The sequence below is a fragment of the Actinospineispora spinosispora DSM 44797 genome (genome assembly GCF_000429025.1).
Classification (GTDB): Bacteria; Actinomycetota; Actinomycetes; order Mycobacteriales; family Pseudonocardiaceae; genus Pseudonocardia; species Pseudonocardia spinosispora.
This window is the reverse complement of the sequence record NZ_AUBB01000036.1, coordinates 1-57,671: the sequence shown is the minus strand read 5'-3', so window position 1 is coordinate 57,671 and position 57,671 is coordinate 1. Positions and strand designations below refer to the sequence as shown.

Annotated in this window: 47 protein-coding genes; 27 read left to right on the top strand and 20 right to left on the bottom strand. The window is 69.0% G+C overall.

Translation table 11 applies throughout. The annotated features are described in order from the left end of the window. Window positions 1-63: 63 nt before the first annotated feature. From icmF to G406_RS0117675, 4 genes are all read right to left on the bottom strand, one after another. On the bottom strand, window positions 64-3,297 hold the full coding sequence (gene icmF / locus G406_RS0117690) for a fused isobutyryl-CoA mutase/GTPase IcmF (protein ID WP_028934863.1): 3,234 nt from the start codon (window positions 3,295-3,297) through the stop codon (window positions 64-66). Between the two features lie 169 nt (window positions 3,298-3,466). Then, window positions 3,467-5,233, bottom strand: coding sequence for an acyclic terpene utilization AtuA family protein (locus G406_RS0117685; protein ID WP_028934862.1), 1,767 nt, complete (start codon window positions 5,231-5,233; stop codon window positions 3,467-3,469). After that, the gene (locus G406_RS54115; protein WP_051342265.1) at window positions 5,230-6,408 is read right to left on the bottom strand and encodes a CaiB/BaiF CoA transferase family protein; all 1,179 of its coding nucleotides are present in this window, start codon (window positions 6,406-6,408) and stop codon (window positions 5,230-5,232) included. The genes G406_RS0117685 and G406_RS54115 overlap by 4 nt, the downstream gene beginning before the upstream one ends. A 12-nt stretch (window positions 6,409-6,420) precedes the next feature. Next, entirely contained in the window at window positions 6,421-7,605 is a 1,185-nt protein-coding gene (locus tag G406_RS0117675; RefSeq protein ID WP_342666226.1) for an acyl-CoA dehydrogenase family protein, read from the bottom strand. A gap of 52 nt (window positions 7,606-7,657) precedes the next feature. Between G406_RS0117675 and G406_RS0117670 the strand changes: the two genes are divergently transcribed. Further along, entirely contained in the window at window positions 7,658-8,197 is a 540-nt protein-coding gene (locus tag G406_RS0117670; protein WP_028934860.1) for a MarR family winged helix-turn-helix transcriptional regulator, read from the top strand. 1 nt (window position 8,198) lies between these two features. Here the strand turns inward: G406_RS0117670 and G406_RS0117665 are convergent, their stop codons facing one another. Next, complete coding sequence (locus tag G406_RS0117665; RefSeq protein WP_028934859.1) at window positions 8,199-8,636, bottom strand: ester cyclase; 438 nt, start codon at window positions 8,634-8,636, stop codon at window positions 8,199-8,201. A gap of 180 nt (window positions 8,637-8,816) precedes the next feature. Between G406_RS0117665 and G406_RS0117660 the strand changes: the two genes are divergently transcribed. From G406_RS0117660 to G406_RS57805, 5 genes are all read left to right on the top strand, one after another. Next, window positions 8,817-10,082: a cytochrome P450 gene (locus G406_RS0117660; RefSeq protein WP_028934858.1), complete on the top strand. Its 1,266-nt coding sequence runs from the start codon at window positions 8,817-8,819 to the stop codon at window positions 10,080-10,082. A gap of 263 nt (window positions 10,083-10,345) precedes the next feature. Continuing rightward, on the top strand, window positions 10,346-10,822 hold the full coding sequence (locus G406_RS0117655) for a DoxX family protein (RefSeq protein ID WP_028934857.1): 477 nt from the start codon (window positions 10,346-10,348) through the stop codon (window positions 10,820-10,822). 46 nt (window positions 10,823-10,868) lie between these two features. Beyond that, complete coding sequence (locus tag G406_RS0117650; protein WP_028934856.1) at window positions 10,869-11,351, top strand: nucleoside deaminase; 483 nt, start codon at window positions 10,869-10,871, stop codon at window positions 11,349-11,351. A gap of 49 nt (window positions 11,352-11,400) precedes the next feature. Then, entirely contained in the window at window positions 11,401-12,519 is a 1,119-nt protein-coding gene (locus G406_RS0117645; protein WP_037077178.1) for an oxidoreductase, read from the top strand. Window positions 12,520-12,530: 11 nt separating this feature from the next. After that, entirely contained in the window at window positions 12,531-13,100 is a 570-nt protein-coding gene (locus tag G406_RS57805) for a helix-turn-helix domain-containing protein (RefSeq protein WP_169736713.1), read from the top strand. 276 nt (window positions 13,101-13,376) lie between these two features. On the opposite strand, the gene G406_RS0117635 is transcribed toward G406_RS57805, so the two are convergent. From G406_RS0117635 to G406_RS0117620, 4 genes are all read right to left on the bottom strand, one after another. Next, the gene (locus G406_RS0117635; protein ID WP_028934854.1) at window positions 13,377-14,255 is read right to left on the bottom strand and encodes a haloalkane dehalogenase; all 879 of its coding nucleotides are present in this window, start codon (window positions 14,253-14,255) and stop codon (window positions 13,377-13,379) included. After that, window positions 14,252-15,853: a lipid II flippase MurJ gene (locus G406_RS0117630; protein WP_028934853.1), complete on the bottom strand. Its 1,602-nt coding sequence runs from the start codon at window positions 15,851-15,853 to the stop codon at window positions 14,252-14,254. Before G406_RS0117630 ends, G406_RS0117635 begins: the two co-directional genes overlap by 4 nt. A gap of 101 nt (window positions 15,854-15,954) precedes the next feature. Next, on the bottom strand, window positions 15,955-17,160 hold the full coding sequence (locus tag G406_RS47650) for a nucleotide disphospho-sugar-binding domain-containing protein (protein ID WP_028934852.1): 1,206 nt from the start codon (window positions 17,158-17,160) through the stop codon (window positions 15,955-15,957). 43 nt (window positions 17,161-17,203) lie between these two features. Next, complete coding sequence (locus tag G406_RS0117620; RefSeq protein WP_028934851.1) at window positions 17,204-17,797, bottom strand: helix-turn-helix domain-containing protein; 594 nt, start codon at window positions 17,795-17,797, stop codon at window positions 17,204-17,206. Window positions 17,798-17,862: 65 nt separating this feature from the next. Here G406_RS0117620 and G406_RS0117615 point away from each other — a divergent pair, with 65 nt between their 5' ends. Beyond that, window positions 17,863-19,527 (top strand): SAM-dependent methyltransferase, encoded by a 1,665-nt coding sequence (locus tag G406_RS0117615; protein ID WP_028934850.1) that lies wholly within the window; start codon window positions 17,863-17,865, stop codon window positions 19,525-19,527. A 34-nt stretch (window positions 19,528-19,561) separates the two neighbouring features. Here the strand turns inward: G406_RS0117615 and G406_RS0117610 are convergent, their stop codons facing one another. Continuing rightward, window positions 19,562-19,945 (bottom strand): hypothetical protein, encoded by a 384-nt coding sequence (locus G406_RS0117610; RefSeq protein WP_156934963.1) that lies wholly within the window; start codon window positions 19,943-19,945, stop codon window positions 19,562-19,564. Between the two features lie 620 nt (window positions 19,946-20,565). Continuing rightward, entirely contained in the window at window positions 20,566-22,161 is a 1,596-nt protein-coding gene (locus G406_RS47645) for a class I adenylate-forming enzyme family protein (RefSeq protein ID WP_051342262.1), read from the bottom strand. Between the two features lie 64 nt (window positions 22,162-22,225). On the opposite strand from G406_RS47645, the gene G406_RS0117600 reads away from it, so the two are divergent. From G406_RS0117600 to G406_RS0117590, 3 genes are read left to right on the top strand one after another with little or no spacing between them, the layout of a single operon-like run. Then, window positions 22,226-23,452 carry an FAS1-like dehydratase domain-containing protein gene (locus G406_RS0117600; RefSeq protein WP_037077176.1) on the top strand — a complete coding sequence of 409 codons (1,227 nt, stop codon included), beginning with the start codon at window positions 22,226-22,228 and terminating at the stop codon, window positions 23,450-23,452. Continuing rightward, entirely contained in the window at window positions 23,449-24,660 is a 1,212-nt protein-coding gene (locus G406_RS0117595; protein WP_028934847.1) for an acyl-CoA dehydrogenase family protein, read from the top strand. Before G406_RS0117600 ends, G406_RS0117595 begins: the two co-directional genes overlap by 4 nt. An 11-nt stretch (window positions 24,661-24,671) precedes the next feature. Then, the gene (locus G406_RS0117590) at window positions 24,672-25,793 is read left to right on the top strand and encodes an acyl-CoA dehydrogenase family protein (protein WP_037077174.1); all 1,122 of its coding nucleotides are present in this window, start codon (window positions 24,672-24,674) and stop codon (window positions 25,791-25,793) included. A gap of 49 nt (window positions 25,794-25,842) precedes the next feature. Here G406_RS0117590 and G406_RS0117585 read toward each other — a convergent pair whose 3' ends face one another. The 9 genes from G406_RS0117585 to G406_RS47635 form a co-directional block, all read right to left on the bottom strand. Next, window positions 25,843-26,145 carry a putative quinol monooxygenase gene (locus G406_RS0117585; RefSeq protein WP_028934845.1) on the bottom strand — a complete coding sequence of 101 codons (303 nt, stop codon included), beginning with the start codon at window positions 26,143-26,145 and terminating at the stop codon, window positions 25,843-25,845. 196 nt (window positions 26,146-26,341) lie between these two features. Beyond that, window positions 26,342-30,376: a TIGR02680 family protein gene (locus G406_RS0117580; protein WP_028934844.1), complete on the bottom strand. Its 4,035-nt coding sequence runs from the start codon at window positions 30,374-30,376 to the stop codon at window positions 26,342-26,344. Next, window positions 30,373-31,620, bottom strand: coding sequence for a TIGR02678 family protein (locus G406_RS0117575; protein ID WP_028934843.1), 1,248 nt, complete (start codon window positions 31,618-31,620; stop codon window positions 30,373-30,375). The genes G406_RS0117580 and G406_RS0117575 overlap by 4 nt, the downstream gene beginning before the upstream one ends. After that, on the bottom strand, window positions 31,617-33,155 hold the full coding sequence (locus G406_RS0117570; RefSeq protein ID WP_028934842.1) for a TIGR02677 family protein: 1,539 nt from the start codon (window positions 33,153-33,155) through the stop codon (window positions 31,617-31,619). The genes G406_RS0117575 and G406_RS0117570 overlap by 4 nt, the downstream gene beginning before the upstream one ends. Window positions 33,156-33,221: 66 nt before the next feature. After that, on the bottom strand, window positions 33,222-34,409 hold the full coding sequence (locus G406_RS0117565; protein WP_156934962.1) for a TIGR02679 family protein: 1,188 nt from the start codon (window positions 34,407-34,409) through the stop codon (window positions 33,222-33,224). A 12-nt stretch (window positions 34,410-34,421) separates the two neighbouring features. After that, window positions 34,422-35,240, bottom strand: coding sequence for a hypothetical protein (locus tag G406_RS0117560; protein ID WP_028934840.1), 819 nt, complete (start codon window positions 35,238-35,240; stop codon window positions 34,422-34,424). Continuing rightward, the gene (locus G406_RS47640) at window positions 35,233-37,401 is read right to left on the bottom strand and encodes an AAA domain-containing protein (RefSeq protein WP_028934839.1); all 2,169 of its coding nucleotides are present in this window, start codon (window positions 37,399-37,401) and stop codon (window positions 35,233-35,235) included. Before G406_RS47640 ends, G406_RS0117560 begins: the two co-directional genes overlap by 8 nt. Before the next feature lie 30 nt (window positions 37,402-37,431). Further along, window positions 37,432-39,720, bottom strand: coding sequence for an AAA domain-containing protein (locus G406_RS0117550; protein ID WP_028934838.1), 2,289 nt, complete (start codon window positions 39,718-39,720; stop codon window positions 37,432-37,434). A 1,099-nt stretch (window positions 39,721-40,819) separates the two neighbouring features. Then, on the bottom strand, window positions 40,820-41,842 hold the full coding sequence (locus G406_RS47635) for an ABC transporter ATP-binding protein (protein ID WP_037077172.1): 1,023 nt from the start codon (window positions 41,840-41,842) through the stop codon (window positions 40,820-40,822). A 126-nt stretch (window positions 41,843-41,968) separates the two neighbouring features. On the opposite strand from G406_RS47635, the gene G406_RS0117540 reads away from it, so the two are divergent. The 17 genes from G406_RS0117540 to G406_RS47600 all read left to right on the top strand — a co-directional run bounded on the left by G406_RS0117540 (window position 41,969) and on the right by G406_RS47600 (window position 57,246). After that, window positions 41,969-42,781, top strand: coding sequence for an SDR family NAD(P)-dependent oxidoreductase (locus G406_RS0117540; protein ID WP_028934837.1), 813 nt, complete (start codon window positions 41,969-41,971; stop codon window positions 42,779-42,781). Window positions 42,782-42,849: 68 nt separating this feature from the next. Next, on the top strand, window positions 42,850-43,515 hold the full coding sequence (locus G406_RS0117535; RefSeq protein WP_037077171.1) for a TetR/AcrR family transcriptional regulator: 666 nt from the start codon (window positions 42,850-42,852) through the stop codon (window positions 43,513-43,515). Between the two features lie 155 nt (window positions 43,516-43,670). Next, the gene (locus tag G406_RS0117530) at window positions 43,671-44,654 is read left to right on the top strand and encodes a thiamine pyrophosphate-dependent dehydrogenase E1 component subunit alpha (protein ID WP_028934835.1); all 984 of its coding nucleotides are present in this window, start codon (window positions 43,671-43,673) and stop codon (window positions 44,652-44,654) included. After that, entirely contained in the window at window positions 44,651-45,646 is a 996-nt protein-coding gene (locus G406_RS0117525; protein ID WP_028934834.1) for an alpha-ketoacid dehydrogenase subunit beta, read from the top strand. Before G406_RS0117530 ends, G406_RS0117525 begins: the two co-directional genes overlap by 4 nt. 12 nt (window positions 45,647-45,658) lie before the next feature. Further along, window positions 45,659-45,886, top strand: a complete 228-nt coding sequence (locus G406_RS0117520) for a lipoyl domain-containing protein (protein ID WP_028934833.1) — start codon at window positions 45,659-45,661, stop codon at window positions 45,884-45,886. After that, on the top strand, window positions 45,883-46,191 hold the full coding sequence (locus G406_RS0117515; protein ID WP_028934832.1) for a 2Fe-2S iron-sulfur cluster-binding protein: 309 nt from the start codon (window positions 45,883-45,885) through the stop codon (window positions 46,189-46,191). The genes G406_RS0117520 and G406_RS0117515 overlap by 4 nt, the downstream gene beginning before the upstream one ends. A gap of 82 nt (window positions 46,192-46,273) precedes the next feature. Next, the gene (locus G406_RS54110; protein WP_051342259.1) at window positions 46,274-46,921 is read left to right on the top strand and encodes a TetR/AcrR family transcriptional regulator; all 648 of its coding nucleotides are present in this window, start codon (window positions 46,274-46,276) and stop codon (window positions 46,919-46,921) included. A gap of 347 nt (window positions 46,922-47,268) precedes the next feature. Continuing rightward, window positions 47,269-48,051 (top strand): MlaE family ABC transporter permease, encoded by a 783-nt coding sequence (locus G406_RS0117505; protein WP_037077193.1) that lies wholly within the window; start codon window positions 47,269-47,271, stop codon window positions 48,049-48,051. A 12-nt stretch (window positions 48,052-48,063) separates the two neighbouring features. After that, window positions 48,064-48,918: an ABC transporter permease gene (locus tag G406_RS0117500; protein ID WP_084216150.1), complete on the top strand. Its 855-nt coding sequence runs from the start codon at window positions 48,064-48,066 to the stop codon at window positions 48,916-48,918. Next, entirely contained in the window at window positions 48,915-50,138 is a 1,224-nt protein-coding gene (locus G406_RS47625; RefSeq protein WP_051342258.1) for an MCE family protein, read from the top strand. Before G406_RS0117500 ends, G406_RS47625 begins: the two co-directional genes overlap by 4 nt. A gap of 1 nt (window position 50,139) precedes the next feature. Continuing rightward, a complete protein-coding gene (locus G406_RS47620; protein ID WP_051342257.1) occupies window positions 50,140-51,192 on the top strand; it encodes an MCE family protein in 1,053 nt (350 codons plus the stop codon). Window positions 51,193-51,200: 8 nt separating this feature from the next. After that, window positions 51,201-52,334 carry an MCE family protein gene (locus tag G406_RS47615; RefSeq protein WP_051342256.1) on the top strand — a complete coding sequence of 378 codons (1,134 nt, stop codon included), beginning with the start codon at window positions 51,201-51,203 and terminating at the stop codon, window positions 52,332-52,334. Next, window positions 52,334-53,608: an MCE family protein gene (locus G406_RS47610; RefSeq protein WP_051342255.1), complete on the top strand. Its 1,275-nt coding sequence runs from the start codon at window positions 52,334-52,336 to the stop codon at window positions 53,606-53,608. The genes G406_RS47615 and G406_RS47610 overlap by 1 nt, the downstream gene beginning before the upstream one ends. Then, on the top strand, window positions 53,605-54,846 hold the full coding sequence (locus G406_RS47605) for an MCE family protein (RefSeq protein ID WP_051342254.1): 1,242 nt from the start codon (window positions 53,605-53,607) through the stop codon (window positions 54,844-54,846). The genes G406_RS47610 and G406_RS47605 overlap by 4 nt, the downstream gene beginning before the upstream one ends. Next, window positions 54,843-56,246 carry an MCE family protein gene (locus G406_RS0117470; protein WP_037077169.1) on the top strand — a complete coding sequence of 468 codons (1,404 nt, stop codon included), beginning with the start codon at window positions 54,843-54,845 and terminating at the stop codon, window positions 56,244-56,246. Before G406_RS47605 ends, G406_RS0117470 begins: the two co-directional genes overlap by 4 nt. Further along, window positions 56,210-56,779, top strand: coding sequence for a hypothetical protein (locus tag G406_RS0117465; RefSeq protein WP_156934961.1), 570 nt, complete (start codon window positions 56,210-56,212; stop codon window positions 56,777-56,779). Before G406_RS0117470 ends, G406_RS0117465 begins: the two co-directional genes overlap by 37 nt. Next, window positions 56,776-57,246, top strand: a complete 471-nt coding sequence (locus G406_RS47600; protein WP_051342253.1) for a hypothetical protein — start codon at window positions 56,776-56,778, stop codon at window positions 57,244-57,246. The genes G406_RS0117465 and G406_RS47600 overlap by 4 nt, the downstream gene beginning before the upstream one ends. Window positions 57,247-57,671 lie beyond the last annotated feature (425 nt).

The following is a 57,671-nucleotide window of genomic DNA, read 5'->3' as shown; positions in this document are numbered from 1 at the left end:
CTTCGCACGTTCACCCATGTCGGTGGGGGTACTCCTCTCCCCCTCCCCCCGAGGCCGGGTGGGCTACATGTTGCGGCGGTACTGGCCGCCCACCTCGAAGAACGCCTCGGTGAGCTGGCCGAGCGAACACACCCTGGCGGCCTTCATCAGCTCGACGAAGACGTTGTCCCCGGCGACCGCCGCGTCCTGCAGACGACGGATCGCGGTGGGTGCGTCGTCGTTGTGGCGGGCCTGGAAGTCGGCGAGTCGGTCCAGCTGGGACTTCTTCTCCTCCTCGGTCGCCCGCGCCAGCTCGATGGTCTGCGGCTCCTCGTCGTCGGCGCCGGGACGCAGGAAGGTGTTCACGCCGATCAGCGGCAGCGTGCCCTCGTGCTTGCGGTGCTCGTAGAGCATCGACTCGTCCTGGATCTTGCCGCGCTGGTAGCCGGTCTCCATCGCACCGAGCACGCCACCACGTTCGGCGATCGCGTCGAACTCCCGCAGTACCGCCTCCTCGACCAGGTCGGTCAACTCATCGATGACGAACGAACCCTGCAGCGGGTTCTCGTTCATCGACAGGCCCCACTCCCGGTTGATGATCAGCTGGATGGCCATCGCGCGGCGTACCGAGGACTCGGTCGGAGTGGTCACCGCCTCGTCGTAGGCGTTGGTGTGCAGCGAGTTCGCGTTGTCGTACAGCGCGCACAGTGCCTGCAGCGTGGTGCGGATGTCGTTGAAGTTCATCTCCTGCGCGTGCAGCGACCGACCGGAGGTCTGCACGTGGTACTTCAGCTTCTGCGACCGTTCGTTCGCGCCGTAGCGCTCACGCATCGCCACCGCCCAGATGCGGCGGGCCACGCGGCCGATGACCGAGTACTCGGCGTCCATGCCGTTGGAGAAGAAGAACGACAGGTTGCCGGCGAAGTCGTCGATGTCCATGCCGCGCGCCAGGTAGCTCTCGACGAACGTGAAGCCGTTGGCGAGAGTGAAGGCGAGCTGGCTGATCGGGTTCGCGCCGGCCTCGGCGATGTGATAGCCGGAGATGGACACCGAGTAGAAGTTGCGCACCTTGTGCTCGATGAACCACTCCTGGATGTCGGCCATCATCCGCAGTGAGAACTCGGTGGAGAAGATGCAGGTGTTCTGGCCCTGGTCCTCCTTGAGGATGTCGGCCTGCACCGTGCCCCGGACGTTCGCCAGCGCGTACGCGGTGAGCTCGGCGCGTTCGTCCTCGCTGGGCTCGCGGTCGTTCTTCTCCCGGAACTTGTCGAACTGCTGGTCGATCGCCGCGTTGAGGAAGAACGCCAGGATCGTCGGTGCCGGACCGTTGATCGTCATCGACACCGACGTGGTCGGCGAGCACAGGTCGAAGCCGTCGTAGAGGGCCTTCAGGTCCTCCAGCGTGGCGATCGAGACACCCGAGGTGCCGACCTTGCCGTACACGTCGGGCCGGGTGCCGGGGTCGCGGCCGTACAGCGTCACCGAGTCGAACGCGGTGGACAGCCGCTTGGCCTCGGAGTCCGAGGACAGATACTTGAACCGGCGGTTGGTGCGGAACGGGTCGCCCTCACCGGCGAACATCCGGGCCGGGTCCTCGCCCTCGCGCTTGAACGGGAACACCCCCGCGGTGAACGGGAACCTGCCGGGCAGGTTCTCCCGACGCAGGAACCGCAGCAGCTCCGCGTCGTCGGTGTACTTCGGCAGCGACACCCGGCGGACCTTGTTGCCGGACAGCGTCTCGCGGGTCAGCTGGGTGTGCAGCTCCTTGTCACGGATCGTCACGACCAGCTCGTCGCCGGAGTAGTCCTCGACGACGCTCGGCCACTCGTCGAGCAGCTCGGCGGACTCGGCGGGCAGCGCCTTCTCGGCGGACTTCAGCACCTCGTCGATGCCGCCGGCGTCGGCCTCGGCCTTCTCCAGCGCGGCCTTGGCGATGCGCAATGCCTGGCGCTGCTTGGCCGCGTCGGAGTGCTTGGCCGTCGCACTGTGGTAGCCGCGCACGATCTCGGCGATGTCGGCCAGGTAGCGGACCTTCTCCGGCGGGATGACCGCCGCGTACCCGGACGAGGTCTTGCGGTCGGTCCTGGCCAGCCTGCCCTCACCGATCGTCAGGCCGTGTTCGGCCAGCAGGTCGGTGAGGTGGTGGTAGAGCGCGGTGACGCCGTCGTCGTTGAACGTGGCGGCCGAGGTGCCGTAGACCGGCATGTCCTCCCAGCTCTGGCCGAACGCGTCCCGGTTGCGGACCAGCTGCCGGCTCACGTCACGGCGCGCGTCCTCGGCGCCCCGGCGCTCGAACTTGTTGATCGCCACGGCGTCCGCGAAGTCCAGCATGTCGATCTTCTCGAGCTGGGACGCGGCGCCGAACTCCGGTGTCATGACGTACAGCGAGCTGTCCGCGAACGGCACGATGCCCGCATCGCCCTGACCGATACCCGGTGTCTCGACGATGATCAGGTCGAACGCGGCCGCCTTGAGCACGTCGAGCGTGTCACCGAGGCGTTCCGGCAGGCCGCCGTCCGTGCCCCGGGTGGCAAGCGAACGGAAGAAGACCTGGTCGCCGACCAGCGCGTTCATCCGGATCCGGTCGCCGAGCAGCGCGCCGCCGCCCTTGCGCCGGGTCGGGTCGACCGCGAGGACCGCGATGCGCAGCTTGTCCTCCTGGTCGAGCCGGAAGCGGCGGACCAGCTCGTCGGTGAGCGAGGACTTACCGGAACCGCCGGTGCCGGTGATGCCCAGTACCGGGACGGGGTGGCGTTCCACGGCCTCGGTGATGCGGGTGCGTACCTCGTCGGGCAGCGTGCCGGTCTCGGCCATGGTCAGCGCGCGGGCGAGTGTGGCGGGCTCGCCGGTGAAGACGCCGTCATAGTCCGAGGGCGGCTCGGCGCTGAGGTCCGTGTCGCACTCGCGGATCATCAGGTTGATCATGCCGGGCAGGCCGAGCTTCTGGCCGTCGTCCGGGGAGAAGATGCGGGAGACGCCGCGCGAGTGCAGCAGCTCGATCTCCTCGTGGACGATGACGCCGCCGCCACCGCCGTACACCTTGACGTGGCCGGCGCCGCGTTCGCGCAGCAGCTCGACCAGGTAGGAGAAGTACTCGACGTGCCCGCCCTGGTAGGAGCTGATCGCCACACCCTGGGCGTCCTCCTGGATGACCGCCGCGACGACCTCGTCGACCGAGCGGTTGTGGCCGAGGTGGATCACCTCGGCGCCCTGGCGCTGCAGGATCCGCCGCATGATGTTGATCGCCGCGTCGTGACCGTCGAACAGGCTGGCCGCGGTGACGAAGCGGACCGGATTGACCGGCTGGTGCAGCTCCATGGTGTCTCCCCGTGCAGTGCTAGGTAAGCGTCATCGACTACCCGATTTACTATGACACCAAACTATCGGAAGTAGAACAGAAGCCGCAGTGACTTCCCTCTCGATGCACACCCGTGAGTGGCGAGTGGTCCGGGGAGACCACTCGCCACTCACGGGTCCTGAACTGGGGTTATCGCTTACCGAGCAGGCGGGTGGGGATGTCTGTGAGGCGGGAGCGCAGGTACTCGCCCAGGCCCTTGGCCTGGGGGTCCGGGCGGGTGCTCGACGCGACGCCCTCGCCGAGCAGGCCCACGACCACGAAGTTCAGCGCGTACAGGTTCGGCAGTTCGTAGCGCTGTATGGCGAGCTTGTCGGCCTCGGGCAGCAGCTCGCGTAACTTCGCCTCGGTGAGGTGGGCGCGCAGCCAGTCGTACTCCTCGGCGGTGCGGGTCCACAGTCCGACGTTGGCGTTGCCACCCTTGTCACCGGACCGTGCCGCGCAGACATTGCCCAGCGGGGCGCGTTCGGTCGGGCCGCTGACGAATTCCCCGACTCGCTCTGACGAATTCCCCGACTCGCGGGGTTGTGAGGGGGTGTGCGGGGTGTGGGGGATGGTGCGGCGGGTGCCGTCGGGCAGGACCGCTTCCTGGGTGACGTGTTCGGACGGGACCAGGGCGGGCCAGTAGACGCCGTACGCGGTCTCCGGGGTGGGCGGGGTCGTTGTGTGGAAGCCCGCGTAGCCGCCGAGCGCCAGCTCCATCGTCGCATTGGAGAACGCCCTGCCGACCTTGCGCTTGTCCGGGTCCTTCACCGTGATCCGCAGGTGGGCCGTCGCTTCGACGTTCGTGTCCGCGTCCGCGTGGTCGAAGCGCAGCAGCCGGACGTCGGTCTCGGCGAACTTCTCTCGCCCGCCGAGCACTTCGAACAGCAGCTGCTCCGCGTACGCGGCACGCTCGGCGATATCCAGGCCGGTGAGCACCAGCGTCATTGTGTTGCGGTAGCCGCCCAGCTGGTTCAGCGCGACCTTCAGCGTCGGCGGTGGCGGAGTGCCGGTGCAGCCGCTGATCCGCACCCGGTGCGGCGCCTCCTGGGTCAGGGCCAGGGTGTCGAAGTGCGCGACGACGTCCGGGTTCGGGTACGCGGGTGCGCCGATCTCGTACAGCAGCTGCGCGGTGACCGTGCCGGCCGAGACGAGCCCGCCGGTGTCGTCGTGCTTGGTGATGACGCTGGAGCCGTCCGAGGCGACCTCGGCGATCGGGAAGCCGGGATAGCGGCGGTCGGTGATCTCCGCCAGGTGCGAGTAGTTGCCGCCGGTCGCCTGCGGGCCGCACTCGATGACGTGCCCGGCGGCGACCGCCCCGGCGAGCGCGTCGAAGTCGTCGCGCGCCCAGCCGTGCCACCACGCGGCCGGCCCGACGACCAGCGAGGCGTCGGTGACCCGGGGGCACACCACGATGTCCGCGCCGTGGGACAGGCACTCGGCGATGCCCCAGCCGCCCAGGTAGGCGTTCGCCGAGATCGCCGTGCGGCCGGACTCGGCGAGCGGGCGTCCGGTGTCCAGGTTCGACAGGTCGACACCGGCCGCCTGCAGCTCGTCCAGCCGGTCGACCAGGTTGTCGCCGGTCAGGTAGGCGACCTTCGGCGCGAGCCCGAGCCGGGAGGCGAGCTCGGCGATCTGCTCGGTCAGACCGGACGGGTTGAGGCCGCCGGCGTTGGTGACGATCCGGATGCCCCGGTCCAGACACGTGCCGAGCACGTGCTCCAGCTGGGTCAGGAAGGTGCGCGCGTAACCCGCCGACGGGTCCTTCTGCCGTGCCTTCCACAGGATGAGCATGGTCAGCTCGGCCAGGTAGTCGCCGGTGAGCACGTCGATCGGCCCGCCCTCGACCATCTCCCTTGCCGCGTCGATCCGGTCGCCGTAGAACCCGGAGCAGTTGCCGATCCGGACGGGTCTCATCGGGTCTCCTTGCCGACCGGGGTGGGTAGCAGCGCGCCGGACCGTTCGAGCTCGGCGATGCGTTCGCCATCGAGGTCGAGCCAGCGGGACAGGATCTCGGCGTTGTGCTCACCGACGAACGCCGCGCCGCCGCGCGGCTCGCACGCGCCCGCCGAGAAGCGGTACGGCATGCGGATGACCGGCCGGGTGCCGCCCTCCCGGTTGTCCACCTGTGCGACGACCTCGCGCGCGGTGATCGTAGGTGAGGACATGAGAGTCGCCGGGGTGCGGATTTCGGCCCAGGCGACTCCCGCCGCCTCCAACGCGGCCAGCAGCTCGGACCGCTGCGCGAAGCCCGCGACCCACTGCTCGATCACCTCGGCGCGGTTCGCGAACCGCTGAGGACCGGTGACCTCCGGGTCCGGATCGGTCAGGCCGTGCGCGGCGGACAGCCGGTGCCACAGGTACTTGGGATCCGCCGAGATGAGCAGCGGGCCACCGGCGGCCTGGAACACCGAACCGGTCGCCGGGGAGACCGGGTAGGTCCCCTCCAGGCTGTAGTGCGTGTAGTCGTCGGTGGCCAGCATCGACTCGAACATGCTCAGGTCGATGTACTGGCCGGCGCCGGTCCGGTCGCGCAGTCGCAATGCGGACAGCACCGCGACCATCCCGTGCAGCGAGGTCACCGAGTCCGCGAGCGCCATGACCACGTCGTTCGGCTCGGCGCCGTCGACCTCGGCCTGCCGTCCGAGCAGACCGGCCTCCGCGTGCACCACCGGCGCATAGGCCTGCCGCCGGGACTCGGGCCCCCACTGACCGAACCCGGACACCGACAGCATCACCAGGCCGGGGTTGACCTCGGACAACGCAGTCCAGCCGACGCCGAGCCGGTCGACGATCCCCGGCCGGAAGTTCTCGATCACCACGTCGGTCTCGGCGACGAGCTGACGCAGCAGCGCGGACCCGGCGTCGGTGCCCAGGTCGATCGAGATGTTCGACTTGCCCGCGTTCTGCTGTACGTACAGCCCGGAATGACCATGGCTGCGCGGCCCGAACACCTGGGTGATGTCGGTGCCGGGCACCTCGACCTTGACCACCTCCGCGCCCAGGTCGGACAGCATGCGTCCGACGTAGGGCCCGGAGATCGCCCTGGACAGGTCGAGCACTCGGATGCCGTCCAGCGGGAACTCACTCATCTGCGGTGTCTCCTAGTAGGACTTGGGCAGACCGAGGACGTGTTCGGCCAGGTAGTTGAGGACCATCTCCTGCGGCAGCGGCGCGAGGCGCAGCAGCCGGGCCTCCCGGAAGTACCGTTCGACGTGGTACTCCGAGGCGTAGCCGAAACCGCCGTGCGTCTGCACCGCCGCGTCGGCGGCCTGGAACGCGGCGTCGGCCGCCAGGTACTTCGCCGAGTTCGCCTGCTCGCCCGCCGGCAGTCGCCGGTCGAGCCGCCAGGAGGCCTCGCGGATCATCAGCTCGGCGGCGCGCAGACGCGCGTGCGCGTCGGCGAGCGGGAACGCGATGCCCTGGTTCTTGCCGATCGGCCGGCCGAACACCACCCGCTCGTTCGCGTAGGTGACCGCGCGGCGCAGCGCGGCCCGGCCGGTGCCGAGCGCCTCGGACGCGATCAGGACGCGCTCGGCGTTCAGCCCGTCGAGCAGGTAGCGGAAGCCCTTGCCCTCCTCGCCGACCCGGTCCCTGCCCTCGACCCGCAGCCCGTCGTAGAGCACCTCGCAGGACGCCACGGCGTTGCGCCCGAGCTTCGGGATGGCGTTGATGTGGACGGCCGGGTCCTTCAGCTTCGCCACGAACAGCGTCATGCCGTCGGTCGGCTTCGCACACTCGGCCTTGGGTGTGGTGCGGGTCAGCAGCAGCACACGCTCCGACTCGAGGGCCTTGGACGTCCAGACCTTCCGGCCGTGCACCACGTAGTCGTCACCGTCCTTCACGGCGCGAGTACTGATCGACGTGGTGTCCAGCCCGGCGTCCGGCTCGGTCACGCCGAACGCGACGTGCAGGTCACCGGAGGCGACCCTGGTGAGGTGGCGCTGCTTGATGTCCTCGCTGCCGTGCAGCACGACCGGGTGCATGCCGAAGATCGACAGGTGGATCGAGCTCGCGCCGTTCATGCAGGCGCCGGATGCGGCGACCTCCTCCAGGACGATCGAGGCCTCGGTGATGCCCTGCCCGCCGCCGCCGTACTCCTCGGGAATCGCGATGCCGATCCAGCCGCCCTTGGCCATCGCGTCGTAGAACTCCCAGGGGAACTCGTGCTCGGCCTCCAGACGCATCCAGTAGTCGTCGTCGAACTGCGAGCAGACGTCCCGTACGGCGTGCCGGATAGCCCGGTGGTCCTCGTTCTCCTCGAAATCCATGGTGGTACCGACCTTCATGACGTGGCGCGTTTAGTCTCGCACCAAATAATTTTAGACTAGAGTACTTCGGGTGTCGAGAAAGCAGCCTTCGGAGCCATCTTCGGACGCCGGAGGAGATGTCGCGCCCCGGCGTGACTCGATCGAATGGTCGCGTCGTCGCTGGGCGGACGCGGGCGAGCCGGAGCCCGACCACTTCGCGGCGATGGCCGCCGTCATGCGGTTGCACCAGGTCGTCGGGGCCGAGCTGGATCGTGCGCTGCGCGAGCACGACCTGACCCGCACCGCGTACCTGATCCTGTGCACGCTCAGGATCGCCGGTGACCACACGCTGCCGATGGGGCAGCTGAGCAGACGGCTCATGCTGCATCCCACGACGATCAGCCTGGTCGCGGACAAGCTGGAGAAGCGAGCGCTGGTGACCCGTGCGCCGCACCCGACCGATCGACGGACCGTGCTCGCGACGTTGACCGGGGAGGGGGTGGCGGCGCTCGCGGACGCCAACCGGACCCTGGCTCAGGCTGGTTACGGGCTGCCCGAGGTGAGCGACCGGCTGGCGATCACGCTGACCGAGGTGGTGCGTGAGGTGCGGGAGAGGATCGGCGACCGGTGAGTCAGGCGAGGCCGAGCTGGCGGGCCAGGGTGGCGGCGTCGTAGTAGGCACGGATCGCGCCGGCCCGCCCCTCGTCGTCGACGGTGAAGATGTCCGTGCCGAGCACGTCGAACGACTTGCCGCTGGCCGGTGCACCGGGCGGGAACTCAGCTCCGGTGTGGGTGCCGGTCATGCGCCACTCGGCCGCGACCCTGCGGTTCGCCTCGTCCAGCAGTGGCTCGCCGAGTGCGGTGAAGCGGATGTCCGGGAACGCCGCCCAGGACATCTGGAAGAAGCCGTGCGCGCCCTCGAGGTCGGTCAGCTCGGCGGGCAGTGACGGGTCGGTCCAGCTGAAGCGAGGTGCGAGCAGCCCGTCCGTGCCGTCGAGCTGGTGGCCGTTCCATGCCGCGAAGTAGCGCGACGGGTACAGCGCCAACGTCTGGGACAGCGATGTGGTCATGACATCTCCTCGTGTCCTCAATTAATGAGTATTAGACTTAATTCGGCCTCAGCCTACCGCCGGACCGGCCTGGATGCCGGGCTCCGCATCCGAAGGGGGCAGAAATTGCCACTCGCGGGGGTCGTGGGGCAGGTCACAGCGGCCTACCGTCCTGCCGAGCGAGTTCCAAGGAGGGAAGTCATGACCATCGAGCAGACGCCGGAGACGGCGGAGTTCAACCTCAGCACGATGAAGTTCTGGGGTGAACCGCGCCAGGTCCACCACGACACGTTCACGTGGCTGCGGGAGAACGAGCCGGTCAGCTGGCACAGTCCTCCCGAGGCGCTCGACCCGAACCTGGACAACGCCAAGGGCTACTGGTCGATCGTCAAGCACGCGCACATCAAGGAGATCTCGCGTAACCCCGAGGTGTTCAGCTCGGCGGACGGCGTCTTCATGGACGACTTCCCGCAGCTGGAGACCATGCTCTCGTTCATCGTCACCGACGCCCCGAGGCACCCACAGATGCGCGGGATCGTGAGCGCCGCGTTCACCCCGAAGCACATCAAGAAGATGGAGGATGACACCAAGGCGACCGTGCGGCGGATCATCGACGAGGTCGCGCCGCTCGGCGAGGGCGACCTGTGCGAACTGATCACCAAGGAGGTCCCCGGCCGGGTCTTCGCGTCGTTCTTCGGGATCACCGAGCGCGAGGAGGTCCAGCACACGATGGATCTCGCCGAGCAGATGGGCGCCTGGGCCGACCCGGAGTACGCGCACATCGGCTCGCCGCTGCAGGTCTTCGCCGACGCCTCCTCTCGGCTCGGTGAGCTGGCGCTGCGGCTGGCCAAGCAGCGGCGCGAGAAGCCCGGCGACGACCTGATGACCTGGGTGTCGCAGGCGCAGTACGAGGGTCAGAAGATGACCGTCGAGGAGGTCGGCGTGTTCTTCGCGCTGCTCGCCGGCGCGGCCAACGACACGACCCGCCACTCCATGGCGCACCTGATCGCACTGTTCGCCCAGCACCCCGACCAGCTGGAGTACGTGTTCGAGGACTTCGACGCGCGGTCCGAGGATGCGGTCAACGAAGCGTTGCGGATGGAACCGCCGCTCATGCACTTCCGGCGCACCGCGACCCGGGACTACGAGCTCGGCGGGAAGACGATCAAAGCGGGCGACAAGGTCGTCCTCTGGTACATCTCCGGCAACCGGGACGGTGAGGTCTTCGAGAACCCGGACACCTTCGACGTCACGCGCCCGTGGAAGAAGAACCCGCACCAGGCGTTCGGTGGCGGCGGACCGCACTACTGCCTGGGCAACATGCTCGGCAAGCAGATGCTGAAGTCCGAGATGTGGGAGATCTACACCCGAATGAAGAACCTGCAGGTCGGCGACAGAGACCTGATGCTCTCCAACTTCATGAACGGAGTAATGACCCTCCCAGCAACCTGGACCCCACCGTCGTGAGTGGCAAGGGTGTCTACCGCGAAGCGGCGCCGAAGGCGTAGGCGCTCGGAGCACTCACGACACGCTTTTCGTCGTGAGTGTTCCGGGCGCCTATCGGCGCCCTTGCCACTCACGAGTCGACGGCGAAGCCGAGATGCCTTGGAGCCGGGTACGGGGTTGCACGTAGGGAGAGTGCACAGTCCCGGGGAGGGGTTTGCGGTGCGGGTGGATAGCTGTACTATCCATGTACTCGTAACGGTGTTACTGATACCTGGAGAATGACCATGGAGCCGCTCATCGCCCTTGTCGTCGTCACTCTTGTTCTTGCCTCGGCTGCGGCTGCGGGGGTGCGGAGGCTGCGGCCGTGGACCGTGCCGTTGCGTGCGGGCGTGGCGGTGATGTTCCTGCTCACCGGCGGTGCCCACTTCATCGGACTGCGCGAGCAGATGATCGCGATGGTCCCACCGGTACTGCCCGCGCCCGGTCTGCTGGTGACCGTCACCGGCGTGCTGGAGCTGGCCGGCGCGATCGGGGTACTGCTCCCCGCGACCGCGCGGCTCGCGGCGGGCTGCCTCACCGTGCTGCTGATCGTGATGTTCCCGGCGAACGTCTACGCCGCGGTCGCCGGTGTGCTCACCGCACCGGAGGATGCACTGCTGCCACGCACCCTGATGCAGGTCGTGTTCGTCGCCGCGACCTCGGCGATCGCCTGGTGCACGCCGGGGCGCGCCCGTCGGGAGATCACCCCTGTCGAGGTGTGAGCGAGTCTCATGGTCGATCGTGGCACGGAGCGCGAGGATGGCCGTCATGATCGAGGAGGAACTGGCGCCCCACGTGCGGCGCTGTGTCGAGCTGGCGACCGAGGCACTCGAAGCCGGTGACCAGCCGTTCGGTTCGGTGCTGGTCAACGCCGAGGGGGTCGCCGTCGCCGAGGACCGCAACCGCATCGCCGATGGCGACTCCACTCGGCACCCCGAGTTCGCCCTCGCCAGGTGGGCCGCCGAGAACCTCCCGCCGGACGAGCGTCGGACCGCCACCGTGGTCACGTCGGGCGAACACTGCCCGATGTGTTCCGCCGCGCATGCCTGGGTGGGTTTGGGACGCATCGTCTACGTCCACTCCTCGGCGCAGCTGGCCGGCTGGCTGACCGAGTGGGGCGTGCCGTTGCCGCCGGTCAGGACGTTGTCGATCAACGAGGTCGCGCCGGACGTGCCTACCAGTGGACCGGTCGAGGAGTTGGTATCGACGATGCGCGAGCTGCATCGCCGGTGCTTCGCGCCCGGCGAGTAGTGGCTCACATCGCCTGGACCAATGCCCACATGCTTGTACTATCGGGCAAATGAACATGTCTTATAAGACAACACATCCAGTGCTGAGTCCAGCATCCCTCGGTCCGCTGGCGCTGCGCAACCGCGCCGTGGTGGCACCCATGTCCCGGGTGAGCGCCGGCGCCGAGGGAATCCCCACCGAGCAGATGGCCGCGTACTACGCGCGGTTCGCCGAAGGCGGGTTCGCCGCCGTGATCACCGAGGGCGTCTTCACCGACTCCCTGTTCTCCCGCTCCTACCAGCACCAACCCGGCCTCGTGACCGACGAGCAGCAGGCCGGGTGGGCGCTGGCGGCCGACCGGGTGCACGCGGCGGGCAGCGCCTTCATCGCCCAGCTGATGCACGGGGGCGCGCTGTCGCAGTGTCTGACGGAGACCGTGGCGCCGTCCGCGGTGCACCCCAAGGGTGCCAAGATGGCCGACTACGGCGGCAGCGGCCCGTACCCACTGCCCCGGGAGATCACCTCGTCGGACATCGGCGCGGTGATCGACGGTTTCGTCGCGGCCGCCCGCCGGGCCCGGGCCGCGGGTTTCGACGGCATCGAGGTGCACGGAGCGAACGGCTACCTGTTCGACCAGTTCCACACCCCGTACACGAACCTGCGCACCGACCGCTACGGCGGAACCGCGGCGGACCGCGTCCGGCTCACCGCCGAGACCCTCTCCGCGATCCGCGCGGCCGTCCCGTCGGACTTCGTGGTCGGCGTCCGGCTGTCCCAGACGAAGGTCAACGACTTCGAGCACCGCTGGACCGGCCGCGGCGAGGCCGCGGTCTACTTCGCGGCGGTCGCCGAAGCCGGCGCCGACTACCTGCACATCGCCAGCGAGGGCCGCGACTGGCGGCAGACCGCCATGATCGAACCGGACCTGAGCGTCACCGCGCTCGCCCGCGCCGTCACCGGCCTGCCGGTACTGGCGAACGGCGGCATGCACGACCCGGCTCGCGCCGCCGAGATCCTCGGCGACGGACACGCCGATCTCGTCGCGCTGGCCAGCGGCGCACTCGCCAACCCGGACTGGCCCCAGCGCCTGCGCGACGGTCGTCCGATCGAGAAGTTCGACCACCGGATCCTGCATCCCTCGGCGAGCCTGGACAATGCCGAACGGGTGCTCGCGGGCGTGGCGGGCTGACGAGAGACGGTGTGAGTGTGGAGACCCAGGGCTCGGAGGACACCGACCAGGTCGGCGTGCGGTTGCGCGCGTTGCGGCAGGCCAAGGGGCTGTCCGCGCGTGACCTGGCGGACCGGGCCGGGGTCACCCCCGCATATCTGAGCAGGCTGGAGACCGGCAAGGTCTCACCGACCGTGGCGACGTTGAGTCGGGTGGTGCAGGCGCTCGGCGAGTCGGTCGGCGCGCTGTTCGACGACGCCCGCGAGGACGGTGCGCTGGTGCGCGCGGCCGACCGGCAGGTCGTGCGCAACCACGGCGTCGACGACTACCGCGTCACGCCGAGCTGGGCGGACCGGCTGGAGGTGTTGGAGACGGTCGTGCAGCCCGGTCAGGGCAGCGGGACCGCCGCCTACACCCATCCCGGTGACCAGGAGTGTGTCCTGGTCCTGGACGGCAGCCTCACCATGTGGCTCGCCGACGTCGAGTACACCCTGCACCCCGGCGACTCCCTCACCTTCGCCTGCCGAACCCCCCACCGCTGGACCAACCAGACCCCCACCGTGACCCGCGCCCTCTGGATCATCACCCCAGCGACCTACTGACACCCCACCCGCCCCGCGCACCCGCCGCGCCGCGCACCCACCACACCCGTCCGGCCGCACCCCGCACCCGGCCGCACTCGTCACTTAAGCCACTCCCGCCCCACTTCTAGTGGCACGAATGTGGCTTTAGGGACGTTCAACGTCCCTAAAGCCACATTCGTGCCGTCGCGGGGTGTGCGGCCGGGCGGGGTGTGCGGTGCGGCGGAGAGTGTGCGGTGTGGTGGGAGTGCGCGGCGCGGCAGGGGTGCGGGCGCGGGGCGGGCGGCGGGTGTGTGGTCAGGGTCGGGGGCGGATCGTGCGGACGAAGTCGGCCACCGCGCGGCCGATCTCGTCGGGGCTGTCCTCCTGCACGAAGTGGCTGCCGCGGATCGTGACCTCGCGCTGGTTCGGCCACGTCCGGCAGAACTCGCGCGGCCTGCCGGTCAGGATCGAGCCCGGCTCGGCGTTCAGGAACAGCTTCGGGACCGACGAGCCGGCCAGCCATTCGCCGTACTCCTCGACGATCGCGGTGACGTCCGAGGGCTCGCCGTCGATCGGGATCTGCCTGGGCCAGGTCAGCGTCGGTCGTCTGCTCTCACCCGGCTCGGCGAACGGCGCGCGGTACACGGCCATCTCCTCGTCGGTCAGGCCGCGCAGGACCGAGTTGGGCAGCACCGCCTCGACGAACAGGTTCTTCTCCAGCACCATGGTCTCGCCGGCGTCCGAGCGGAACCCCTGGAACACGCCGCGTGCGTTGGCTGGCCAGTCGTCCCAGGTCAGCGGCGCGACGATGGACTCGGTGTAGGCGATTCCGGCGACCCGGTCGGGGTGCTGGTGCGCCCAGTGGAAGCCCAGCGCCGAACCCCAGTCGTGCAGCACGAGCACGACGTCGCGGTCGATGCCCAGCTGGTCCCACAGCTCGAACAGGTGGTCGCGGTGCTCGGCGAACGTGTAGCGGTCCGGCCCGGAGGGGCTGAGCTTGTCCGAGTCACCCATGCCGATCAGGTCGCAAGCGATGAGCCTGCCCAGGCCCTCCAGGTGCGGCATGACGTTGCGCCACAGGTACGACGACGTCGGGTTGCCGTGCTGGAACACGATCGGCGGGCCGTCGCCGCTCTCCACGTACGCCATCCGGCTGCCGCGCACCGTCGCGGTCTTCTTCGTCGGGGAGGTCATCGTCGTCTGCTCCTCTTTCGCGGGACGCCGGGCAGTGCCGAACTGAGGTACAGGACCAGCGCGTACGGGACGAGCGTCGCAAGGCCACAGCCGACCAGCAACGCGAGCTGAATCCCTTCGGAGACGTCGATCGTGTGCAGGAGCCACCAGCCCGCCGCGAGCACCGGCAGCATCGCCACGGTCGCGGTGACGATGATGCGCGCGTCCCGGCGGTCGATCATGGCCTCCGGGCGCATCATCGCGCGCAACCGGCTCAACGCGGTCACGGCCGCGGCGAACTCGCCGGCCAGCAGCGCCACCAGCAGCCCGGTGAGCCGGGTGCCGTCGGCGGGAAGGACCAGCGTGCTCGCGGTGACCGCCGTGCTGGTCCCGAGCGCGATCATGCTGGCCAGCGTCGGCCCCCGGTCGTCCAGCCTGGCGAACAGCGCCTGCCGCGCGAAGTCGTGGATGCCGCTGACCAGCTGGGCGAACGCGGCGATCATGAGGCACGCGGACAGCTCCGCGATCAACGGGCCCTCGCTCAGCTTGCCGACCGCCAGGATGCCCGCCGTCGGATCGGCGAACACCGCGAGCAGCGCACACAGCGGGATGCCGGCGAGCAGCGCGTAGAACACGCCCTGGCGCCACGAGCCGCCGAACCGGCGCGCGTCGTTGACTGCGGCGGCCACCGACAGCCCTGGCAGCGCAGCCATCGACACCGCGCGTGTCCCGACGAACGACAGCGCGGAGAACACCTGGTAGGCGAGGTTCACGATCAACACACCGCCGGGCACGGTGGCGGCCACCACGGTCAGGAAGTAGTCGGTCAGTGCCTGGCCCGCCGCCACCGGGGAGGAGCGCACCATGCGGCGCAGCGTCTCGCGGGCCTCGGTGTCCTCACGCCACCCGCGCCGGGGACGCAGCGAGACCCCGACCCGCTGCGCGCCGTAGACCTGCAGCGCGGCATGCACGAACGCCGATGCCGTCGTTCCGATACCGAGCATCAGGATCATCGACAACGGCACCTGTGACACCTCGAGGCCGGTGCCGTAGATCCACGCGGTCACCACGAGCGTCACGACCGTGCCGACACTCTCCACCGCCGGTGCGCCCGCCGCCAGTGCGAACCGGTGCCGGCCCTGTTGGGCCGCGACCCCCAGCTCGGCCAGCACGTAGAGCAGCACCTGCGGCGCGACGAACAGGATCAGCAGGATGCACAGGAGCCAGGCCCGCTGCCGGTCCGGTTCGGGGACACCGAACACGAGCGTCCAGGCGAGCGCGGGCGACAGCAGCGCCAGTCCGAGGGCGCCGATCGTGGCCAGCGCCATCATCCGTCCGGAGATCCGGCCCATCACCTCGGACGCGTGTCTGACGCCTCCGGCGGTGACCGCCCGCACCACACTCGGCACGACGACCATGCCGACCACCGGGCCCGCCATGACGGTGAACACCTGGTTCGGCAGGACGTAGCTGGCCTGGAAGACGTTGGTGAAGTACGTCGGACCGAGCAGCGCGCCGATCACCAGCACCCGCACCAGGCCCGCCGCGCGGCTGACCAGGGTCCACACCGCCACCGTCACCGAGCTACGCGCGGTGGAAGTGGTCTCGTCGTCCGCCATCGCTCTCAATCATTCCCGGCGGTCCCGGTCGACCGCGCACTACCCACGATCATGCCCAAGACCCCGTGAGTGCCGCGGCCGCCTATGACCGGCCGCGGCACTCACGGAACCCGAACGAGATCGATGGCGCGGTCGATGATCGTTGCGGGGGTGGGCTGGGTGGCCATCTCGGTGGCCACCTCGCGGGCCGCTTCCGTGAACGTCGGCTCGGTCAGCAGACGGGTGATCGCGGCGCGCAGGCCCTCGACGGTGGCGGTGTGCGGTTCCTGGGACAGGCCGACGCCTCGGTCCGCGACCCGCTGCGCGGCCATCGGGTTGTCCGCGAAACTGGGCATGACCAGCTGTGGGACGCCGTAGAACAGCGGCGCCGCCGTCGTGCCGGACCCGCCGTGGTGCACGATCAGCGAACAGGACGGCAGGAACGCCGACAGCGCCAGGAAACCGACGGAGCGGACGTTCGCGGGTAGCTCGCCGAGCGATGCGACGTCCGAGGGCTGCGCCGCGAGCACGACCTCCACGTCCAGCCCGCCCAGTGCGTCGAGCACCACCTCCAGGTGGCCGGTGCCGCTCATGGTCGGTACGACGGTGCCGAGCGTCACGCACACACGTGGCCGGCCCGGCCGGTCCAGTGCCCAGCTCGGCACGGTCGATCCGCCGTTGAACGGCACATAGCGCATCGACCACCAGGGCGCGCCGTCGCGCGGATCCGCCGGTTCGACGTCGGCGGCGAGCCCGCCCATGCTCGGTGCCCTCGGGTCGATCCGGGCGATCGTGCGCGGCCGGCCGTCCGGGATGTCGAACTTCGAGCGCACCAGCGCCGTCACCTCGTCGTCGACGAGTGTGTCGCGGCCTCTGGCGAAGTCGGCGTCGCGCATCGACCAGGTGACCCGGTTGCCGACCTCCAGCAGTGGACGGTCGAGCGCCACGGCGGTCAGCAGGCCCGCCGCGTGGTCCGAGGTCGACATGATCAGGTCGGCGCCGAACCGTCGCGCCGCGTCGATCGTGCCCTCGGTCATGGTCAACGTGAACAGCCCGAATGGACTGCCGCCGCGCGCCGCGAGCCGGAACTCCTCGGAGACCTCCGGAGCGTCGTCGTCGCCGGCCCGGATGGCGCGCATCAGCTCGTCCCACACGTCCCGGTCCGGAGCCACGTCGTACACCGACAGTCCGGCGTCGGCACCCACTTTGATCATCTCGGAGGCGCAGGCCACCAGCACCTCGTGGCCAGCCGCCCTCGCGGCCCACACCAGCGGCACGACCGGCAGCATCAACCCGTAGCCCGGCGCCGCGGCACACACGATCTTCATGCGGGCCACCCTGCCAGCACGCCGTCGAGAACGCGGACGCTTTTCATCCGGCACCCGGCCGGGCTCTCAGGTGCATGCGCTCACCCTGCGGGCCGTAGATGGTCAGTACCTCGACCGGTTCGTCGAACGGATTGCTGAACCAGTGCGGCGTGCGGCAGTCGAACTCGGCGGCCTCGCCCGCCGGGAGGATCAGGTCGTGCTCGCCGAGGACCAGCCGCAGTCGTCCGGACAGTACGTAGAACCAGTCGTAACCCTCGTGCACCCGGGGCTCCGGGTCGGTGCTCGGGAAGCGCGGCGGGATGATCTGCTTGAACGCCTGCAGCCCGCCCGGTCTGCGACTCAGCGGCAGGTAGGTCATGCCGTGCCGGGTGACGGGCTTCGGATGCAGCCGGGGGTCACCGGTCGGCGGCGCGTCCACCAGCTCGTCCAGCTGGACCCGATGCGCCCTGGCCAGCGGCAACAACAGCTCCAGCGTGGGCTTGCGCTGCCCGGACTCCAGCCGCGACAGTGTGCTCACCGAGATGCCGGTCAGCTCGGACAGCTGCCCGAGCGTCGTCCCGCGACGGCGGCGCAGTGCGCGCAGCCGGGGCCCCACCGCGTTGAGGACGTCGTCGAGGGGAAGCCGGTCGTCAGTCACCTCTCCATTTGCTACCTCAGCAACATTACTTGTCAAGTTGGCGTGCTCGGTCGCACTGTCGGAGCATGAACAAGAACAGCTTCGACGTCATCGTGATCGGTGGCGGCGCCGCCGGACTCTCCGGTGCGCTCACCCTCGCCAGGGCCCGCCGCTCGGTTCTGGTGCTCGACTCCGGCGAACCGCGCAACGCCCCCGCCGAGGGTGTACACGGCTACCTCACCCGCGACGGTCTCTCGCCGCGCGATCTCGTCGAGCTGGGCTCCGCCGAGGTCACCCGCTACGGCGGCCAGGTCGTCCTCGCCCGGGTCACCGGCGTGCGCCCCGAGGCACCGGACTTCGGTGACGGGCCGGGCTTCCTGGTCAGCAGCGACGACGGCGTCGTCCGCGCCGCGCGGCGGCTGCTGGTCACCACCGGCATCGTCGACGAGCTGCCGGACATCCCCGGTCTGCGCGAACGCTGGGGTCGAGACGTGCTGCACTGCCCGTACTGCCACGGCTGGGAGGTCCGCGACCAGCCGATCGGGGTGGTGGGGACCGGCCCGTTCGCGGTGCACCAGGCGATGTTGCTGCGGCAGTGGAGCGACGACGTGACGTTGTTCCTGAACACCGCGCCGGACCCCACCTCCGACGAGTGGGAGGAGCTGGCCGCGCGCGACATCGGCGTGGTCGACGGTCAGGTCGTCGGTGTGGAGGTCGACGACGATCGCATCAGTGGCGTGAGACTTGCGTCCGGTCAGCTCGTGCCTCGGCGCGCGGTCGTCGTCATGCCCAGGCTGTCCGCCCGGGCCGAGTTCCTCGCCGACCTCGGGCTGCGCACCGTCGAGCACCCGAGGGGTGTCGGTACGTACCTGGAGACCGACGCGACCGGGCGCACCTCGGTCGACGGCGTGTGGGCGGCGGGGAACGTCGCCGACCCGATGGTCCAGGTGATCAACGCGGCCGCCGCCGGGAACAACGCGGGCGCGCAGATCAACATGGACCTGGTCGTCGATGACACCCGCAAGGCCGTCGCACTGCGGCGCATGCCGTTCTCGGCCGCCGAGGAGTCCCGCAACAGCGAGCGGGTCCTCGCCGGCCGTCAGCACGGTCTCCCGTCGCCAGGCCCCAGCGTGTACGCGCAGTACACGAGCCAGTTCTGGGACGAGCGTTACGGAAGCGCGACCCGTATCTGGAGCGGCAACCCCAACCCGCTGCTCGTCGAAGAGACGAAGGAGCTCGACCCGGGCCACGCGCTCGACGCCGGCTGCGGCGAGGGCGCCGACGCGCACTGGCTGGCGCGCCGGGGCTGGACCGTCACGGCCGTCGACGTCTCCGGCGTGGCACTGGCACGCGGCGCCGAGCACGCCGAGCCGGCCATCGCCGACCGGATCGACTGGCGTGAGGTCGACATGCTGACCTGGGTGCCGGACGGCAGCTACGACCTGGTCGCGGCGCACTTCCTGCACTTCCCGCCGGAGGTCCGTGACCCCGCGTTCACCCGGCTGGCGGCCGCGACCGCGCCCGGCGGGACGCTGCTGATCGTCGGCCACCACCCGTCCGACCTGCTGACCACGGTAGGCAGACCGTCACAGCCGGAGCTGTTCTTCACTGCCGAGCAGATCGTCGACCTGCTGGACCCGGACGACTGGGACATCGAGGTGGCCGACGCTCGACCCCGCCCGGCGACGGACCCGGACGGCAACGAGGTCACCATCCACGACACGGTCCTGCGAGCCCGCAAGCGCCGCTGACCTGGTGAGTGGCCGGCGTTCGTCCCGGCGAACGCTAGCCACTCACCGGCTGCGGGACCCGCCATTCGAGTGCGGCGAAGACGACGCAGCCGAATGCGGCGACGAGCAGGCCGACCGTGAGGGCGAGTGGCGGCTCGGCGAGGAGGACCACGGCCAAGGCGATCACCGCGCCGACGGCGTTGACCGCGGCGGTGAACCGGGAGAAGGCGGCGATGTCGCCGATGCCGGTCGAGGCGCGGGCCAGGAGTATCGCGTAACCGAAACAGCCGACGGCCAGTACGACGAACAGCAGCCACGGCACCAGCGCGGTGAAACCCAGCCGGTCCGCCACCATCTCGCACGGCACGAGGATGAACCCGATGCCGAGCAGCACGTCCCACACCGCATCGGCCGCGAGCACGGCACGAGATCGGGTCATGTTGTCTGCCTTTCTCGCCTGTTTCGCGCGCCAAAGTTCTCGGCGGACCCTTCGGGCCACACCGAGAACTTTCCCACGCGGCGGCCCCTGGCGGGGCCGCTGCATGGAGGTTTTTCCTCGCGGACCCCCTCCGGGGGCCCACTCGGAAAAATGTCGCCTTCGGCGACGCGCGCGCTTGGTGCCCCGGCTTGGGAGCCGCCACTCATGCACTACCCGCCTTCGGCGGAACCGCCTGTGCGGGGCCACCCGTGAACGCGCGCTCACCACATTCCCGGTGCAAGCTGAGGGGGCCCAGAGGCCATGCGCAACCCACGACGCACACCAGCACGGGCAAGCAAGGACCCGTGAGTGTTTTGGGTTGCCCTGGCAACCCAAAACACTCACGGGTCCTGCGGGTGCTCATGTGTCTTGAAAGCCGGCTCCGCGAGTCTCCGAAGGAGTTCCGGCGAAGGCCGGGCAGTGAATGTCAGCGACCACATCGCCCAGCTGCCAGGGCGGCTCCCAGGGTGGCCCCAAGCGCGCGCCCGGGCGAGTCCTCGAGCCTTTTTTTCTGGGAGTACCCCAGCGAGCGTTTACGCGAGCCGGGGTGGTCACAGAAAAATATCGCGCGCGGAGAAGGCCTAAAAGGCAGGCCAGGTCTTGCGGAGGGTGAGTTTGTCGGTCTTGCCCGAGTCGTGCATGGGGAGCTCCTCGGTGCGCAGCCACCACTGGGCGGGGCGCTCGTAGCTGGCCAGCTCGGCCGCGACGAACTCGGCCAGGTCGGACTGCGAGACCTCGGAGCCGGGCAGCACCTGCACCGCCGCCGCGACCCGCTCACCCAGGTCCTCGTCGGGCAGGCCGAGCACCGCGACGTTGCGGACCGCCGGGTGCTTCAGCAGCACCGCCTCGACGTGCGCGGGCGCGATGTTCTCCCCGCCCCGGATGATCAGATCCTTGATGCGCCCGGTGATGTACAGCAACCCGTCCACCAGACGGCCCTGGTCGCCGGTGTGCACCCAGCCCTCGTCGTCGACCAGATCGGCCTGCGCGCCACCCCAGTAGCCGACCATCTGACCGGGCGTGCGCACCACGATCTCGCCGTCGCCCTCGGCATTGGGCGAGTCGATCCGCAGTTCGACCACCGGCAGGGGCGCGCCGGCGGTTCGCGGGTTGTCGGCCATCGTCGCACCGGACGCCGCCGCGACCGTGCCGCCGGTCTCGGTCATGCCGTAGATCGTCGACATGCCCTTGCCCGCGTTGGGGAACGCCTCGCGCAGCCGGGCCATCAGCGCGGGCTGCACCGGTGCGCCGCCCATCGAGACCGAACGCACCGAGGTCAGGTCCCGGCCGGTGATCGACGGATGCTCCAGCACCCGCGACGCCATCGTCGGCACGGCGCCCCACCAGGTGATCCGCTCACGTTCCACCAGGTCGAGCACCTGCTCCGGGTCGAACCGGCCCTCCAGGAAGACGAGTGTGTTGCCGCCGAGCAGTGCCAGCAGCAGCGACTGCAGACCGCCGATGTGAAACAGCGGACCGCTCTGCAGACTGACCGCGGGCGGACGCGACCCGTCGACCTGCTGGGGCAGCCGCCGCGACATGACCAGCAGGTTGTGCAGGTTCGCGATGACCGAACGGTGCGCGAGCACCACCGGCTTCGGTGCGCCCGTGGTTCCCGCGGTGAAGATGATGACCGCCGGGTCGTCCTCCCTGGTCCCGTCCGGGGCAGCGGGATGTACCGAGTCGGCGGAGGTGTCGTTCACCGTGTCACGCACCTCGTCGAGGCCGATCACGGTGCAGTCGTCGGAGGTGGGCACCAGCGCCGCGCGCTTCTCGTCGGCCAGCACCAGCCGAGGTGCGATGAGCCCGACGGCGTGTTCGACCAGCGGCCCGCTCCACCAGCCGTTGCCCAGCGCCACGACCGCGCCGAGCTTCAGCCCGGCCCACAGGCTGATGACCCATTCCGGGGAGTTCGGCGCGAGCAGCAGCAGCCGGTCGCCGGGACGCAGCCCGGCCTGGTGGAACCGTGCGGCGACCCGGTCGGCTGCGCTGAACACGTCGGCGAAGCTCAGGCGCCGGTCACCCTGGATCAGGTGCGTGCGGCTCGACCAGCGCGCCGCGTCGTCGAGCAGCTCGACGACATGGTGGCGGCGCGGCGAGTAGGAGAGGAACGGCACCGGCCCGGTCCGTCGCTCGACGGCCGTGCCCCACTCGAACTGCTCAGCTGTGTCAGACACGTCTCAAGTTTAGTCTAGAGCCCAATACTCGACAACTCGACTATTTCTGCCTACCATCAGCGTCATGTCGGTGGACGAAAAGCAAGCGGTGATGCCGCAAGCGGTGATCGACGACTCGATGATCGAGTCGATGCAGGCGAAGGCCGGTGCGCAGCTGCGCATCGATCATTCGGTGAACAACGAGGTGGCGTCGCGGATCGCGGTCACCAAGTTCGTCGGCGGGATCGGCGACATCAACCCGCTGTGGACCGATGCCGAGTACGCCGCGAGCTCACCGTACGGGGGCCCGGTTGCGCCACCGTCGTTCATCATCGGCTGCTTCTCCGGTATCCAGTTCGGCTGGCCGGGGCTCGGGTCGTTCCACTCGATGTCGCACATCACCTTCGACCGCCCGGTCTACCGCGACGACGTCGTCACCTCGTCGTGCCTGTACGACGGGTTCGACGGGCCCTCGCCGAGCAAGTTCGCCGGTCGGTCGGTGACCGACAAGTTCATCAACTCCTACCACAACCAGCTCGGTGAGCAGATCGCCACGATCCGCTGGAACGTCATCAACTACGAGCGCGGCCAGCGGCTGGCCCGCGCCAAGCAGGAGACGTCGGGTGAGGCGGAGAAGGGCGAGGCCGGGAAGAAGACGGCCGCTCCGCAGCTGCCGCACCAGTGGGATCTCGACGAGGTGGCCGAGATCGAGAAGCGGATCCTGGCCGAGCGTCCGCGCGGTGCGGAACCCCGGTACTGGGAGGACGTGAACGTCGGTGACGTCCTCGACGTCGTCACCAAGGGCCCGATCGGGCTCACCGACGAGATCGCGTTCGTGGCCGGCGGCGGCACCCCGATCCCGAGGCTCAAGGCGCACGCCGCGTCGCTGCACGACTACCAGGCTCATCCGGCGTGGGCGTTCCGCGACCCGATCACCAGCGCGAACGAGCCGATCTACTCGGTGCACTACAACTTCCAGGCCGCGCAGGCGATGGGCGTCGCCTTCCAGTACGACGTCGGTTTCCAGCGCCAGTGCTGGCAGATCCACCACCTGACGCACTGGTCCGGCGACCACGCGTGGCTCAAGGAGTGCCAGGCCGAGTACCGCAAGTTCGTGTACCTGTCCGATGTCATCGAGCTGCGCGGTGAGGTCACCGGCAAGCGTGTCGACGACGACGGCGACCACGTCGTGGACGTCACGACGAAGGCCGTCAACCAGCGCGGCGAGACCGTCATGCCGGGCAGCGCGGTCATCGCGCTGCCCAGCCACGGCGAGACCACGACGCCCTCGGCGAGGCGGGCACGGACATGATCTCGCTCGAGGACTTCGCCGCCGAGGTCGAGGAGTACCTGTCCGCGCACTACTCGAAGGCGCGACGGACCCAGAGCAAGAAGTTCGTCTGGGGCGAGGGCAGCGACGAGGTCCGGGTGTTCCAGGAGCCGGATCCCGAGAAGGAGGCCGACGCGCTGCCGGCGATCCGGGACTGGCGCGCCGGGCTGTGGGAAGCGGGCCTGGCCTGGATCACCGGCCCGACCGAGTACGGCGGCCGCGGCCTGTCCGGCGCCCACCAGCGGGTGTTCGAGAAGATCGTCCGCGGCTACGACGTGCCCGGCGACGGCGCGCTGACGATCAGCCTCGGCATGATCGCGCCGACCATCGCGAAGCACGGCAGCGAGGAACAGAAGAAGGACTACCTGCCGAAGATGTACTCCGGCGAGCTGATCTGCTGTCAGCTGTTCTCCGAGCCCGGAGCCGGTTCCGACCTGGCGTCGCTGAGCACGAAGGCCGTCCGTGACGACGAAGGCAACTGGCGCATCACCGGCCAGAAGGTGTGGACCTCCGGCGCGCACCTCGCCGACATCGGTGAGGTCATCTGCCGCACCGCCGACGAGCCGAGGCACCGCAACCTGACCGCCTTCCTGGTGGACATGAAGGCCCCCGGCGTCGAGGTGCGGCCGTTGCGTCAGATGACCGGCGGGTCGGCGTTCAACGAGGTGTTCCTCGACGACGTCGTGGTGCCGGACAGCGCCCGGATCGACGACGAGGGCAACGGCTGGAAGGTCGCGCTGACCACGCTGGCGAACGAGCGCAACGCGATGGGCCACAGCGCGTTCGGCGGCGCCGGCATCCTGTCCACCGAACGGCTGTCCGAGCTGATCCGGCACGCCGGTTCGGCCGACGACGCCGTGGTGCGCAGGGCGTTCGGCGAGCTGCTGGTGCAGCTGCGCGCCGCCCGCTACACCCAGGCGGTGATGGGCGCCCGCGCGAAGGCCGGCGACTCGCCCGGCCCGGAGGTGGCCCTGAACAAGATCGCCCTGTCGGCCAACATGGGTCGGCTCGGTGCGTTCGTCGCCGAAGTGCTCGGCCCGAAGGCGGTCGCCGACTCCGGCGAGTGGGGCACGTACGCGTGGACGTCGGTCATGCTCGGCGCCCCCGGCTATCGCCTGGGCGGCGGCACCGACGAGGTCCTCAAGAACATGATCGCGCAGCGGGTCCTCGGCCTGCCGCGGCCGCGATAGGAGTCGTTCACATGGTGTCCCAGGGTGCGCTCGCGGACAGCGAGGAACAGACCGAGCTGCGTGACTCCGTCCGCAGACTGCTGAAGGACAAAGCGCCGCTGTCGGCGGTCCGCGACGGTGCCGACACCGGCGCCGGTTTCGACCGCGACGTGTGGGCCAAGCTGGTGGAGCTCGGCGTGACAGCGCTGCCGGTGCCGGAACGCTACGAGGGGTTCGGGCAGACCGCGCTGGAGACCCACGTCGTGCTGGAGGAGATGGGGCGCGCCCTGTACTTCGGTCCGTACCTGGCCACGGTCGGGCTGGCGATCCCGGCGCTGCTGCTGTCCGGTGACGAGTCCGCGTGCGCGGACCTGCTGCCGGCCATCGCGTCCGGCGAGAAGATCGCCACGGTCGCGGTCAGCGAGTCCGACGGTCGTTGGGACGGCCCGGTGACCACCGAGGCGGCTCAGGACGGCTCCGAATGGCGGCTCACCGGCACCAAGGAGTTCGTGCTGGACGGGGCGGACGCAGACCTGCTGCTGGTCACCGCGCGCCACGACGACGAGGTCAGCCTGTTCGCCGTCGACGCGGCCGCGGACGGCGTCACCCGCACCCGGCTGGAGTCCCTCGACCTCGCCCGAGCGGTCGCTCGGGTCGAGCTGGACTCCGCTCCGGCCCGTCTGGTCGGCACGGCTGGCGCCGCACCGGAGCTGGTGTCGGACCTGCTCGACCGCGCGTTGGTGGCGCTGGCCGCCGAGCAGGCGGGCGGCGCATGGGCATGCCTTGACCTGTGCGTCGAGTACGCGAAGGACCGCAAGCAGTTCGGCCAGCCGATCGGTTCGTTCCAGGCGGTCGCGCACAAGTGCGTCGACATGCTGCACAGCGTCGAGTTCTCCCGCGCCTCGGCTCGTTACGCGGCCGCGGCACTGGCCGAGGACGACGCGGAGTTCCCGGTGGCCGCGCGGGTGGCGGCGGCCTACTGCGGCGAGTCGTTCCGCACCGTGACGGTGGAGACGGTGCAGGTGCACGGCGGCACCGGCTTCACCTGGGAACACGACACCCATCTGTACTACCGCCGCGCCTGGTCCGCCCAGCACCTCTTCACCGGCCTGGACTCCCACTACCTGGCGATAGCCGACCGCGTGGGCCTGTAGCCCTTCTCTTCCCTTCGTGAGTGGTGAGGGCGTCTACCCCGCTGCGGTGTTAGGCGAAGGGTGGGCCGGAGGCGGTGATCTGGTGTTTGAGGACGTTCTCGTTCGTCAGGGCGATCGAGACCGTCGGCGTCGGGGCGCTGGCGCGGAATGCTTCGAGCGCCTCGGCCGACTCCCAGTACTCGAAGATGTTCACCCGGCCCGGGTCGACGGAATCGGCGGAGATCGACACGTCGAGGCAGCCCGAGTTCGGGCGGGTGCGGCCCGCCTCGACGATGTTTCGGTGGCCCTCGATGAAACGGTCCCGGTCGGCGGGGTCGACGTGTACGTAGCCGGCGACGATCACGGTGCTCATGTCGGGTAGACCTGGGTCGGGGGCGGAACTCATCGGGTTGGGCTGTGGCCGGGTCCAAGGCATCTCGGCTTCGCCGTCGACTCGTGAGTGGCAAGGGCGCCTATAGGCGCCCGGATCACTCACGACGGAAAAGCTGTCGTGAGTGCTCCGAGCGCCTACGCCTGCGGCGCCCCTTCGGGGTAGACGCTCTTGCCACTCACGTGGGGGTGGGGGTGTCTTGGATGTCTTGGCCGTTCCAGGTGAAGCGGGTTGTGGTGACCGCGTCGCCGCCGGCGCCGCCGGTGGTCAGGCGGTGGATCGCGATGCCGGACAGCTCGCGGTAGGTGCACCACTCGTGGTCCGAGGTGAGCATGAGGTCCAGGTCGAGCGCGGACAGCAGCGCGAACACCTGACCCCGGTTGGTCGTGTCGACGCCGACGAACACCTCGTCGAGCAGGATCAGCCGAGGGGCGGCGGGCACGGCCTGATAGTGCGCGGCGACGGCGGCGAACAGCGGCAGGTGCAGCGCGATCGCCTTCTCCCCGCCGGACAGGGCGCCGTGCAGCTTCTTCGTCAACGGCTGCAGCCCGGCGCCGTCGTCCCGGTCGATCTTGACGACGAACTGGTGCCAGCTGGTGTAGTCGAACACCTCGGCGAGCTGCTGCTCCCAGCTGGTCGCGCTGTCGTTGGCCTTCGCGGCCTCGATGCGGTCGCGGAAGAATCGGTGCAGTGACTCGGTGTCGGCGTCGGTGAGCCGCAACGGGTCCTTCAACAGCAGGTCCCGCGCGGCCTTCGTACCGGGCGGCAGGTCGGCGCCGATCTGCCAGACCAGCCGCACCGCCACCTTCGACGCGGTGCGGACCTGGGTCAGGCGGGCGTTCATGTCGTCGACCAGCTCACCGGCCTGGCGAATACGCGCGGCGAGATGGCGGCGGGTGTCGCCGGTGAGGGTCTGGTCGAACAGCTCGCGCTCGCGTTCGGTGATGTCGCGACGGCTCTGCTCGGCGTCGTCGGACAGGACCCGCAGCAGCTCGGTCGCGCCCACCCGGATGCCGTCCACCATCGCGGTGAACAGCTGGACATCCTCGTCGGTCTCCAGATCGAGGTCGGCGCGTGCGCTGAGCGCGGTGCGGCAGACGTGCACCGACTCGGACAACGAGTGCAGCGCATCGCCCAGGTTCTTCGGAGCGTGCGCCACGTTCGGCCAGGCGGCGGCCACCGACCGGGCGGCCTCCAGCGCGGCGCGTACCCCGTCGGAGGCGGCCAGCACGGTGTGGAACGAAGTATCGATGTCCGCGTCGGCGGCGAAGCCGATCGTGGCCAGGTGCCGGAACCGGCGGGCCGCCGCGTCCCGGCGAGCAGCCGCGGTGTCGCGCGCCGAGGCGTCGGCGCTGCGCCGGGCGCTCAGCACACCGAGGCGCTCCGCGTAGGCGGTCAACGCCCGGCCGGTCTCCCGGCGCCGGTCGCGCAGCCCGGTGAGCCGCACGCGAAGATCGTCCAGCTCCGTCTGCACCTGCTGATAGTCCTTGCCGACGGTGTCCTCGACACCGGCCAGCTCACCCGCCAGCCGCCGGTGCGCGGCCTCGGCCATGGTGGCTTCCTCGACCCGGCCTCTGGCGATCGCGGCCGACCGGTCGGCGGCCTCGGCGCGGGCAGCCATCGCACGCTGTGCCGCGACCAGGGAGCTGTGCTCGTCCAGCCAGCTGTTCGCCTGGTCGGCGAAGCTGTCGACGGCCCGGGCCAGCGTGCCCAATGCGGCGCGGTCGGTCGGCACCCCGTGCTCGGCGGCGCGGCCGCTCAGCGCATGCAACGCCATCGCCACCGCGCGTTCCCGCTCACCGAGTGTGTCGATGCGGTCCCTGACCACCGTGTTGGCCGCTGCCGCATCGGACTCTGCCCTGGTCAGCGCGCGCACAGCGGCGTCGAGCGCACTGTGCGGTGGCCGAGCGGCCCGCTCGCTCGCCACGGCGGCCCTGCGGCCGGCGAGTGCCGCGCGCCGCTGGTCCAGCTCGGTGAGGGTCAGCTCGATGCCGCGCAGCTCGGCGCGCAGGTCGTGCAGCAGCTGTTCCCTGGCGCGGCGGCGGGCCGGCGCCCCGATGTGCGCCGGTTCGGGCTTGCTCCAGCTTCCGGTGAGGTTGCCCAACCGCCAGCCACCGTCGGCGCCGATCGCCGCGGCGTGCCCTGACGGGGCTCGCTCTCCGTAGGCGATACCGCCGAGCAGGCGTAGCACCGCGTCGACGGACACCGCGAGGTCCGGCTCCGGGGCGAGGATCTCGGCGAGTGACCGGCCGGGCGCGCCGGCCAGCGCATCCGGGTCGGCGAAGACGTCGTGACCGTCGATCGTGCCGGCCGGGGTCACCCAGGCGTCCAACATGCCCGAGGCCTGCAACGCGGCTTCGACGGCGGCCTGCTCACCGGGGGACACCCCGTCGACGAAGCGCACCAACCGCCACAGCGGGGCCCCGGGCATGGTGGTGCGGTCGGTGCCTCGCGTCGCGGGCGCGGGCGGCGGTAGCTCGTGGCTGTTCTCCAGCCGTTCGATGTCGGCGAGCAGGTCGTCGCGGTCCGCGAGCGCGGCGGCCCTGGTCGCTTCGACGGTGGTCTCGGCCCTGGTCAGCTCGTGCAGCACGGTCTCGGCGGCGGTGTCGACCAGCGCCAGCAACGACGGTTCGGACCCGACCGAGGCGAGCAGCGTGTCCGTCGCGGGGAACCGCAGCTCACGGCAGCTGCCGGCCCACGCCTGGACGGCCGAGGTCAGCCGGTCCAGCTCCTGCTCACGCTGCCGGGCCGCCTCGACCTGGTGCTCGGTCGTGTCGGTGAGGACGGTTCTGGCGGCATCGAGGTCGCTCTCCGCGTGCTGGCGCCGCGCCACCGCGCCCGCGTGCTCGTCGAGGGCCTCCCGCACGTCGGCGATCTGGTCGTGCCGCCCCTGGACCGCCGCGCGCAGCAAGTGCCGGGGACGGTCGTCCAGACCGGCCTCGATGTCGGCATGGACGCCGGCCAGCCCCGCTCTGCCCGCGGCGTGCAGCGCGTCGTCGGCGAGGGTGTGCACCGTCTCGGCCTTCACGCTCGCGATACCGCGCGCCTCGTCGAGGCGGGTCGAGTCCTGTGCGGCGTCGTGGCGGAGCCGGCTCGCATCCGCCCGCAGCCCTTCGGCGCGCCGGACCGCGTCGGCGGTGTCCTGGCGCAGCCGGTCGAGGGCCTTGCCCTGTTCGTACAGCTCACTGCCGGTGATCCCGCTGATCCGCGCCTCGGTGCTCTCCTCGTCGTGTGCCAGCGACTCCACCACGGCTTCGGCGCTTGCGCGCTGCTCGGCCACCGTGTCGTGTTCTTCGGCGGACCGGCGCGCGGCCTTGGTCAGGCTGTCCATCTCGGTGGTCGCGGAGATGAGCTCCTGCGCGCCGGCGCGCAGCACTCGCTGGGCGTAGGTGCGCTGCCGGTTGGCGAGCGTGCGCGCGGCCTGCACCTCCTCCTCCAGGGTCCTGAGCCGCTCCCGCTGCCGGTCCAGGCGTTCGAAACCTTCCGCGAGGTCGGTGACTTCCTGCTGCCCGAGTGGTGGAAGCGCCTTGGACAGCAGGGTGGACAGCAGCGAAGGGTCGAGCCGCTGGGACAGTTTCGGGGTGCGCAGCTGCAGCAGCGCGGTGATCAGCGCGTCGTAGCGCTGCTCGGACATGTCGGGGAACAGCGTGGTGCGCACCGCGCTCCGGTAGTCCGTCGCGTTGGCGTGCAGGGCGCCGCCGGAGTCGAGCCGCTGCTCCAGCGCGCTCCTGGTCAGGGGCTGACCGGAGTCGGTGACCAGCGACAGGCCGCCGGGGACGCCGACCCGCAGGCCGGTGGTGAAGTAGTCGGCGTGCACGGTGCTGGTGTGGCTGCTGGCCTGCAGCCGCGCGCCGCAGGTGAACCACCGCTCGGGTTCGCCGGGAAACCGGAACTCCAGCCACACGTATCCGACCCGGGTGGTGCCCGATGCGCCCTCGCCCATCAGGTTCCAGTGCATGGTGCGTTCGCCGGTGCCGAACGTGGACAGCCGGTTGGCGCGCAGGTTCGCGTCGAACAGGAACGGCAGCAGCAGCTCCAGCGCCTTCGACTTCCCGCTGCCGTTCTCGCCGAGCAGGATCAGCCGACCGTCGAGGAACTCGAACACCTCGTCGTAGTAGCGCCAGACGTTGAGGATCCCGGCCCTCGTCGGTGACCACCTGGTGGTGCGCTCGGCCGGCTCGGGGAGGTGTCGGTGCAGCTCGGTGACCGTCACGCCGAGTCCTCCTCGGGATCGTTCGTCCTGGTCGAACCGACCGCGTACCGGGCGGCGGCCGGCAGCGGGTACACGAGCCCGTCGGTGACCCTGACCAGACCGAACCCGGTGAGCACGCCCAGCGCGTCGGAGACCAGCTGAGCTGTCCCGTCGTCGCCCCGGTATCCCTTCGCCCAGCGTGGGAAACGTTCCAGCAACCCTGCGGCGGCCACCCGCAGCTGTTCGACGCTGACCGCGCCGTCCATGCCGTCCAGCAGCAGCAGCGCCGCGACCTTCGTGTTGCTCGCATCGTCCGGGAACCGGCTGTCGGTAGCGAGACCGTCCGGGTCGACGAGCAGGACACCCTCCGCGCGTTCTTCCAGCAGGAAACCGCCGAGCTCGGCGGCCTGGCGCAGCAGCTGCCGTCCGGTGGGCGACGCCAGGTAGCCGCGCTGCTCGTGGGTCAGCTCGTCCAGGTACAGCACCGGGTCGTCGACGAGCCTGCGGAAGATCGAGTGCCGCAGCCACAGGTTGCGCTGGGTGGGGGAGATCGGCACGGCGCTGTGCTCGTCCCGATCGGCGGCCGAGCCGTAACGCCGTTCGCGGGCCAGCGCGTCGAGCAGCTCGTCGAACCGTGTGGGTACCTCGTCGAGGGGTACCGACAGCTGGGACAGCCCGATCGGCGCCACCAGCAAGCGCATGATCAGCGTGGCGTCGACCCGGTACAGCACCTTCGCCTCGGCCGAGTCGACGAACGCCTCGGTCGCGCCGTCCACCACCTCGAGCGCGCCGAACGACTCCAACAGCCGCAGCACGTCGACGAACGCCATCCGCTCGCCACGCTGGGTGGTGTCGAAACCGGCGAGTGCCTCGTCGGTGGCGCAGGCTCTGCTGACCCGGTCGGCGAGCAGCCCGATCGTGGTGACCGCCGCGGTGAGCAGCTCGGCGCAGGTCACACAGAGCAGTACGTAGCGGCGCCGGTCGAACGGGGCACGCCCGGACCGGGACCGCCTGGCCGGCCGGCTGGCGTCGGCGGCGGCCCTGACCTTCGCCAGCCGCGCGTAGCCCAGCCGGGGCTCCACGACGAAGGACCAGCCGCAGTAGTACTCGAACCAGCGCTTGATCGGCTCCCGCCGCCGCCGCACGAGGTCGAACGACTCCGGCGCTGCCCGCTCGCTGACCAGCGGGTTGCCCAGCATCAGCCGGATGCCCCTGGACACCTCGTCGCGCTCGTCGATGGCGAGCTGGTTGCTGAGATTGCTCATCCGAGGACCCGCACAGCTCGCCGGTCGCTTCGCGCGGCCCGGATCTCCAGCTGGTAGTCCGGCCCGTGGAACACCCCACGAGGTGTCATCAGCCGAGCTCGCGCCGCATCACGGGGTGGCCGCAGCGCGATCTCGATCTTCCCGTCGGACGTGCTCGCCCGTCGCGTCCCGTCGGTGGCCGGCGACGCGGACAACGCCCTGCCCAGCAGCTGCAACAACCGCTCGAACACGGTGTGATCGAGCTGCCCGAAGTCGGAGAGCCGCACGGCGCCGCCGGTGTCCAACAGCTGCCACGCGGCCTCCAGCTCTGCGCGCTCGGCGTGTGCCTCCTCGGCACGCGCGGCCCGGATCGCCGACACGTCCCGCACCCGGCCGGTACGGCTGAACCGCTCGGTCCGCCCGGCGGACCGCAGCAGCGGCGACACCTCGACCGGCGGCGCGGCGTGCCAGGTCGACGACGAGCTGACCAGCTCGGGATCGGGGTGGCCGAGGTGGGCGTGCCTGGCCGGGCTCAACCCGAACATGGTGGACCACAGCCGGTGCTGCTCGTCCTGCCCCGGTGCCACGCTGAACCAGCGCGCCAGCTCGCGGAAGTCGTTGACCGCGCTGCTGGTGCGCCGCCGCGACTCGGCGATCCGGTCCAACACCTGCAGCAACGTGATGATCGCCCGGCGCGCCACCAGATGCAGCTGCTCGACCCGGGGCGCGCTGCCGTCGGTCGGGCGGAACCAGGCGCACAACCCCTCCCACCTGGCCCCGCGGTGCGCCACCCAGGCCGGGCCCGGGTCCTCGGAGCCGAGCTGGGGCAGGTCGGCGCCGAGCAGCGCACGCTGGTGCAGCACACCGACGCCGCGCCGCCCGACCTCGTCGATCCGGCCTGCGATGGTGTGGCTGCGCTGATCGAGATTGGTCAGGAACTCGCGCAGGTAGGCGACGGTCGCCGCCTTGACCTCGTGGAAGGTGGCCTGCTCGGCGCCGTCCGCGCGCAGCAGCCGCTGCAGCTCACCGTTGAACTGCTTGGTGTTGGCCCGCAGGGCGTCCAGATGGTTCTCCAGCTCGGTGAGCGTGGCGAACAGCCTGCGGTCCGAACCCGGCCGCTCGTCCAGCTCGTCGACGAGATCACCCAGCCGGTCGCGGATCGCGTCGAGCACCGCGGTCTGCAGCGCACCGGTCGAGGCCAGCACACCCACCGCGTGCAGCACCCCGGCGAACGCCGCCTCACCCTGCCTGGTCAGCGAGTACTGCAGGTTGCGCCGCTCGTAGTCGCTCGCGCTGCGGTAGTGCCCGGCGTGGTTCTGGATGACGTCGACGAGGTTCCAACCGCGCAGCTGGTCCAGCGCGCGCACCAGATCGTCGTCGTCGAGCGCATCGACCCAGCCGACCGACCGCAGCCGGGCCCGCACCTCGTCGATACCCAGCGCCGTCTCCAGGCGCTCGTTGGCCTCCCCGAAGGCCTGCAGCACGGCGATGTAGAGCTCGGCCCGGTCGCCGTGGGTGAACCGGAACATCTCTGCTGGTACGCGAATCGGTTCCACCGAACCCCCTCCCGACTGGCTGACACGGTAAGCCACCGCACCGACGGCGCTCGTCGGGCCCGCGCTTCACCACGAGTCGAGTAATCCCGAGGCCACACGCTCCTCGGTCACCGCCACGCCGGACTCACGCAGGGCGGCGGCGAGGTCGGGATCCCAGGGTGCCTCGGTCACACGGCCGACCGGTGGGCCCTCGCCGAGACCGGCCAGATAGTCCGAGGTGGTCATCCGCCACGGCGCCGCACCGGTCCTGGCCAGCACGGTCGCGGCGATGCGCAGACCTTCACCGTCGAAGTCCCCGTGGTAGTACAGCCGGCAGGTCGGGGACAGCAGCCGCAACAGCACCATCCCGGCGCTGCTCGGCCACCCGGAGGTGCAGACCATCGGCGGACAGCCACGGCCGAACCGTCCGAGCGCGAGCGCCAGCACACTCGGGTTCTCGAACACCCAGACCTCGGCGGGCAGGTTCGTCCACCGCGCCGAGCGCAGCTGCCCCAGGGTGAGCGCCGCGGCCTGCCCGGCGTCCGCGCACACCCGCAGGATCCGCGCGGCCGGGTCGTCCCCGGCAGGGCGCAACCCGGCCGCGAGCACCGTCGAGGACAACTCGTCGTCGGCGACCCCGGCCCGCTCCCACACCGCCCGCCGCCGCGCCGCGTCGGTCGGCGGCTCGACCTCGTACAGGAACGACAGCGCCCGCAGCACCAGCCCCGCGCACCGGGTCCCCTCGTCGAGGCCGTGCGGATCGTGCAGCACGTCGTCGGCGAGCATCGGCAGCGAGACCCCCGACGCCGGAAGCCGGGCCAGAACCGCCAACGCCTGCGTCAGCACATCCCGTGTGGTGCTGACCGAGTTCGCGACCAGCCCGTTCCTGCGCACCGCCGCGACCCAGTCGCGCAGCGCCGGCTGGCCGACCACCACCGGATGCTCCTCGAACCAGCTCCACAGCTCACCGCGCCGCACCTCGGCGAGCCGCCGGTCCCGGGCCCGGTCGCCGAGCGGACCGACCAGCTCACCGACGACCTCGCGGACGTCCGCCCCGACCGCACTGCGCAGCACGTCGTCCAGCTGCGGCATCGACACGATGGCGTACTCGTCGGGCAGCCGGGTCAGGCCGAGGAGATCGGCAACGGCGGTGCGCTGCTCCTCGGTCAGCGGCCCCACCCGCACCCGGCTGACCGGCCGGCCCGAGGACAGCCGCTCGTGCGCGGCAGCCCACAGCGGACCCAGGGCGGGCGACAGCTGAGCGATCCTGCGCACAACCGCCGAATCCTACGGGGTGGGCGGTGGCAGCGCCGCAAGGTCGTTGAGTGCCGCGACCACCACGTTCCATGCGATGCGTGCGATGTCGGCGTCCGGTGCGTAGGAGTCGACCAACTGCCGCCGGGGATGCACCAGGTTCCGATGCCCCCGGAGGACCTCCGAGTACTCGAAGACTTCCCTGGCGATCCAGCCTTGAGCGTGAGCCAGCTTCAGCAATGGCGCCAAGAAGTCCGCCGGCTCCTTGCCGTCTCGCCGCTGACTTGATGCGACGTCATAGAGGACACCCTCGAGCAGGCTGCCGAGCATGATGATCGCGGCTGTCGGGGCTCCGGCGTGCCAGCACACGTATGCCTCATCCAACCGGCCCTGGAGCTGATCGCCGAACCGGGCGTCGTTGACTATCTCCGCCAGGCTCGCCTTCAGCTCGGCGGGTTGCTCCATGGTGATCCGGTTGGCGGCCGTGACCTCCTGGCTCAGAACCGGGCGGCCCCGCTCGTAGAACACGTGGAGGCCCTCGAACGCGAGTAACCGGTTCAATTCGATGATCACCTCGGCCCGGGACCGCTCGTCGTCCAGATACTCCCGAGGGTCGGCCAGTCGTAGCAGCACACCGCGCAGCGCGTCGGAATCGTCACGACGCTGCTCCAACTGCTCCCGGGCCCAGGTGCGCCGGTAGCCTTCGCATTCATCGACGTCGCGCCAGCCGGCCGCGCGGAAGAACTTGGCGATCTGATAGCCGGCGCGGTAGTAGTCGGTGTCGTCGCCGCAGATCAGCGTCGCGATTCCGTCCAGCACGTTGCCGTCGAGCCGTACCTCGACATCACTCACCGCTGTCTCCCTGCTCGTTGTCGTCGTCAATCAGCTCGACCGGACTCCATCCGCTCCGACCGGGATCCGCAGCGCCACCCGGCTGGATTCCCTTGTCCTCGAGCGCCCGCCACACCGCACCGAGCTCACGATCGGGGTCGAAGGCGAACTCGCTCTCCCGGATCCGCAGGGTCTGCCAGCCCATGCGGGCCAGCTCGCGGTCCCGACGCGCGTCGTTCTCCTGCTCGGAGACCCCGGAATGCCAGTAGTGGCCGTCGCACTCGACCGCGATCCGCCCCGCCTCACCCACCACGACGAGGTCAAGTGTCTTGCGTCCGACCGGGTACTGCGGAACGACGTGGTAGCCCCGCCGCCGGACCTCCAGGAACACCCGTTGCTCGAACAGCGAACCGAACGGCTCGACGAGCCTGTGCTCACCGACCTGCTCCAGTGTGGGCGAGTCGCCGAACACCGAAGGCGGGTCGAGCATGTAACCCAGCAGCGACGTACGCAGATCGCCGCTCTTCAGCTGATCCAATCCGACCGAGGTGAACAGCCACAGCTGGTCCTTCGCACGGCTGACCGCCACGTTGTACGCCTGCCGGAACGATGTCGAGGTCGTCCTGCTCGGGGGGTCCGCGACGACCATGGACAGGAACACCACGTCCCGCTCGTCGCCCTGGAAGTTGGGCGCGGTGCCGACCCGAATCTTGCGTTCCTGCTGCTGCTCAGGAGAGACGAACTCATTGATCAGGTGCTCGAGCAGTTGGACATGTCTGACCGCGCTCTGCAGCACCACGATTCCGAACGATTTGCCCGCATACGCTGGATCGTCGAGGCAGGAGACCAGTTGGCGGACCAACTGCCGCGCCTCGGTCTCATTCCGCTTGCGGGTGTCCTTGCCCTCGATGACCGCGCCGTCCACCTTGGTCACCCGCAGCGGCGGGAGGCTGTCGCCGGAGCGTTCGCGCAGTGCAATGAGACCGGACCCGCCGGATCCGTCCTGGTAGAACTGGTCGGACGCCCACCTGATGATCTCCGGGACGCACCGGAAGTGCTCCCGCAACCGCACCAGCGCGCCCTTTCCCGACCGGTTGGTCAGCAGGTCGTAGAGGTTCGCCTGCGGCGTCAGGTTGGTCCGGATATCGGGGTCGATCTCGGCCAGGTGCTCGTCGTTCGCCTTGAACACCGCGTCGATCTGGCCGAGCGCGTTGGCACTCGGTGTGCACTGTTTGTCGTCACCGACCACGATCACCCTCGGTGCCATCCACAGCAGGTAGAGGTGCTCGATGCCGACCTGGCTCGCCTCGTCGACGATGATCACGTCGAATCGGTTCCGGTCGGCGGCGATGTTGTCCAGCAGGTTGGGTAGTGGCACGACCCAGGCCGGAACGGCGTCCTGCGCCTTGTTCATCGCCGCCCGCGCCGCGCGGCGGAACTCGTTCGCCTTCTTTCCGGTACCCGCACCGATCTTGCTCATGTGCCCGCGATAGGTGTTGAGGTTGCGCTGGTGATCGTCGGTCATCCGGCGCATACACTGCCGGGTCGCCTCCAGACCGACGAGCTGTGCGGTCACGTGCCGGAGTCGATCCTCGGCGGTCTCGAACTCTTCGAGCAGTCGGCGTTCCTCCGCCGCATTGCGGTGCGCGGTGACAAAGGATTGCGCCCGGGACCATGCCCAGGCCGAGGGGATGTCCCGCTCCCGCCACACCGGGTCATCCGGTTCCTGTTCCAGCAGGCGCAGCAGCTCCGGGTGAACGGAAGTCAGTGTTCTGGACAGCGCGAGCATGCGTCGTTCGTCGTGCTGCTCCGCTTGTGCCGCTCTGACCTCGCCCAACCCTGTGGCATAGCCGTCGACGTCCCGCCGGGTGATGGCGGAGAGCAGGTACGACAGCTCTGGGCAGGCTGGTGCCCGCTCGGTCCACTCCGCGACCTGTTGGTGTAGTTCGTCGACCCGAGCGCCCGCCTGGTCGAGCATCAGGCGTTGCCGCGCGGCGGGCAACAAATCGAGGGCACCGAGGAAGGACGGAAGATCATTCAACCGCAGCAGGATGCCGCCTGCCCCGAGCACGGCGGCGCAGGCATCCCTCGCCTGGCCGAGCTGCTGGACCAGGTGCAGCACGGCCGCGTTGTCAGCGAGCTCGGACAGCATCACGTTCGCCTTGCCGGGCCGGATCGGCACACCGACATCGGACCAGGTGCGGGCGAGCTGCTAGGCTGCGATCTCGGCCTCGATCCGCCACAGCGCCGCTTCGAGCTGCGCGGCCGTCGCGGGCGGAGCACCGTCCACCCGTGCCAGGTCGAGCAGCTCCTGGGCGTTGCGTTGTTGCTTGCTCGGCAACCGGCGTCGGACCTTGCCCCCAGCATTCAGATGGCCCAGCAGGTCACGGCCGGTGTTCAGCCAGCCGCGCGCCACGCCCAGGTTCTGCATCGTGATCGGTTCACCGAACTCGACCTCCACCCCGATGGCCTGCTCACGCAGCGCCTTCTCGAGTCGTACCGGTTCACCGAGAACCTCGAACAGCTGCGCCCAGAGCCCGGTGTTGCTCCCGGCCAGCCGGTCGTGCACGGCGCGCTCTACCCACCGTCGGTGCTCCGGGAGCGGTTGCTGGGTGAGCCCGCACTTGTGCGTTATCTGCCACGAGTGTTGAGCGACGAACTCCAGCTCGGTCAGGCGCTCTGGTCCCAGCTCGGCGAGTTGGCGGATCAGCCGACTATCCGTCAGATTCTGTTCGGCGTCGCGTTCCGCACGCAGCGCCGCGTCGAGGTCAGCGGCGGTGGGTAGCTGATCCGATGCGGGAATGTTCTGCTCGGCACGTCGCGCTCGTAGAGGTGTCCGCCCGGCCAACAGCCCGCGCAGCTCCCCGAATTCGGCCGCCGAGAGCGGTGGGACGTCTTCGACCAGCGGATTCGACGGCAACAGCGGCATCCAATCATGCGCCGCGGCGTGATCCCGTACCTCTCGGACGATGTCGGCCAGCGTGCCTCGGTAGGCCTCGACGTCGTACTTCGGCACGACCGACTTGTGGGTGACCAGCTCGACGGACCGCAGCTCCCGGACTCGATCGTTGAGCACCGTGCTGTGCGCCCGTAGCCGGTCGCGCTCTTCTTCGAGGGCGCGGACCTGCTTGTGCAGCTGCCCCTCATCGGTCGAGGCGACCGCGGCGGACAGCGCGTCGATCCCTTGCTCCAACTCGACGGCGGCGTCCTTGCTGCCACCGGCCAACAACACACACAGGGTGCGTAGCTCTGGCGGGATCTTGTCTCGTAGCACCCGCAGCGCCTGGTCCTTCTGGCTGGTCACCAGCACCCGCTGACCTCTGGCGAGCAGCGCGGAGATCAAGTTAGCGATGGTGTGTGTCTTCCCGGTGCCGGGCGGCCCCTGCACTACCACACCGGTCTCGGTGCGGAGCAGATCGATCACTCGGCTCTGCTCGTCGTTGGCGGCCAGCGGGAACAGCGGGTCGTTGCCCAGCAGATCGCCACTTGCCGCACCCTGCCGAGTGAGCCACTCGTCGCGTTGTTCGCGGTCGGTGTCGACGACGATCTGGGTTAGCGCCACCGGTACCTCGGCTCCGGGTCGACGGAGCGCCTCGGCGATCCGTCGATAGGCCTCGGCCAGCTGCACCTTGCTGCGCGGCCGTAGCAACAACGCGGGGGAAACGCTGAACACCGGTGTCTCCGGCAACACACCGGGCCGAGTCGTCCACCGCTCATAGGGCGAGTCGAGGGTGAGGCCGAGCCACGATGCCAGTGCATCGGCGGTCTCCTGTCCGAGCAGCGAGCCGTCCGCGCGCACGATGTCGGCGCTGATCGCGCGGCCTCGCGCGGCCCGATACAGCGGCACGGCGTCGAAGACCTGCCGGTCCTCCATCCGTCGTTTGCCACCGATCCGGGTCAGCGTCACTGTGCCGGTGCGGTCCAGTCTCGGTACAACCTGCTCGGTCAGTAGATGTCTGCGGATCGCCTCCTGCCCGGGTTCGTGCCAGCTAACCAAGCCGACCGCGAGCACGAACTCGTACTGATCGTCCTGCTGCTCGATCTTCTTGGCCACGCCTTCGAGCTGTTCGTAGAACGCCCGCCGTTCCAGCCGCGTCGGCTCCTGGCCCGCCCACTGCCGCCACCGGGGCAGCCACACCCCGAAGCTCTGCTCACGTGACCGCTGCCCGGACGGATCATCGTTCGAGGTCCGGAGCCTGGGCTCGATGCCGTCGAAGGACCTGACCTGGACCGGATCGACCCAACCGACCAGTTCGTCGGGCACAGGTGGCGGTGGCGCGGTCGGCACCGGTGACATCGTGAGCAGGACTTCCTCGGCTTCGGCGTCCAGTGTGATCCCGTCAGGGAAGGCATCCAGCCACAGCACCGGCTCGGGGGCTCTGGCCGCGCCCGACTCGATGTCGCGGACGGGATTGCGGTTCGCCGCGTCGGTGAGCTCGACCAGATAATCGATGAGGCTCGTCGTCTTGCGCAGTGCATCTGCATCGCGAGTGGTGGCCACTGTCAAAGCTCTCCCTCAGTAGGCAACACGACAGAATGCGGAAAAGCTCGGGAGTGATCAATGGTCGATGAGGGCAATCACTCGGATGCCGAAGAACGTCGCTGTGTGTAACTATTTCCTTGGAGTGAACAGGGGTTACTGCATCGGTGAATGAGTGTTTCTTCGGCCTATCGCGAGCGGCACTGATTCACTGATGTGGATGGGAACGCGGACCTACCAGCCAGGATCGTGGTGATCATGATCGTGGTACGTCGCGGGTGTCCTCTCGGTCGACCATCGGAACATCTGTCGACGGAGAAGCGGGTTCCGTTACCGGAAAGAATAGAGGGTACTATTTCGGTGTCGCTATCTCGACTGTTTACGACACGCTGACGCAATGAGACTCGCCGGTGGAAGCACTTCACTAATTACGTGTTGACACACTTGCGTTGTCATGTATCGGTTGCGCGGCGGGCGCGGTGGATCTGCATCACGAGATGTAGCCACGGCCGTCCGAGGACGAGGTTGAGTTCCTGCGACTCAGCTCGGGTCGAGACGCCGGAGCAGGGGGTGATCCGCGAGGTTCGGAGGAGACTGGCATCGAGGTGAAGCCGGAGCGGCTGATCGGCGTCTCCAAGAGCTTGGACCTCAGCGTGCTGTCGGTGGTCTTCTTGTGCCGTCCGGTCGGCGGGGTGGAACGTGAGTCCGACGAGCCGGACGCCGTCGTGCGTCCTAGGGGACTTCGCAGAGCTTCATGTCGTGTCGCAGACGCTGCAGCGTCTGATCCAAAAGTGAGGTCGGGGACGGGTGACTGGGATCGCCGGCTCGGCGAGGAGCGCGGGGCAGGTAACCCGCCTCGCCGTGGCCCGTGTGTCAGCGCGCCGCAAGAGCCGATTTGTGCCCTTCTCACCCCACACCGCGCACCCTGTGGTCACACCGCGCTGTGTGCACGTAGCGCGGTGTGGACTCACGGTGCGCGGTGTCGCTCACATACCGTTGGGGTACACAACTATCGGCTTGCGTCGCCACATCGCGCGAACTGATTTTCAGCGCGGAACGCACGGCCCGACAGGGATACACATGCTGCGACGCAACGCGACGCTCTGCGAGGCGGTGCTGATCAGCGGGTGAATTGTTCCGTGGGGTAGTCGCCGTCTCGGCGGTGGGCGCCGCCGTTGCGTTGAAGGCTTTCGCGGATCGCGGCCTGGGCGTTCGCCGGCAGCTCGTGCATCATCGACTGCACGCGGGACTGGCGCCGCGCCACCGCCTTGCGTTCCGGGACCCCTGGCGACACCGCGATCTGTGGCTTCAGTGGTGGGAGGCCGGGCAGTTCGCCCTCCATCTCCTGCATCTCGCGCGCGGCCTGCTCGGAGTCCTTCTCCTCGGACATGCCGATCGGGCCCTGGCGGCGGCCGTTGAGGAACTGGGAGACGACCGGCTCCTCCGAGGTCAGCAGGACCTCGCGCGGGCCGAACATGGCCAGGTGCTTGCGGTAGAGCAGCCCGATGTTGTCCGGGACCGTCTGCGCGGTGTTGATGTCGTGGGTGACGATCAGGAACGTCGAGTCGGTCTGCGCGTTCAGGTCGATGATCAGCTGGTTCAGGTACGCCGTACGGACCGGATCGAGACCTGAGTCGGGCTCGTCGAACAGGATGATCTCGGGGTCCAGGACCAGCGCCCTGGCCAGGCCGGCGCGCTTGCGCATGCCGCCGGAGATCTCGCCGGGCAGCTTGCCCTCGTCGCCGGACAGGCCGACCATGGAGATCTTCTCCAGAACGATGTCCCTGATCTCCTTCTCACCCTTGCGAGTGTGCTCACGCAGCGGGAAGGCGATGTTGTCGAACAGGTTCATCGAGCCGAACAGCGCGCCGTCCTGGAACAGCACACCGAACAGCTTGCGGATCTCGTACAGCCTCGACTCGGTGCAGCGCACCAGGTCGGTGTCGTGGATGAAGATCGAACCCTTCTCGGGCTTGAGCAGGCCGATGAGCGATTTCAGGAACACCGACTTCCCGGTTCCGGACGGACCGAGCAGGACGCTCACCTCGCCGGGCGGCAGCGTCAGCGACACGTCCGACCAGATGTTGGACCGTCCGAACGACTTGGAGAGTCCCTCGACGCGAACCTCGACCCCAGCACTCACGATCAACCTCCGAAACGTCAGCTGTGTGCGGCTCAACGGCCGACGGACGCAACGGATACGGCCTCTTGAGAAGTTAGTACTTGCTGCGATAGCTTGCGCGGAACACCGGAGTTCCAGGAGGACACCATGCCCGCACCCGACGTGTCGGACCGTTCGTTGACCGATCTGCTCTCGTTGCGTGGGCGTCGGGCGCTGGTCACCGGTGGCGCCAAGGGCATCGGGCTGGCGGCGGCGACGCGGCTCGCGGAAGCCGGCGCCGCCGTCGCGATCGGGGACCTCGACAAGGGTGAGGCCGAGGAGGCGGCGGCCGGGCTCGGCGGCGAGTACGCGGGCCTCGGGGTCGCGCTCGACGTGACCGACACCGAGTCGGTGAACACAGCCGTCCACCGGGTCCGGGACGAGCTGGGTGGGCTGGAGATCCTGGTCAACAACGCGGGCGTCTTCCCGATCACGCCGCTGTTCGACACCACCGACGAGCAGTGGGACAAGGTGCTCTCCACCAACCTCGGCGGGGCCTTCCGGTGCTCGCGCGAGGTCGGTCGGGTGATGGCGGAGGCCGGCAACGGCGGAGTGATCATCAACCTCGCCTCGACGCAGGCGTTCCGCGCCGGCGCCGGTGGGCTGAGCGCGTACACCTCCAGTAAGGGTGCGCTGGTGGCGTTCACCCAGGCGCTCGCGGTAGAGCTGGGCGCCTTCGGAATCCGGGCCGTCGCGGTGGCGCCGACCGTCGTCGATACGCCGGGCGTGCAGGCGAATATGCCGATCTTTGAGGCGGCTGGGGTCGGTGATCTTATTGCGGCGATCTCGGCACAGTTGCCGCTCGGCCGGGCCGGTGTTCCGGACGATGTCGCGCGCGTTATCACATTCTTGGCGAGTGACCTCGCGGTCCTGGTCACGGGTCAGACAATCGTCGTGGACGCCGGACAACTGTCCGCGTGATCAGTGAGGCAAATGGTGGAATAGCGCGTCCATCGGGCGGTTCGCCGTCCGACGGGTACCCTCGGTCCATGGACATACCGGCACCCGCCGATCCGCCGGAGCGCACGCGGGCAGCCCGCCGTGCTCCCGGTGAAGTGCGTGATCTGTTGCTCGACTCCGCGCGTGAGTTGTTCTCCGCACACGGATATGCGAACACCAGTACCAAACGCATTGCCGAGCAGGCCGGGGTCGCCGAGGCGTTGTTGTTCCGGCACTTCGGCAGCAAGGCTCAGCTTTTCCGGGAAGCGGTCGTCGAGCCGCTTATCGAAGTGCTCCAGGGCTATGCCGAGGAATGGCTGAACGTCGGCCCGCACGAGGTCGAGCAGCCGACCCACGCGTTCGTGAAAACCTTCTTCGACACGCTGTCCGACCGCCGGGGCTTCGCGCTCGCGCTGACCGCCGCCGACAACTACACCGACGACGTCGTCGAGGACGCGGGCGCCACGCTCGCCGATGTCCTGCGCGCGATCGAGGGTGTGGTGAAGCAGGAGGAGGAGCTGAACGGCTACCGGGGGCTCAACATCCCGGCGACCACTCGGGTCGGGGTCGGTTCGGTCCTCGCGACGGCCATGTTCCGCAGCTGGATCTTCGGTAGCGACGCGACCGACATCGCCGACGACCGAATCACGAACGACCTGGAACAGCTGCTCATCCACGGTGTCCGGCACCGTGCCGCGCCCGACCGGACTGCCTGACCCAGAACTGCTCATTGACACCTCCACGGTAGCTGAATAGGTTCCCGGGTACAGTAAGTGCTCGCTCCACAGTGGGGTACGAGTGAACCGTCGGGCAACGGTGCCTGCACCCTTGCGCGACGGACCCGGTTCAAGCATGCGGGTGAGGAGTCGCGGTGGCAGACGGCGAGCAGGTCGAGGGTCGGACCCGGTTGCGGATCTACGAGACGATGTCGAAGATCCATCAGGTCGACGAGCGGGTCCGCGGGCTCCTGATGAGCGGCAAGATCGCGATTATCTACTATTCGCCGCGCGGTCAGGAATCAATTCCGTCCGCGGTGTCGGCGGCGATGGAGAGCGACGACTACACCGTCACGACCTATCGTGGTGTGCACGACAGCATCTCCTCCGGCGCGTCGTTGGACGAAATCCTGGCCGAAATGCTCGGGAAGGCCACCGGGACGTCCAAGGGCAAGGGTGGGCCGATGCATCTGTCGGACCCGAACTCCGGTCTGATGGTCACCACCGGGATCGTCGGCGGCGGTCTGCCGATTGCCAATGGGATTGCGCTCGCGTCCCGGATGAAGGGGCTGAACCGGGTAACGGTCTGCTACTTCGGCGACGGTTCCACCAACATCGGCGCCTTCCACGAGGCGCTCAACCTGGCCGCTGTGTGGGATCTCCCAGTCGTATTTGTCTGCCAGAACAACGAATACGGCGAGTACACCCCTCGGCGGGAGACGCAGCGCGTCGAGAAGATTTCCACCCGCGCCGCCTCCTACGGTATTCCGGGTGTGACAGTGGACGGGAACGATCCGGACGCCACCTACCTGGTCGCCCGGGAGGCGGTCGCGCGGGCCCGCGACGGCGGCGGCCCGACGCTGATCGAGGCCATGACCTACCGGTTCATGGGGCACATGTTCGGCGACCAGATGCCGTACATGCCCTCCGACGAGATGGCGGCCAGGGTCGCCGAGGACCCGGTACCGAAGTACCGGGCGCTGCTGATCGCCGAGGGCGCCGCGACCTCGGCCCAGCTGGACGAGATCGACCAGCGCCTCAGCGCCGAGATCGACCAGGCCGTCGAGCGTGCGCTCGCCGCGCCGATGCCGGCAGCCGGAGAGCTGTTCACCGACGTGTACGGGGAGGTGCCGGCATGACCGTCGACGTGGAGACCGCGCGCATCACCATGGCCCAGGCGCTCAACCAGGCCATGGACAACGAGCTGGCTCGTGACGAGTCGGTGTTCCTGCTCGGTGAGGACATCATCGACCCGGCCGGCGGGGTCATGAAGGTGACCGCCGGGCTGTCCACGAAGTACGGCACCGAGCGCGTGCGGGAGACACCCATCTCCGAACAGGCGATCATCGGCGCTGCGACCGGCGCCGCGTTGCTGGGCATGCGCCCGGTCGCCGAGATCATGATCGCCGACTTCTACGCGGTGTGCCTCGACCAGCTGGTCAACCACGCCGCGAAGCTGCGCTACATGTCCGGCGGGCGAACCCACGTGCCGATCACGGTGCGCGGCATGTCGACCGGCGGGCTGATGTTCGGCGCGCAGCACTCGCAGATGGTCGAGGCCTGGATGGCCCACGTTCCGGGTCTCAAGATCGCCATCCCGAGCACCCCGGCCGACGCCAAGGGGCTGCTGACCGCCGCCATCCGCGACGACGACCCGACGATCGTCATCGAGTCCGCCGCGCTGTACGCGCAGAAGGGCCACGTCCCGGTCGGCGAGCACGTCGTTCCGCTGGGCAGCGCGGACGTGAAACGGCCCGGCTCCGACGTCACGCTCATCACCTACGGCAAGCCCGTGCACGACTGTCTCGCGGTCGCCACGCAGCTCGAGGGCGAGTTCGACGTCGAGGTACTGGACCTGCGCTCGATCGTGCCGTGGGACAGCGCCGCGATGCTCGAGTCGGTCGGCCGGACCCGGCGCGCCGTCGTCGTGCACCAGGCCGTGCAGCGCTTCGGGGTCGGCGCGGAGATCGCCGCGTTCCTCAACCAGGAGCTGTGGGGCACCCTCGCCGCGCCGGTCCTGCGGGTCGGCGCGGAGTACACCCCGGTGCCCTACTCGCCGGAGCTGGAGGCCTCACACCTGCCCTCACCAGCGAAGATCGCCGACGCGGTACGTGCCGCGTGCAAATCGTGAAGGAGCGCCACCATGGCTGATCTGATCGTCCCCAGGGTCGGGCTGACCGTGACCGAGGTGAGCATCGTCGAGTGGCTCGTCGCCGACGGCGACGCGGTGAGCGTCGGCCAGCCCATCCTCGTGGTGGCCACCGACAAGACCGAGGTCGAGGTCGAGGCGACCGCCGCCGGGACGCTGCGGCACGGTGCCAAACCCGAGGAGGATCACGAGGTGGGCGCGGTCATCGGCGCCATCGAGTGAGTGGACGGATCCGGGTGCTGCCCTCGGACACCGAGTTCGACGTCGCGGACGGCGAGTCGGTGTTCGAGGCGGCCAGACGGCAGGGCGTCCGCTGGCCGTCGATCTGCCAGGGCGACATGGAGTGCGGCATCTGCCACATGCAGGTGCATGACGGTGCGGAGAACCTGTCGGCATGCTCGAACGCCGAGGCCGACCGGATCGCGCAGGGGCTCAAGGCGAGCGACCCGGCGACCCGGTTGGCCTGCCAAGCGCGGCTGTCCGGACCCGTCACAGTTTTGCGCAAGGGGGTGCGACAGATAACGTAGTGATCATGTCCTGCGTCACGTCCCCGGCGGTTCGGGCGGGCTCCATCGCCTATTTGAACGCAAAAGTAGTTAGCATTGCGACGTGACCAAGGCGGACGCGCGACGGCCGAGACTTCGGCGTAGCTCGGAGGAGGTCCGCGGCCTGCTGGACGCCGCCGCGTCGCGGCACTTCGGCAAGAACGGCTACGCCGGTACCAGCACGCGCGCGATCGCCAGCACCGCTGGCGTGTCCGAGACGCTGCTGTTCCGCCATTTCGGAACCAAGTCCGCGCTGTTCGAAGAGACCCTGCTGCGGCGCTTCCAGGCAGCCGTCGACACGTTCGTCACCACGTGGGGCAAGCGTGAGGTGCCCCAGGACGGGGACGAGGCGCACGCCCGCAAGTTCATCAAGGACATGCTCAAGCTCTACCGCAACCAGCGCGGCGCGATCTTCGCGCTGATGAGCATCAACAACGACGACGCCGAGGTCCGGTCGATCTTCGGGGCCGCCGTCGGGTGCATGGACCAGCTGCTGGACTGCGTACGTGAGCACGTCCTGACCGGGCCCGGCGGGAAGCTCTACCCCGGTGTCGACCCGAGAGTGAGCGCCTCGACGGTGATCGCCGTGGTGCTGTCGGTGACCGTGCTGGACCAGTGGTTGTTCGAGTCGGGCGTGCGTAAGCCCGCCGCCGTGTCCGCTGTGGACGAAGAGGCCATCGACTACATCCTGCACGGCATCGGGCACCGGTAGTTGGGCCTGTTTCCGCGCTCAAAATCCTAAAAGCGCGCTTGTGGTCGGATTCTGCTTCGCCTGTTGCGTTTTTTCGCAGTGCTTCGCACTGAACCCCCTTCGGGGAGACTCGCGGAGCCAGCTGGCCGTGGTCGCGCGGCACTGCCACTCACGAGTTTCTTAGGGTGGGCTTAGTTTTTTTGTTGTTCTGATGGCCGGACACAATCAGGTTACTCTTACTGCATAAGTGCTGGTCAGACTGGTTGTTAATCTCGATCTATGTAGTAACCACATACAACCGTATCTCGCGTGGTCCCTGGTCGTTGGTGACTGAAGACACAGGCCTGTTGGACAGCGAGGTTCACACCATGACGAGTCCGGCGAGCGCGGTCGCACGACCGTTGAAGCCGATCGGCAGCTTCTTCGCGATGTGCATCGACACGTTCATCGCGATGTTCAAGCCGCCGTTCCAGTGGCGAGAGTTCATCCAGCAGGCCTGGTTCATCGCCAGCGTCACGATCGGGCCGGCGATCCTGGTCTCGATCCCGTTCACCGTCCTGGTGACGTTCCAGTTCGAGAACATCCTGCAGGAGGTCGGCGCGACCGACCTGTCCGGCGCGGGCTCCGCGCTGGCGACGGTCAGCCAGATCGGACCGATCTGCACCACGTTCGTCCTGGCCGGCGCCAGCGCGACCGCCATCTGCGCGGACCTCGGCTCCCGCAAGATCCGCGAGGAGCTGGACGCGCTCGAAGTGCTCGGCATCGACCCGGTGCACCGACTGGTCGTGCCCAGGGTCCTGGCGACGATCTTCGTCACCTTCTTCATCAACGGCCTGGTGATGCTCGTCGGCATCGGCGGTGGGTTCTTTTTCTCGGTGTACCTGAAAGGTGTTTCGCCCGGCCAGTTCATCGACAGCCTCACGCTGCTGACCGGCATGGGCGAGCTGATCCAGAGCCAGACCAAGGCGGTCATCTTCGGCATGCTCGGCGGTCTCGTCGCCTGCTACCGCGGCCTGCACGTCGCGGGCGGTCCGAAGGGCGTCGGCAACGCGGTGAACGAAACCGTGGTCTACGCGTTCGTGCTGCTCTTCCCGATGAACGTGACCTTGACGCAGCTGCCGTACGCACTCGGCCTGCTCGGTCAGAACTGAAGGACTCCGACCATGACTGTGACCAGCGGCGACAGCAAGCTCGCCACTCTGCGCAAGGTGTACGGCGGCCCGCTGGCCGCACTCGACGAGATCGGCAAGCAGTCGAAGTTCTACGGCAGTGGCCTGCTGTGGACCTACCGCGCGGTCGGCCGCTACAAGAAGGAAGAGGTGCGGCTCATCGCCGAGGTCGGCATGGGCAACGGCGCACTCGCCCTGATCGGCGGCTCCGCGATCATCAGCGGTTTCATCCTGTTCTTCACCGGGACGACCGGCGGCACCCAGGTCTACCAGGCGCTGCGCCAGGTCAACCTGGAGGCGCTCGCCGGATTCACCGGAGCGACCATCCAGACCCGGCTCTCCACCCCGATCGTCATGGGCGCCACGCTGTGCGCGACCGTCGGCACCGGGTTCACCGCGCAGCTGGGCGCCATGCGGATCAGTGAGGAGATCGACGCGCTCGAAGTCATGGGCATCCGTTCGATGCCCTACCTGGTCGCCACCCGGATCATCGCCGGGCTGATCGTCATCGTGCCGCTGTACTGCACGGCGCTCGTCTTCGGCTGGATGGGCTGGAAGTTCTCCCAGGTCAACGGCTTCGGGTTGTCCGAAGGCACGTACGACCACTACTTCGACACGTTCCTGCAGCCCATCGACATCGTCTACTCGGTGCTGCAGGGCGTCGCCCAGGTCATCGTGGTCGTGCTGATCCACACCTACTACGGCTACAACGCGACCGGCGGGCCGGTCGGCGTGGGCCAGGCGGTCGGGCGGGCCGTGCGGCTGTCCCTGATCGCGGTCATGACGGTGGGTCTGGCCGTGGCCATGGCCGTGTACGGCGGCTCCGACACGTTCCGGATCTCCGGATGAGCGCCCGAGAGAAGACCGGGACCCGGCTCGCCGGCATCGCGCTGATCGCCGTGGTGATCCTGCTCGGCTTCCTCACCATCGGCATGTACAACAACGCGTTCACCTCGACGGTCCCGGTGACGCTCCAGGCCGACCGCGCCGGGCTGCAGATGGAGCCGAAGAACCGGGTCAAGCTCGACGGCATCGACGTCGGCCGGGTGTCGAAGGTCGGGCTGACCGACGACGGCCGGCACGCACAGATCACCCTGGCGATGCAGCCGGACAAGGTCGGGCGCATCCCGTCGAACGTCACGGTTTCCCTGGAACAGCTGACCGCGTTCGGCAACAAGTTCGTCAACCTGTCCATGCCGGCCCAGCCGTCCTCGCGGCCACTTCAGGCCGGGTCGGTCATCCACGCCGACCAGGTGACGGTCGAGGTCAACGAGCTGTTCGACAACCTGACCAAGGTGCTGAACGTGCTGCACCCGGCGAAGGTCAACACGACGCTCGGCGCGCTGGCGCAGGCACTCAACGGCAGGGGCGACAAGCTCGGCGACACGCTGAAGGTCGGCTCCGACTACCTGAAGAAGATCAACACTGATCTGCCGACGATCCAGACCGACCTGATCAAGACGAACAAGGTCGCGAACCTGTACGCCGACGTCACACCCGACCTGCTGACGCTGCTGGACAACGTCACGGTCACCAGCGACACGCTGTCGGAGAAGGGTCCGGAGTTCGCCTCCACGCTGCTGAGCCTCACGACCCTCGGCGACGACGGGCACGACCTGCTGGAGGACAACGGCGACGACCTGTCCGACATGCTCGACTCGCTGCGCCCGACGACCCGGCTGCTGCGCAAGTACTCGCCGGAGTTCGTCTGCCTGTTCCAGGGGGCGGAGGAGGCGCACCGCAGGCTGTCGATCGCCTTCGGTGGCGACGGCCCCGGCTTCAAGCCGATCGCCGGGATCATGACGCACACCGTCGTCGAGCCCGGTGACGAGACCTACCGCCCGGACCAGCCGAACGTGCTCAGCCACCACGAGGGGCCGGGCTGCTCGGGCATGCCGAACGTGACCAAGTTCCCGCCCGCCGTGCCGAAGGGCGACCCGACCGCACCCGAGCTCGACCCGGGCAACAACGCCTACCAGCCAGGTCAGCCGCCGCTCGTGGTGCAGCTGTTCGGGCACCCCGGCACCGGCCTGCCGGTCCCCGGCGTGGCGCAGAAGAAGGGCAACTGACATGGCGAAGTCAGCTCTGCACGTGACCGGCCCGTTCATCAAGGTCGGCATATTCGCCGCGTTCAGCGCGCTGATCCTGCTGGTCCTCGCCGCCGAGTTCGGGCAGGCGAACACCGGCAGGTCCACGACGTTCCACGCGGTGTTCTCGGACAGCTCGGGGCTCAAGGTCAACGAGCTGGTCCGGGTGGCCGGGGTCAAGGTCGGCAAGGTCACCGACGTCGAGGTCCAGAACAACAGCCTGGCGCTGGTCACCTTCGAGGTGGAGGACAAGCGCCCGCTGAACGTCGGGACCAGGGCGATCATCCGGTACAAGAACCTGACCGGTGACCGGTTCCTGGAGCTCACCGCCGGCCCCGAACCGAGCAGGCCGCTGTCGGCAGGCGCGACGATCCCGATCACCCAGACCACGCCGGCGCTGGACCTGGACTCGCTGCTGTCCGGGTTCCAGCCGCTGCTGCAGGGGCTGCAGCCCGACCAGGTCAACCAGCTGACGAACGAGCTGGTCACGGTGCTGCAGGGGCAGGGCGGCACGATCTCCGACCTGTTCTCCAGCACGTCCTCGCTGAGCCGGACGCTGGCCGACCACGACGAGGTCATCGGCTCGCTCATCACCAACCTGAACAACGTGCTCGCCACGCTCAACCAGCGCGGGCCGCAGCTGAGCGACACCGTGATCCGGCTGCAGGAGCTGGTCACCGGGTTGTCGAAGGACCGCGACACGATCGGGAAGTCGCTCGGCCACATCGACGACGTCGCGGCGAACGCGGCCGACCTGCTGCACGACGCCCGGCCGCCGCTCAAGGACACGCTGCACGAGCTGGGCCGCACCGCCGAGGTGCTCAACCGCAACACCGACGTCGTCGAAGAGGTCCTGCGGGACCTGCCCGGCGACTACTCGCGGATCAGCCGGTTCGGCGCCCACGGCAGCTACGTGAACATCTACCTCTGCAGCATCCGGCTCAAGCTCAGCGCGCCGGGCGGGTCGTCCTTCTACACGCCGTGGATCGGCCCGAACAACAACATCGACCGGTGCAAACTGGGAGCGGCCGAATGAGTCCCAGCATGAACGTCAGGTTCCGGGAGAAGAACCCCGTCCCGATCGCGGTCATCGGCGTCGTGACGCTGGTGGTGCTGACGATCGTCTCCTTCACCATCGGCAAGGCGCCGTTCATCGCCGGCACCACCTACTACGCCGAGTTCGCCGAGGCAGGCGGGCTGCAGGACGGTGACGTGGTGCGGGTCGCGGGTGTCCAGGCGGGTGTCGTGAAGGACATCGAGCTGGACGGCGCGAAGGTCATCGTGACCTTCGGGCTGCGGGGCGCCAACCTCACCGACCGGTCCACCGCCGCGATCAAGACCCAGACGCTGCTGGGCAAGCGCTACCTCGCGGTCGCGCCGAAGGGTGTGAACATCCTGCCCAGCGGCAGCACGATCCCGCTCGCCCGCACGACCGCCCCGTACAGCGTCACGACCGGCGTCGAGGACGTCACCCGCCGCCTCGGTGAGATCGACACGAAGCGCCTCGGCGTCGCGATGGACACGTTCGCCGACTCGTTCCGCGGTCTCAAGAAAGACGACATCACCGGCAGCCTCGACGGGCTGACGAAGGTGTCCGAGACGATCAACAGCCGCGACCAGGCGCTCATCGGGCTGCTCGGCAACGCCAACGGGGTCACGACGATCCTGCGGGACCGCAGCCAGCAGCTCACCCGCCTCATGACCGATGGCAACCAGCTGCTCGGTGAGCTGCAGCGGCGCCGCGAGGTCATCCGGGACCTGCTGCGCCACGCCGTCGACCTCGCCGACCAGGTGCAGGGAACGATCGACGACAACGAACACCAGATCGGACCGGTACTGGACCGGGTCAACAGGCTGATCGACACGTTGCGGGACAACGAGGGCAACCTGACCCGCACGATCAAGGCACTGGGCCCGTACGCCCAGGGCCTCGGTGACGCGATCGCCAGCGGCCCGTTCTTCGAGGCGAAGGTCGAGAACCTGACCGCCGGTGCGTTCGCGCCGTTCGCGCCGTACCTGGGCACGCTGGCCACCTCAGGTCCGCCGCTGGGACCGAATCCGGCCGGCGCTCCCTCTCCCGCGCAGCTGCCACTGCCGGCCGAGGGTCCGTTCGCGCCCGGGTCCAGCTCGCCGCTGGCGCCCGGCAACTCCCCGCTGCTCCCTGGTGGAGGTAAGTGATGCTCAGGTCCCGGTTCCCGCTGGTCGTCACCGTGCTGGTGGCCGTCGTGGCGGTCGTCGCGCTGGCGATCTTCCTGTTCCGCGGCGCGACCACCAAGCACGCGACGGCCTACTTCGGTGAGGTCAAGGGCGTCTACGTGAAGGACACGGTCCGCATCCTCGGGGTGGCCGTCGGCAAGATCGACAAGATCACGCCGGAGGGTGACCGGGTGCGGGTGGACTTCCACTACGACGGCAAGTACTCGCTGCCCGCGACCGCCGGTGCCGCGATCGTGTCGCCGACCCTGGTCGCCACCCGCTACCTGCAGATCGCCCCCGCGTACTCCGGCGGCCCCAAGCTGGCCGAGGACGGCGTCATCCCGATGGAGCGCACGACCGAGCCGGTCGAGTTCGACGAGCTGAAGAAGCAGCTCGACCAGGTCGCCCTCGCGCTCGGTCCGCAAGGCGCCAACAAGACCGGTTCACTGACCCGGTTCCTGGACGTGGCGGCGCAGAACGCCGACGGGCAGGGCGAGCGGTTCAACCAGACGATCACCCAGCTGTCGCACGCCATCGAGACGATCTCCCGGGGGCGCGGCGACCTGTTCAGCACGGTGCGCAACCTGCAGGTCTTCGTCCAGGCGCTGAACCTGAGCGCCGACCAGATCGTCGAGTTCCAGTCCCGGCTCGACGACGTGTCCGGGATCCTCGCGGAGAACCGGGGCGAGTTCGGCGAGGTGCTGCGGCAGTTCGACGAGGTGTCGGCGCAGGTGACCGACTTCGTGCAGGAGAACCGCGACCGCATCGACCACACCACCGACAACGCGGGTCAGCTGGCCCGCACGCTGGCGTCGCTGCGCGACGACATCGCGCTGGTGCTGCACGTCGGTGGCCCCGCGGTGCAGAACGCCATCAACATCATGTCCGGCAGCACCGACTCACCGACCGGCGCGCTGGTCACCGCGCAGCTGCAGACCCCGGCGAGCTTCATCTGCAACGCGATGGCCGCCGCCGCGACACCCGATCCGAAGACGGCGACCGACAACTGCCAGAAGTACCTGGGCCCGCTGGCCAACCAGCTGGCCGTGCAGGAATCGCCGATCGGGCTGTCGCCGATCCGCCGCCCCGGTGGTGGCGGGGTCCCGGTGCCCAGCGGCGCCGAGCACTTCGCCGGTCCGAATGGTCCCAGACCTGCTGATGGAACTCCTTTCCCCGGTCAGGCCGGTGCACCTCCGCCAGACGCTCCCGCCGCGCCGAGCCTGCCCAACCTGTTGCTGCCCGGAGGTGGCAAGTGAAGCTCATCCGAGGGATGGTGCTGGCGGTGACGGCTCTCGCCCTCACCGGCTGCCAGTACCAGGGCATCAACTCACTGGAGCTGCCCGGAACCCAGGGCAGCGGTGACGGCGCCTACGCGGTCCGCATCCACATGCGGGACGTGACGAACCTGGTGCCGAACAGCCCGGTGCGGGTCGCGGACGTCAACGTCGGCCACGTCGCCTCGGTCGAGCTGGACGGCTGGGCCGCGCTGGTCACGGTCAAGCTCAACCCGAACGTCGTGCTGCCGGAGAACGCGGTCGCCAAGACCGGCCAGACCAGCCTCCTCGGTGCCAAGCACCTGGAGCTCGGGCCGCCGGTCGACGCCGTGCCGGTGGGCAGGCTGCACGACGGTTCGGTCATCGGCGCCGCGAGCAGTGGCAACTACCCGGAGACCGAGGACGTCATCGCCGCGGTCGCCGCGCTGCTCAACGGCGGTGGGCTCGAACAGGTCCGCACTATCACGGTCGAGCTGAACCGCGCGCTCGGCGGCCGGGAGACCGACGTGCGGGCGGCGCTGCGCAACCTGGCGAACTTCACCCAGGGCCTGGACAAGCAGAAGGCCGACATCGTCGCCGCCATCGAGGGCCTGAACCGGCTGTCCGCGCAGGTCGACGCGCAACGTCCGGTGCTGGAGAACGCGCTCGACGCGATCCCACCGGCGCTGGACGTGCTCAACGACCAGCGCGAACAGCTGACCCACACGCTCGACACGCTCAGCCGGTTCGGCGACACCGCGAACCGGGTGATCGACCGCAGCAAGGGCGACCTGGTCGGCAACCTGGCCGACCTGGAGCCCTCCCTGCGCGAGCTGGCGAACTCGGGTGACTCGCTGGCGAAGTCGCTGCGGCTGATCCCGACGGTCATCTTCCCGACCCAGACGGTCAAGCGGATCTTCAAGGGCGACTACCTGAACCTGTTCGTCACCGTCGACCTGACCCTCGCGGCGCTGGACCAGGCCTACCTGTCCGGGACACCCGCCGCCGGCACGCTGTTCGCGCTGCAGAACCCGGGCAAGAACCAGAACGGCACGCCCAACCCGGCGACCGCGCCCTTGGCTCCCTTGCTGCCAGGGCCGGACACCGAGAACACCCTGCCCGTCCCGAGGGCGCCGGGGAAGCCGGTGCCGCAGGAATATCAGGAGAAGAAGCCGGCGCCCTCGTCACCGGCGCTTCCCGACAAGAACCCGCTCGGCGGGATTCTCGGAGGCACCCGATGATCGCCAGGTTCGTCCGGTTCCAGCTGCTGGCGCTCAGCATCATCTCGGTGGTCTTCATCGGCGCGGTGGTCTTCGTCTACGCGAAGGTCCCGGTGCTGCTGGGCTACAACCAGTCGACGCTCAAGGTGCACCTGTCGAACGCGTCCGGGCTGTACCCGAACGCGAAGGTCACCTACCGGGGCGCGGAGATCGGCAAGGTCACCGCGATGGACCTGGCACCTCAGGGCGGCGCCGAGGTGGTCATGCAGGTGCGCTCGGACATCAAGGTGCCGGTGGACACCAACGCCGAGGTACACAGCGTCTCGGCGGTCGGCGAGCAGTACATCGACCTGATCCCGCGCGGTGCGGCCGGGCCGTACCTGGCGGACGGCGCGACGATCCCGCGGAACCGCACGACGTTGCCCAAGCAGATCGCGCCGGTGCTGCAGAACGTCGACAACCTGCTCGCCTCGGTGCCGACCAAGAGCCTGAACACGGTCGTCGACGAGTTCGGCAAGGCGTTCAACAACACCGGGCCGTCGCTCGGCACGCTGCTGGACAACGCGAACCTGCTGACCAGGGAAGCGGACGCGAACTATCCACAGACCAAGCAGCTGATCGACCAGGCGGGCACGCTGCTCGACACCCAGACGACATCCAGCGCGAACATCCGGGCCTGGACGAAGGATCTCGCGCAGTTCTCCGACCAGCTGCGCGACAGCGACGGCCACCTGCGCGGCACGCTCGACCACGCGCCGGACGCCGCCTACTCGGTGGACGACGTGTTCCAGGACTTCCGGCCGACGCTGCCGATCCTGCTGTCGAACCTCACCACGGTCAACGAGGTCGCCGCGATCTACAACAAGAGCATCGAACAGATCCTGGTGATCGCGCCGCGCATCTTCGCGGCTGAGCAGGGCTGGATGAACCCCAAGTTCGACGGTGCGACCGCGTTCGATCTGAAGTTCAACCAGGACAACCCGCAGACCTGCAGCGTCGGCTACGCCAAGCAGGGGGAGCACCTCGGCTACCGCCCGCCGGACGACCTCGCCGACATGAAGACGCGGGCGGGCAGCTACTGCCAGCTGCCGCAGAACGACCACCGCGTCGTGCGTGGCGCCCGCAACCTGCCCTGCCAGGAAGGCCCTCCCGGGCGGCGCGCGGCCAGCCCGTGGGAGTGTCGCGGCGACGGCTACCGGACGATGTACTCCGGTGCCCCGCAGCTCACCGCAGGCAACCCGGCCGTGCAGCTGCCCGCGCCGCCCACCCCGCCCGGAGCCGCCGGTCACTACGACCCGTCCAACGGCAAGGGCGTCGGCCCTGACGGAGCGATGTTCATTCTCGGCGGCGTGGGGGAGAGCTCGCCGGGGAAGAAGGAGGCGACGTGGCAGAACCTGATGATGGACCCGGTGGCCAAATGACCGTGCTGGCCGAACGTCCTGTGGTCCCGTCTCCGCCTTCGTGGCGCTCGCCCGCGGTCATCGCGCTCGGTGTGGTGGCAGTGCTCCTGCTCGGCTCCGCGGTGTTCCTGTTCGTCCAGAACTCGCCGGCACGGACCGAGAACGGCATGCGCGCCTCCGCCGTGGCTGCCGCTTCGGAAGCGGCCGTCAACCTGACGACGATCGACTTCAACACCGCCGAGGCGGACGTCAAACGGGTGCTGGACTCCAGCACCGGGGACTTCGCCGGACAGTTCGGGGACAACTCCGAGCAGTTCATCGGCATCGTGAAGAAGGGCCGCGTCGTCACCACCGGTTCGGTGCTGTCCGCGGGGGTGGACAAGGTGTCCGGCGACGGCTCCGAGGGCTCCACCGTCCGGGTGCTGCTCGCGGTGCGCTCCACCGTGCAGAACACCGAGACGCAGACGCCGCAGCCGCGTGACTACCGGATGGCCATCACCGAGCAGTTGATCTCCGGTCGCTGGCTCGCCGCTGAAGTGGAGTTCGTGCCGTGACCCCGCCGCGCATTCTGGGTGTGACCGTTGGTCTGCTCGTGGTCGTCAATGCGGTGCTGTTCTTCTGGATGCGGCACGACACCACTGTCGCCGCCGCTCGTCAGGCCGCGGCGGAGACCGCGCGCAAGCAGGTCGTGTCGATGCTGTCCTACAGCGCGAACTCGTTCGACCGGGACATGGCCACTGCCGCTGACGGTCTGACCGGGCCGTTCAAGGACCAGTTCCTCGACCTGGCCCGTGGTCAGGTCGGCCCGGCGGCCCGGGCGCAGCAGACCCGCACCAACACCAGCGTCAGCGCCTACTCGATCATCGACGCGTCCACGTCGCGGGTCGATCTGCTGATGTTCCTGAACCAGACCACCCAGTCGCCCACGTTGCCGAGCCCGAAGCTGGCCAACAGCCGAGTGAAGGTGACCCTGGAGTCCGTCTCCGGCCGCTGGCTGCTCTCCGCCCTAACCCCCTTGTGAGTGCTGAGGCCGTCTACCGCGAAGCGGCGCGAAGCGTAGCCGGTCTTGCCACTCACGACACGCTTTTCGTCGTGAGTGGCAAGACCGGCTATAGGCGGCCTCAGCACTCACAAGGTTTCGGGGGCTGCGGCTTTGGTCTTCGGGCTGCTGGCTGCGGCTTCGGTCTTGTGGGCTGCTGGCTGCGGCGGTTTGGTTTTCGGGCTGCGCCCGGGGGCTTTTACTGAGGGGGCTGCCGCCCCGAGCCGCACCGCAGGGCCCTGGGGGCCCTGTGGTGCGGCTCGGGTTGCCCATGAAGTCCCTTCTGGCCGCGTTGTGTGGGTGGTCGGGGTGGGTCTGATCGCGGTGTTCTGGCTGTGACCGTTTGCCGCTGGTGGGGGTTTGTTGACTGGTTGACCTGCTGATTTCCTGGTTTTGTCGGTGTTCGA

Excerpts from the sequence above, each read along its gene's own strand:
- G406_RS47610 (WP_051342255.1), top strand. The coding sequence starts at position 52,334 with ATGCTCAGGTCCCGGTTCCCGCTGGTCGTCACCGTGCTGGTGGCCGTC.
- G406_RS47620 (WP_051342257.1), top strand. The coding sequence starts at position 50,140 with ATGGCGAAGTCAGCTCTGCACGTGACCGGCCCGTTCATCAAGGTCGGC.
- G406_RS0117675 (WP_342666226.1), bottom strand. The coding sequence starts at position 7,605 with ATGAAGGTCGGTACCACCATGGATTTCGAGGAGAACGAGGACCACCGG.
- G406_RS0117610 (WP_156934963.1), bottom strand. The coding sequence starts at position 19,945 with ATGACCCGATCTCGTGCCGTGCTCGCGGCCGATGCGGTGTGGGACGTG.
- G406_RS0117520 (WP_028934833.1), top strand. The coding sequence starts at position 45,659 with ATGGCTGATCTGATCGTCCCCAGGGTCGGGCTGACCGTGACCGAGGTG.
- G406_RS0117655 (WP_028934857.1), top strand. The coding sequence starts at position 10,346 with ATGGAGCCGCTCATCGCCCTTGTCGTCGTCACTCTTGTTCTTGCCTCG.
- G406_RS0117585 (WP_028934845.1), bottom strand. The coding sequence starts at position 26,145 with ATGAGCACCGTGATCGTCGCCGGCTACGTACACGTCGACCCCGCCGAC.
- G406_RS0117540 (WP_028934837.1), top strand. The coding sequence starts at position 41,969 with ATGCCCGCACCCGACGTGTCGGACCGTTCGTTGACCGATCTGCTCTCG.
- G406_RS0117500 (WP_084216150.1), top strand. The coding sequence starts at position 48,064 with ATGACTGTGACCAGCGGCGACAGCAAGCTCGCCACTCTGCGCAAGGTG.
- G406_RS0117590 (WP_037077174.1), top strand. The coding sequence starts at position 24,672 with ATGGTGTCCCAGGGTGCGCTCGCGGACAGCGAGGAACAGACCGAGCTG.
- icmF (WP_028934863.1), bottom strand. The coding sequence starts at position 3,297 with ATGGAGCTGCACCAGCCGGTCAATCCGGTCCGCTTCGTCACCGCGGCC.
- G406_RS0117595 (WP_028934847.1), top strand. The coding sequence starts at position 23,449 with ATGATCTCGCTCGAGGACTTCGCCGCCGAGGTCGAGGAGTACCTGTCC.
- G406_RS0117665 (WP_028934859.1), bottom strand. The coding sequence starts at position 8,636 with ATGACCACATCGCTGTCCCAGACGTTGGCGCTGTACCCGTCGCGCTAC.
- G406_RS0117505 (WP_037077193.1), top strand. The coding sequence starts at position 47,269 with ATGACGAGTCCGGCGAGCGCGGTCGCACGACCGTTGAAGCCGATCGGC.
- G406_RS47650 (WP_028934852.1), bottom strand. The coding sequence starts at position 17,160 with ATGAAGATCGTGTGTGCCGCGGCGCCGGGCTACGGGTTGATGCTGCCG.
- G406_RS0117645 (WP_037077178.1), top strand. The coding sequence starts at position 11,401 with ATGAACATGTCTTATAAGACAACACATCCAGTGCTGAGTCCAGCATCC.
- G406_RS0117650 (WP_028934856.1), top strand. The coding sequence starts at position 10,869 with ATGATCGAGGAGGAACTGGCGCCCCACGTGCGGCGCTGTGTCGAGCTG.
- G406_RS0117535 (WP_037077171.1), top strand. The coding sequence starts at position 42,850 with ATGGACATACCGGCACCCGCCGATCCGCCGGAGCGCACGCGGGCAGCC.
- G406_RS0117630 (WP_028934853.1), bottom strand. The coding sequence starts at position 15,853 with ATGGCGGACGACGAGACCACTTCCACCGCGCGTAGCTCGGTGACGGTG.
- G406_RS54115 (WP_051342265.1), bottom strand. The coding sequence starts at position 6,408 with ATGAGTGAGTTCCCGCTGGACGGCATCCGAGTGCTCGACCTGTCCAGG.
- G406_RS0117660 (WP_028934858.1), top strand. The coding sequence starts at position 8,817 with ATGACCATCGAGCAGACGCCGGAGACGGCGGAGTTCAACCTCAGCACG.
- G406_RS0117615 (WP_028934850.1), top strand. The coding sequence starts at position 17,863 with ATGAACAAGAACAGCTTCGACGTCATCGTGATCGGTGGCGGCGCCGCC.
- G406_RS47615 (WP_051342256.1), top strand. The coding sequence starts at position 51,201 with ATGAACGTCAGGTTCCGGGAGAAGAACCCCGTCCCGATCGCGGTCATC.
- G406_RS0117525 (WP_028934834.1), top strand. The coding sequence starts at position 44,651 with ATGACCGTCGACGTGGAGACCGCGCGCATCACCATGGCCCAGGCGCTC.
- G406_RS0117575 (WP_028934843.1), bottom strand. The coding sequence starts at position 31,620 with ATGAGCAATCTCAGCAACCAGCTCGCCATCGACGAGCGCGACGAGGTG.
- G406_RS0117685 (WP_028934862.1), bottom strand. The coding sequence starts at position 5,233 with ATGAGACCCGTCCGGATCGGCAACTGCTCCGGGTTCTACGGCGACCGG.
- G406_RS47625 (WP_051342258.1), top strand. The coding sequence starts at position 48,915 with ATGAGCGCCCGAGAGAAGACCGGGACCCGGCTCGCCGGCATCGCGCTG.
- G406_RS0117635 (WP_028934854.1), bottom strand. The coding sequence starts at position 14,255 with ATGACCTCCCCGACGAAGAAGACCGCGACGGTGCGCGGCAGCCGGATG.
- G406_RS0117600 (WP_037077176.1), top strand. The coding sequence starts at position 22,226 with ATGTCGGTGGACGAAAAGCAAGCGGTGATGCCGCAAGCGGTGATCGAC.
- G406_RS0117470 (WP_037077169.1), top strand. The coding sequence starts at position 54,843 with ATGATCGCCAGGTTCGTCCGGTTCCAGCTGCTGGCGCTCAGCATCATC.